The sequence below is a fragment of the Methylobacterium sp. Leaf94 genome, from assembly GCF_001426045.1.
GTDB lineage: Bacteria > Pseudomonadota > Alphaproteobacteria > Rhizobiales > Beijerinckiaceae > Methylobacterium.
The window spans coordinates 113,445-169,471 of record NZ_LMRM01000064.1; the positions used below are offsets into that span (position 1 = coordinate 113,445).

The 56,027-nt window shown below is 70.2% G+C and carries 54 protein-coding genes, 1 tRNA gene and 1 pseudogene (2 of these 56 cut by a window edge); 25 read left to right on the forward strand and 31 right to left on the reverse strand.

Translation table 11 applies throughout. From position 1 onward, the window contains the following. Window positions 1-187 carry the start of a glycogen debranching protein GlgX gene (gene glgX, locus ASG63_RS23135; RefSeq protein ID WP_056222562.1) on the reverse strand. It extends 2,090 nt beyond the left edge of the window, so 187 of the gene's 2,277 nt are visible here — the first part of the coding sequence; the start codon lies at window positions 185-187; the stop codon falls past the left edge of the window. 273 nt (window positions 188-460) lie between these two features. Here glgX and ASG63_RS23140 point away from each other — a divergent pair, with 273 nt between their 5' ends. Beyond that, the gene (locus ASG63_RS23140; protein ID WP_056222565.1) at window positions 461-1,222 is read left to right on the forward strand and encodes an SHOCT domain-containing protein; all 762 of its coding nucleotides are present in this window, start codon (window positions 461-463) and stop codon (window positions 1,220-1,222) included. Window positions 1,223-1,331: 109 nt separating this feature from the next. Then, on the forward strand, window positions 1,332-2,399 hold the full coding sequence (locus ASG63_RS23145; RefSeq protein ID WP_056222568.1) for a spore photoproduct lyase family protein: 1,068 nt from the start codon (window positions 1,332-1,334) through the stop codon (window positions 2,397-2,399). 56 nt (window positions 2,400-2,455) lie between these two features. On the opposite strand, the pseudogene ASG63_RS23150 reads toward ASG63_RS23145, so the two are convergent. From ASG63_RS23150 to ASG63_RS23160, 3 genes and pseudogenes are all read right to left on the reverse strand, one after another. Beyond that, window positions 2,456-3,319: pseudogene (locus ASG63_RS23150) on the reverse strand (MBL fold metallo-hydrolase). A gap of 14 nt (window positions 3,320-3,333) precedes the next feature. Then, window positions 3,334-3,981: a DsbA family protein gene (locus ASG63_RS23155; protein WP_056222572.1), complete on the reverse strand. Its 648-nt coding sequence runs from the start codon at window positions 3,979-3,981 to the stop codon at window positions 3,334-3,336. Window positions 3,982-4,484: 503 nt separating this feature from the next. Beyond that, a tRNA-Ser gene (locus tag ASG63_RS23160) sits at window positions 4,485-4,574 on the reverse strand. Between the two features lie 238 nt (window positions 4,575-4,812). Here ASG63_RS23160 and ASG63_RS23165 point away from each other — a divergent pair. From ASG63_RS23165 to flhA, 3 genes are all read left to right on the forward strand, one after another. Next, window positions 4,813-5,466 (forward strand): ABC transporter ATP-binding protein, encoded by a 654-nt coding sequence (locus ASG63_RS23165; protein ID WP_055953674.1) that lies wholly within the window; start codon window positions 4,813-4,815, stop codon window positions 5,464-5,466. 100 nt (window positions 5,467-5,566) lie between these two features. Continuing rightward, window positions 5,567-6,811: a hypothetical protein gene (locus tag ASG63_RS23170; protein WP_056222574.1), complete on the forward strand. Its 1,245-nt coding sequence runs from the start codon at window positions 5,567-5,569 to the stop codon at window positions 6,809-6,811. A gap of 111 nt (window positions 6,812-6,922) precedes the next feature. After that, a complete protein-coding gene (flhA, locus tag ASG63_RS23175) occupies window positions 6,923-9,088 on the forward strand; it encodes a flagellar biosynthesis protein FlhA (protein ID WP_056222579.1) in 2,166 nt (721 codons plus the stop codon). A gap of 99 nt (window positions 9,089-9,187) precedes the next feature. On the opposite strand, the gene ASG63_RS23180 is transcribed toward flhA, so the two are convergent. The 5 genes from ASG63_RS23180 to fliI form a co-directional block, all read right to left on the reverse strand. After that, complete coding sequence (locus ASG63_RS23180) at window positions 9,188-10,270, reverse strand: hypothetical protein (RefSeq protein ID WP_056222582.1); 1,083 nt, start codon at window positions 10,268-10,270, stop codon at window positions 9,188-9,190. A gap of 56 nt (window positions 10,271-10,326) precedes the next feature. Continuing rightward, a complete protein-coding gene (locus ASG63_RS25755; protein ID WP_156394323.1) occupies window positions 10,327-10,473 on the reverse strand; it encodes a hypothetical protein in 147 nt (48 codons plus the stop codon). Between the two features lie 170 nt (window positions 10,474-10,643). Further along, a complete protein-coding gene (locus tag ASG63_RS23185) occupies window positions 10,644-11,693 on the reverse strand; it encodes a lysylphosphatidylglycerol synthase domain-containing protein (RefSeq protein ID WP_056222957.1) in 1,050 nt (349 codons plus the stop codon). Between the two features lie 156 nt (window positions 11,694-11,849). Next, a complete protein-coding gene (fliJ, locus tag ASG63_RS23190) occupies window positions 11,850-12,257 on the reverse strand; it encodes a flagellar export protein FliJ (RefSeq protein ID WP_056222585.1) in 408 nt (135 codons plus the stop codon). A gap of 92 nt (window positions 12,258-12,349) precedes the next feature. Further along, entirely contained in the window at window positions 12,350-13,705 is a 1,356-nt protein-coding gene (gene fliI / locus ASG63_RS23195; RefSeq protein WP_056222588.1) for a flagellar protein export ATPase FliI, read from the reverse strand. Window positions 13,706-14,126: 421 nt separating this feature from the next. Here fliI and ctrA point away from each other — a divergent pair, with 421 nt between their 5' ends. Next, entirely contained in the window at window positions 14,127-14,828 is a 702-nt protein-coding gene (gene ctrA, locus ASG63_RS23200; protein WP_056222591.1) for a response regulator transcription factor CtrA, read from the forward strand. Between the two features lie 148 nt (window positions 14,829-14,976). Here ctrA and ASG63_RS23205 read toward each other — a convergent pair whose 3' ends face one another. The 6 genes from ASG63_RS23205 to chpT form a co-directional block, all read right to left on the reverse strand. Further along, complete coding sequence (locus ASG63_RS23205) at window positions 14,977-15,897, reverse strand: CheR family methyltransferase (protein ID WP_056222596.1); 921 nt, start codon at window positions 15,895-15,897, stop codon at window positions 14,977-14,979. After that, entirely contained in the window at window positions 15,894-17,072 is a 1,179-nt protein-coding gene (locus ASG63_RS23210; RefSeq protein WP_056222600.1) for a protein-glutamate methylesterase/protein-glutamine glutaminase, read from the reverse strand. The genes ASG63_RS23205 and ASG63_RS23210 overlap by 4 nt, the downstream gene beginning before the upstream one ends. 84 nt (window positions 17,073-17,156) lie before the next feature. Beyond that, on the reverse strand, window positions 17,157-17,540 hold the full coding sequence (locus ASG63_RS23215; RefSeq protein ID WP_056222602.1) for a response regulator: 384 nt from the start codon (window positions 17,538-17,540) through the stop codon (window positions 17,157-17,159). A gap of 23 nt (window positions 17,541-17,563) precedes the next feature. Next, window positions 17,564-18,049, reverse strand: coding sequence for a chemotaxis protein CheW (locus ASG63_RS23220; RefSeq protein ID WP_056222960.1), 486 nt, complete (start codon window positions 18,047-18,049; stop codon window positions 17,564-17,566). A 32-nt stretch (window positions 18,050-18,081) separates the two neighbouring features. After that, complete coding sequence (locus tag ASG63_RS23225) at window positions 18,082-20,781, reverse strand: hybrid sensor histidine kinase/response regulator (protein WP_056222605.1); 2,700 nt, start codon at window positions 20,779-20,781, stop codon at window positions 18,082-18,084. Window positions 20,782-20,933: 152 nt separating this feature from the next. Further along, entirely contained in the window at window positions 20,934-21,668 is a 735-nt protein-coding gene (gene chpT, locus ASG63_RS23230) for a histidine phosphotransferase ChpT (RefSeq protein WP_056222608.1), read from the reverse strand. A 142-nt stretch (window positions 21,669-21,810) separates the two neighbouring features. On the opposite strand from chpT, the gene ASG63_RS23235 reads away from it, so the two are divergent. Further along, entirely contained in the window at window positions 21,811-22,677 is an 867-nt protein-coding gene (locus tag ASG63_RS23235; protein ID WP_082487371.1) for a 3'(2'),5'-bisphosphate nucleotidase CysQ family protein, read from the forward strand. A 13-nt stretch (window positions 22,678-22,690) separates the two neighbouring features. Here the strand turns inward: ASG63_RS23235 and ASG63_RS23240 are convergent, their stop codons facing one another. Continuing rightward, complete coding sequence (locus ASG63_RS23240) at window positions 22,691-23,173, reverse strand: hypothetical protein (RefSeq protein ID WP_056222614.1); 483 nt, start codon at window positions 23,171-23,173, stop codon at window positions 22,691-22,693. Between the two features lie 153 nt (window positions 23,174-23,326). Between ASG63_RS23240 and ASG63_RS23245 the strand changes: the two genes are divergently transcribed. The 5 genes from ASG63_RS23245 to lysA all read left to right on the forward strand — a co-directional run bounded on the left by ASG63_RS23245 (window position 23,327) and on the right by lysA (window position 27,155). Further along, entirely contained in the window at window positions 23,327-23,947 is a 621-nt protein-coding gene (locus ASG63_RS23245) for a DUF1134 domain-containing protein (RefSeq protein WP_082487359.1), read from the forward strand. 134 nt (window positions 23,948-24,081) lie between these two features. Continuing rightward, a complete protein-coding gene (locus tag ASG63_RS23250) occupies window positions 24,082-24,825 on the forward strand; it encodes a hypothetical protein (RefSeq protein ID WP_056222975.1) in 744 nt (247 codons plus the stop codon). 190 nt (window positions 24,826-25,015) lie between these two features. Continuing rightward, complete coding sequence (locus tag ASG63_RS23255) at window positions 25,016-25,312, forward strand: hypothetical protein (RefSeq protein WP_056222617.1); 297 nt, start codon at window positions 25,016-25,018, stop codon at window positions 25,310-25,312. Window positions 25,313-25,413: 101 nt separating this feature from the next. Next, complete coding sequence (locus tag ASG63_RS23260; RefSeq protein WP_056222620.1) at window positions 25,414-25,767, forward strand: hypothetical protein; 354 nt, start codon at window positions 25,414-25,416, stop codon at window positions 25,765-25,767. A 110-nt stretch (window positions 25,768-25,877) separates the two neighbouring features. After that, window positions 25,878-27,155 carry a diaminopimelate decarboxylase gene (gene lysA / locus ASG63_RS23265; RefSeq protein WP_056222623.1) on the forward strand — a complete coding sequence of 426 codons (1,278 nt, stop codon included), beginning with the start codon at window positions 25,878-25,880 and terminating at the stop codon, window positions 27,153-27,155. 3 nt (window positions 27,156-27,158) lie between these two features. On the opposite strand, the gene ASG63_RS23270 is transcribed toward lysA, so the two are convergent. Then, on the reverse strand, window positions 27,159-27,674 hold the full coding sequence (locus ASG63_RS23270) for a DUF533 domain-containing protein (protein WP_056222626.1): 516 nt from the start codon (window positions 27,672-27,674) through the stop codon (window positions 27,159-27,161). A gap of 196 nt (window positions 27,675-27,870) precedes the next feature. Here ASG63_RS23270 and ASG63_RS23275 point away from each other — a divergent pair, with 196 nt between their 5' ends. From ASG63_RS23275 to ASG63_RS23305, 7 genes are all read left to right on the forward strand, one after another. After that, window positions 27,871-30,507, forward strand: a complete 2,637-nt coding sequence (locus ASG63_RS23275; protein WP_056222628.1) for a TIGR02302 family protein — start codon at window positions 27,871-27,873, stop codon at window positions 30,505-30,507. Between the two features lie 92 nt (window positions 30,508-30,599). After that, on the forward strand, window positions 30,600-30,785 hold the full coding sequence (locus ASG63_RS23280) for a twin transmembrane helix small protein (protein WP_056222977.1): 186 nt from the start codon (window positions 30,600-30,602) through the stop codon (window positions 30,783-30,785). A gap of 204 nt (window positions 30,786-30,989) precedes the next feature. Then, a complete protein-coding gene (locus ASG63_RS23285; protein WP_056222637.1) occupies window positions 30,990-31,604 on the forward strand; it encodes an acyloxyacyl hydrolase in 615 nt (204 codons plus the stop codon). 163 nt (window positions 31,605-31,767) lie between these two features. Further along, window positions 31,768-32,340 (forward strand): cob(I)yrinic acid a,c-diamide adenosyltransferase, encoded by a 573-nt coding sequence (locus ASG63_RS23290; RefSeq protein WP_056222640.1) that lies wholly within the window; start codon window positions 31,768-31,770, stop codon window positions 32,338-32,340. Window positions 32,341-32,580: 240 nt separating this feature from the next. Next, window positions 32,581-33,330, forward strand: a complete 750-nt coding sequence (locus tag ASG63_RS23295; RefSeq protein WP_056222643.1) for an electron transfer flavoprotein subunit beta/FixA family protein — start codon at window positions 32,581-32,583, stop codon at window positions 33,328-33,330. Window positions 33,331-33,431: 101 nt separating this feature from the next. Further along, entirely contained in the window at window positions 33,432-34,379 is a 948-nt protein-coding gene (locus tag ASG63_RS23300) for an electron transfer flavoprotein subunit alpha/FixB family protein (protein ID WP_056222646.1), read from the forward strand. Window positions 34,380-34,568: 189 nt separating this feature from the next. Continuing rightward, window positions 34,569-35,450 carry a 3-hydroxybutyryl-CoA dehydrogenase gene (locus tag ASG63_RS23305; protein ID WP_056222980.1) on the forward strand — a complete coding sequence of 294 codons (882 nt, stop codon included), beginning with the start codon at window positions 34,569-34,571 and terminating at the stop codon, window positions 35,448-35,450. 28 nt (window positions 35,451-35,478) lie between these two features. Here the strand turns inward: ASG63_RS23305 and ASG63_RS23310 are convergent, their stop codons facing one another. From ASG63_RS23310 to ASG63_RS23330, 5 genes are all read right to left on the reverse strand, one after another. Beyond that, window positions 35,479-35,781 carry a hypothetical protein gene (locus ASG63_RS23310; RefSeq protein WP_056222648.1) on the reverse strand — a complete coding sequence of 101 codons (303 nt, stop codon included), beginning with the start codon at window positions 35,779-35,781 and terminating at the stop codon, window positions 35,479-35,481. Window positions 35,782-35,911: 130 nt separating this feature from the next. Beyond that, window positions 35,912-36,922 carry an NAD(P)H-quinone oxidoreductase gene (locus tag ASG63_RS23315; protein ID WP_056222651.1) on the reverse strand — a complete coding sequence of 337 codons (1,011 nt, stop codon included), beginning with the start codon at window positions 36,920-36,922 and terminating at the stop codon, window positions 35,912-35,914. A gap of 91 nt (window positions 36,923-37,013) precedes the next feature. Continuing rightward, window positions 37,014-37,655 (reverse strand): uracil phosphoribosyltransferase, encoded by a 642-nt coding sequence (gene upp / locus ASG63_RS23320; RefSeq protein ID WP_056222654.1) that lies wholly within the window; start codon window positions 37,653-37,655, stop codon window positions 37,014-37,016. 184 nt (window positions 37,656-37,839) lie between these two features. Next, complete coding sequence (locus tag ASG63_RS23325; RefSeq protein ID WP_056222657.1) at window positions 37,840-38,292, reverse strand: DUF2852 domain-containing protein; 453 nt, start codon at window positions 38,290-38,292, stop codon at window positions 37,840-37,842. A gap of 78 nt (window positions 38,293-38,370) precedes the next feature. Next, window positions 38,371-39,018: a TetR/AcrR family transcriptional regulator gene (locus ASG63_RS23330; protein WP_056222983.1), complete on the reverse strand. Its 648-nt coding sequence runs from the start codon at window positions 39,016-39,018 to the stop codon at window positions 38,371-38,373. 252 nt (window positions 39,019-39,270) lie between these two features. Between ASG63_RS23330 and ASG63_RS23335 the strand changes: the two genes are divergently transcribed. Then, window positions 39,271-40,365 carry a helix-turn-helix transcriptional regulator gene (locus ASG63_RS23335; protein ID WP_056222660.1) on the forward strand — a complete coding sequence of 365 codons (1,095 nt, stop codon included), beginning with the start codon at window positions 39,271-39,273 and terminating at the stop codon, window positions 40,363-40,365. Window positions 40,366-40,374: 9 nt separating this feature from the next. Here ASG63_RS23335 and ASG63_RS25760 read toward each other — a convergent pair whose 3' ends face one another. From ASG63_RS25760 to ASG63_RS23350, 4 genes are all read right to left on the reverse strand, one after another. Next, window positions 40,375-40,536: a hypothetical protein gene (locus ASG63_RS25760; protein WP_156394324.1), complete on the reverse strand. Its 162-nt coding sequence runs from the start codon at window positions 40,534-40,536 to the stop codon at window positions 40,375-40,377. Between the two features lie 207 nt (window positions 40,537-40,743). Next, entirely contained in the window at window positions 40,744-40,935 is a 192-nt protein-coding gene (locus ASG63_RS23340; RefSeq protein ID WP_056222663.1) for a DUF1192 domain-containing protein, read from the reverse strand. A 19-nt stretch (window positions 40,936-40,954) separates the two neighbouring features. Beyond that, window positions 40,955-42,175: a phosphopentomutase gene (locus ASG63_RS23345; RefSeq protein WP_056222665.1), complete on the reverse strand. Its 1,221-nt coding sequence runs from the start codon at window positions 42,173-42,175 to the stop codon at window positions 40,955-40,957. A gap of 11 nt (window positions 42,176-42,186) precedes the next feature. Further along, window positions 42,187-43,815 carry an ABC transporter ATP-binding protein gene (locus tag ASG63_RS23350; protein WP_056222667.1) on the reverse strand — a complete coding sequence of 543 codons (1,629 nt, stop codon included), beginning with the start codon at window positions 43,813-43,815 and terminating at the stop codon, window positions 42,187-42,189. A gap of 138 nt (window positions 43,816-43,953) precedes the next feature. Here ASG63_RS23350 and ASG63_RS23355 point away from each other — a divergent pair, with 138 nt between their 5' ends. Continuing rightward, a complete protein-coding gene (locus ASG63_RS23355) occupies window positions 43,954-44,964 on the forward strand; it encodes a lytic transglycosylase domain-containing protein (protein WP_200957573.1) in 1,011 nt (336 codons plus the stop codon). Between the two features lie 146 nt (window positions 44,965-45,110). Beyond that, window positions 45,111-46,019, forward strand: a complete 909-nt coding sequence (locus ASG63_RS23360) for an alpha/beta hydrolase (protein ID WP_056222669.1) — start codon at window positions 45,111-45,113, stop codon at window positions 46,017-46,019. A 67-nt stretch (window positions 46,020-46,086) separates the two neighbouring features. Here the strand turns inward: ASG63_RS23360 and ASG63_RS23365 are convergent, their stop codons facing one another. The 5 genes from ASG63_RS23365 to ASG63_RS23385 all read right to left on the reverse strand — a co-directional run bounded on the left by ASG63_RS23365 (window position 46,087) and on the right by ASG63_RS23385 (window position 51,875). Next, on the reverse strand, window positions 46,087-47,241 hold the full coding sequence (locus ASG63_RS23365; RefSeq protein ID WP_056222672.1) for an endo-1,4-beta-xylanase: 1,155 nt from the start codon (window positions 47,239-47,241) through the stop codon (window positions 46,087-46,089). Continuing rightward, complete coding sequence (locus ASG63_RS23370) at window positions 47,238-47,660, reverse strand: acyl-CoA thioesterase (protein WP_056222674.1); 423 nt, start codon at window positions 47,658-47,660, stop codon at window positions 47,238-47,240. Before ASG63_RS23370 ends, ASG63_RS23365 begins: the two co-directional genes overlap by 4 nt. A 94-nt stretch (window positions 47,661-47,754) precedes the next feature. Next, complete coding sequence (locus ASG63_RS23375; RefSeq protein ID WP_056222677.1) at window positions 47,755-49,527, reverse strand: pyrroloquinoline quinone-dependent dehydrogenase; 1,773 nt, start codon at window positions 49,525-49,527, stop codon at window positions 47,755-47,757. A 65-nt stretch (window positions 49,528-49,592) separates the two neighbouring features. Next, window positions 49,593-50,150 carry an ankyrin repeat domain-containing protein gene (locus ASG63_RS23380; RefSeq protein ID WP_056222680.1) on the reverse strand — a complete coding sequence of 186 codons (558 nt, stop codon included), beginning with the start codon at window positions 50,148-50,150 and terminating at the stop codon, window positions 49,593-49,595. A gap of 105 nt (window positions 50,151-50,255) precedes the next feature. After that, window positions 50,256-51,875 (reverse strand): glycosyltransferase family 61 protein, encoded by a 1,620-nt coding sequence (locus tag ASG63_RS23385; RefSeq protein ID WP_056222683.1) that lies wholly within the window; start codon window positions 51,873-51,875, stop codon window positions 50,256-50,258. A 154-nt stretch (window positions 51,876-52,029) separates the two neighbouring features. Here ASG63_RS23385 and uvrB point away from each other — a divergent pair, with 154 nt between their 5' ends. The 3 genes from uvrB to ASG63_RS23400 all read left to right on the forward strand — a co-directional run. Beyond that, a complete protein-coding gene (uvrB, locus tag ASG63_RS23390; RefSeq protein WP_056222991.1) occupies window positions 52,030-54,855 on the forward strand; it encodes an excinuclease ABC subunit UvrB in 2,826 nt (941 codons plus the stop codon). 103 nt (window positions 54,856-54,958) lie between these two features. Further along, on the forward strand, window positions 54,959-55,342 hold the full coding sequence (locus ASG63_RS23395; RefSeq protein ID WP_338011826.1) for a hypothetical protein: 384 nt from the start codon (window positions 54,959-54,961) through the stop codon (window positions 55,340-55,342). Between the two features lie 50 nt (window positions 55,343-55,392). Next, window positions 55,393-56,027, forward strand: the 5' portion of a protein-coding gene (locus tag ASG63_RS23400; protein WP_056222687.1) for a YidB family protein. The gene runs 79 nt beyond the window's last position; the window shows 635 of its 714 coding nt (coding positions 1-635); the start codon lies at window positions 55,393-55,395; the stop codon falls past the right edge of the window.

The window sequence follows — 56,027 nt, forward strand, 5'->3', positions numbered from 1 at the left end:
CGTTCACGCCGTCATCGTCGAACAGGCAGAGCTCGACCTTGGTGGCATGGGCCGAGAACAGGGCGAAGTTCACGCCCAGGCCGTCCCAGTTCGCGCCGAGCGGATAGGGCGAGCCTTCCTTGATGCGCGAACGTTTAGCGCGGCCCTGCGGGCTTGAGCGGTCCGCGGGATTCGTCGTGTCGGCCATGTTCGCTCCGGGCGGTATCGGTGGGTGCGTCGAGACAGGGCGCTGCGCGACGCCCCGTCCTGGAAACCTGGACAGGAACGCTCACGCTTCGCCGGAAGGTCCGCCACGGGGCAAATCTTTTTGCAGCGCACGGCGCGGTGCCCCGCAGCCGCTTCCACGGCGCGAGCGGTTGCGGCAAGACTACGAACGGCAAGACTGCGAACGGCAAGACTGCGAACACCAAGACTGCGAACTCGGCGCGGCGGGGGCCGCCCGGGGCAAGGAGACCGGCGCATGACAGATCAGCCCTACGGCCTGCAGGCGATCGCCGATCGCTACCGGGTCAGCCTCGACGCCGTGCGCCACCTCGTCCAGGCGCTCGAAGCGGGCCACGGCCGGATGGCGCAGTTCAACCATCCCGAGCTCGGCGGCTTCGGCCAATGGTCGGGCTCGGGCATGACCATGATCGGCGACATGTTCAACGCCGAGCTCAAGGCCCGGGTGGACGCCCTCTGCACCGCCCTCGCCGCCGCGCTGCCGGCCGGCGCCTGGTCGGAGGTGCCGCGCGGCGCCGGGGCGCCCTGGCCTCCCGAATGGGGGGCACCGGCCACCGCCGGATCGCAGAACGGGATGCGCTACGCCTATTTCCCGGTACAGCGGCGTCTCGTGGTCGAATCGGAGGGGCGGGCCGCGATCTACGACACCGCCGATCACGCCATCAGCGGCGTCTCGCAGCAGCAGGGCAGCGCGACGAGCCTGCGCTTCTCCGGCCCCGGCGGCCCCGTGGACCTCGCCAGCCTGAAGCGCCTCGACGAGGCCGAGCGCGGCGAGGCCCGCCCCTTCGCCCCCGAACCCTTCGCCCCCGAACCTTTCGCGCCCGAACCCTTCGAGGCCGGTCATCCGGGCGCCGAGGCGTCGCATCCGGGCAGCGCCGGGCCGGTGGGCGGCAGCGACGTGCTCTCGACGATCGAGCGCCTGTCGGAGATGCGCCGCAAGGGCATCCTCACGGAGGGCGAGTTCACCGCCAAGAAGGCCGAGCTGCTCGCGCGCCTCTGATCGCCAGGCTCCGAACGACGCGGGCCGGATCGCCCGGGGGCCGGCTGCGTTGGCCTGGAACCGGTGCCGCGCGCAGGACGCGGATCGCGGCAGAGATTCCGCAAGGCTGATGGCCCGACCCCGCGACCTCCTCGACGTCACGACGATCTATCACGAGCCAGCCGTGCCGGATTACCCGCGCGGGCGGGAGATCCTGGACCGGTTTCCGGAGGCCGAACGCATCGTCGTCCCCTCGCACTGGAACATCCCGAGTCTGCACGGCAATGCTGGCTCGGTGGAAGATTGGGTGCGGATCAAGCGCTCCACCCTGGTGCTGGGGGTGAAGAAGGGCCTCGCCATGCGGCCGAACGGGCGCAGCGCCCACTTCATCGCCCCCTCGACCTCCAACGGCTGCGCCATGGCCTGCGCCTACTGCTACGTGCCCCGGCGCAAGGGCTTCGCCAATCCGATCTCGCTCTTCGTCAACGTCGAGGCCGTGGCCGTCGCCATCGCGCGCCACGCCGCCCGCCAGGGGCCCCTGCCCGAGCCCGACACGATCGATCCCGCCCTCTGGGTCTACGACCTCGGCGAGAACGGCGACCTCTCGGTGGACGCCATGGTGAGCGAGACGGTGCGGGATCTCGTGGCGCTCTTCCGGGACATCCCCAACGCCAAGGCGTCCTTCGCCACCAAGGCGGTGAACCGCGATCTCCTGGCCTACGACCCCCAGGGCAAGACCCGGATCCGCTTCTCGCTCATGCCCGAGCGCATCGCCCGCATCGTCGACGTGCGGACGGCACCGATCCCCGAGCGCATCGCCGCCATCGACGACTTCGTCGCCGCCGGTTACGAGGTCCACGTCAACTTCTCGCCGGTCATCCTCTACGAGGGCTGGGAGGCCGATTGGGCGGCCCTGTTCGCCGCCATCGACGGCGCGATCGGGCCGGCGGCCCGGGCGCAGCTCAAGGCGGAGATCATCCTGCTGACCCACAACGCCGACCTGCACGCGGTCAATCTCGGCTGGCACCCCAAGGCCGAGGATCTGCTCTGGCGGCCGGACATCCAGGAGGCGAAGGTCTCCGAGGGCGGCGGCGCCAACCTGCGCTACCGCACCGGCTGGAAGGGCCAGTGGCTCGCCCGCTTCAAGGCCCTGCTCGCCGAGCGCATGCCCTACTGTACGGTGCGGTACGCGTTCTGAGGGGGCCGGCGGCCCGGCCACCGTCCGCCGCCCCCGCTGGCGTGCCGCTCCCCGCATCAGCCCCAGACCATCTCGCCCGTGGCGACCTTGGCGCCGATGTCGAGCGCGATGTCCATGCTGAGGCCCGGGAAGCGGGTCAGCATCGCGGCCTTCAGCGCGGCGGCATCCCCGCCCGCAGCGAGGGCCTCCTCGAAGGCCAGGAGGTAGCTTCGGGTGAAGGCGAGGGCCGAGCCGTCGGTGGCGGCCTCGACCGCCAGATGCCCCGGCACGACGACGGACGGCGCACGCGCGGCGATCCGGTCGAGTTCGGCGATCCAGGCGGCGCGGGCCTCCGGGCTCGGCGTGTCGGCGGTCCAGACGTGGACGCCGGAGAAGATCAGAACCCCGCCGAACACCGCGTTCAGGGCCGGGACGAACAGGGTGCGGCGGTTGGGCAGGCCCATGGCGGGCACGATCTCGACGGTCTCTCCGTCGACCGACAGGGCAGCGCCGTCGAAGGGCGTGGGCATGACCACGTCGGCCCGCGTCCCCGGACCCTCGGCCCCCAGCTGCAGGCCCCAGGCGGCGATCTTCGCATCGACCGTGCGGGCGATGGCCGACACGGTGGCGAAGGCAGCGAGCACCCGGGCCTCCGGAAAGGCCTCGCAGAGGGGTTCCAGCCCGAAGTAATAGTCCGGGTCCGACTGGCTGACATAGATCGTCGTGAGGCGCTTGCCCGTCGCCGCGATCGCCGCCGCGACGGCTCGACCGTCGGAGACGGTGAAGCCGCCGTCGATCAGGATCGCTTCGGTCGGCCCCTCGATCAGCACCGGGGCGCGGAAGAACCCCTACGGGCCGGCGGGAAAGTGCATCCAGGCGAGCCCGGGTCCGGCCAGCCCGGTCAGCGGCATCGCGATGGTCGAGCCAAGCCCGGTCTGCATCGGCGTTTTCTCCATCATGGTATCTCTCCCGATCCGGCGCGAAGCTCGGCCGCCAGTCTGTCCCGGTCGCCGAAGAGGATGCCGCTCGGCAGGCGTCGGGCGCCTTCCTCGTCCGCGAGGACGAGGGCTGGGACGCCCCGAGCCCCGAACCGGGCCGCCATCCGGACGGCGGCCTCGATCCGATGCCGGGTCGCCTCGCGCAGTTCGAGGTCGGGCTCCGCCAGCCGGCCGGCGGCCTCCGCGAAGCCGGCGCCGGCGAGCACGTCCGCAACCACGGTGCGATCCGCAGTGTCCCGGCACGCGACGTAGCGGGCCTGCTGGAGCGCCTGCAGGCCTTCGAGCTCCCGGCCGGGCCGGGTCAGTCCGATCGCGACGAGGCCGAGGGTGGCGGCGGCCGAATCGAAGGCGGCTCCCGGCGTCCCGAAGATGAGGGCGCGATAGGCGTTGCTGAACGGTTGCCCCGTCTGGTCCGCGATGCGCTGGTCGTTCTGCCAGACATAGTCCGCGAAGGCGGGATCCATGGGCTGGCCGCCCTCGCCCGCGAACAGGCCCGTGGGCGCGAGGTCCAGCGCGACCGTCCCCGACTGGGCGATCCAGGCCAGCGCGGGAGCGGCTCCGTAGCACCAACCGCACAAGGGATCGAACAGAAAGGTCAACCGCATGGACCTGGACCTGCTTTGTGGCTGCGCACGCCGCGACTCGTCTGAATTAACCGACAAAATTCAGATGAGGCGTCATTTAGCGCCAGACTTTCAGCAAGACGAGTCCAATTTTTGGACTGGGTCGCCCGACCCCTGCGCGGCGGCCCGGTCTGCGGATTCACCGAACCGGGGCCGGCGGCGCCACGGATGTCCCGACGCCCGCCTAAACTCAGCGCAAAGCGCGCCGATCAGGTCCTCACCGCAGCGCTCGCCGGCCCTGTGCAGGAAACCGTGGCCGGCGGTGGGGGCGAGGATGACGATGGTGCCTCCCGCGAACAAAGCCGGGCGACGACAACGACGCGACGATGTGCGGTGCTGCCGAGCCTGCACGACAGACGGCGGGGCGCCCCGTCGCTCTTGAGAGGGTGGGTGAAGCCCTGTCATTTCGAACAGGACGGAAGCCATGGCGATGCGCGGAGAACGCTGGGCGTTCTCGCACGAGCCGAATGTCGGACGTCAGGATCTGGCGGAGGGAGCGGGATTCGAACCCGCGATACCGTTTCCGGTATACACACTTTCCAGGCGTGCGCCTTCAACCACTCGGCCACCCCTCCGGTCCCGTCGCCGCGTCTCGCAGCCGCCGGGGCGGCCGGGCTTCGCGATCGCGCCGGGAGGCGTCCTGTACAAGCCGCATGGACGGCGTGCAAGCCTCGGAACGGCAAAGCTGACGATTCCCGTGCGATTTCCCCGCCGAGGGCACCCGCCCCTCGGGGGTCGCGGCGCCGCGTTCTCAGATTCGCCGCTTTTGCAGCCGATGCGCGCAGGGCCAGGCTTCGGGAGTCGTGCTCCGCCGTGATCCGCTTCGACAACGTGACCAAGGTCTACCGGACGGACGGGCATCGCCGGACGATCCTGGAGCGCGTCTCCTTCACCCTGAAGCCGGGCACCAGCTACGGCATCCTGGGGATCAACGGCGCCGGCAAGTCGACCTCCCTGCGCCTCCTGGCCGGCACCGAGATGCCCACGAAGGGCCGCGTGGTCCGCACCACGCGCGTGTCCTGGCCCTTGGGCTTCGCCGGCGGCTTCCACCCGGCCATGACCGGGCGCGACAACATCATCTTCGTGGCGCGCATCTACGGCGAGGACCCGCGCAAGGTGCTGGAGTTCGTGGAGGATTTCTCGGAGCTCGGCAGCTACCTCGACGTGCCGATCCGGACCTACTCGTCCGGCATGGGCTCGCGCCTCGCCTTCGGCATGAGCATGGCCATCCCGTTCGACTGCTACCTCATCGACGAGGTCACGGCGGTGGGCGATGCCCGCTTCCAGAAGCGCTGCGAGGAGGCCTTCGCGGCCCGCCGGGAGAATGCCGACGTGATCATGGTCTCCCACGGCATGGACACCCTGCGCACCTGGTGCCAGCAGGGCATCGTCATCATCAACGGGCGGGCGATCGTCTACGAGAGCATCGACGACGCCATCGAGGTCTATCGCCGCCTGAACGCCTGAGTTGCGCCGGCGCGCCGGTGGCCACGGTTTTGCCGCGGCGGCGGTGCAAAGGGTGTAACTTGGCGGCGGGATGGCCGGACGACATGGAATACCGGGGCGCATGAGCATCGAAATCCGCAACCCGCAGGGTCAGCCGCTGACCACGGCCGACCGCTCGAACGCGGTGGCCGAATCCCTGAAGCAGATCGCCCGCGTCTCGCGCTTCGCCGACCGCAAGAAGGGCATCCGCTCCTACCAGAGCCACGTGAAGACGGATCCGCTGATCCCGGTGCTCTTCCTGGTCTGCTTCCTGATCCCGACCCTGGCGGCCATCGCCTATTACGGCGTGATCGCGTCGGACCGCTTCGTGATCGAGTCGCGCTTCGCCCTGCGGCCGGCCCTCGGCAACGTCGACAAGGCCTCGCCCGATCAGGTCGGCACCAATTCCGGCTCCCCCATGAAGCAGATGGTGGCGCAGGACAGCCTGATCGCGACGAACTACATCATGAGCCGGCCGATGATCGAGGCCATCGAGAAGACCTACCCCCTGCGGGAGATGTTCTCCCGGCCCGGCATCGACATCCTCTCGCGCTTCGATCCCGAGAAGCCGATCGAGAAGCTGGTCAAGTACTGGCACGAGCGAGTCCACACCAAGATCGAGTCCGGATCGGGCATCATCCTCCTGTCCGTGAACGCCTTCGATCCGCAGGATGCCCTCAACCTCTCGAACGCGATCCTGGCCGAGAGCGAGCGCATGGTGAACGCCCTCAGCGGCCGAGCCCGCGAGGACGCGGTGCTGGAGAGCCAGCGCGAGCTCAAGCGGGCCGAGGAGCGGATGCTGAAGATCCGCACCGAGGTGGCGGCCCTGCGCAACCGCGACGGCGTCCTCGACGCGCAGAAGACCAACGAGAGCAACCTGAAGGTCTTGTCGGAGCTGCGCACGGCCCGCATCAACCTGGCCGTCCAGCTCATCCAGAGTCAGCGCGACCTCTCGCCGGAGACCCGCCGCATCCAGGACATGAAGGCCCAGATCAAGGACCTCGACGACAACATCGCGCGGATCGAGCGCCAGTCGGCCAGCGAGGACCCGGAGCAGCGCCGCATCCTGGCGAACGCCCTCACCCGGTTCGAGGCCTACGACGCCGACCGGGCGGATGCGGAGAAGTACTTCGCCAAGGTGCTGGCCGCGAACGAGCGGGCGCGGATCATCGCGGAGCGCCAGATCGAGTTCTTCAGCATGATCGTCGAGCCGGTGAAGCCCGAATCCTCCCAGGAGCCCCGGCGCCTCTTGATGATCAGCCTCATCGCCGGTGGTGCCGGACTGGTGTTCGCGCTCGCGGTGGTCACCCGCAAATACTTCGCCTGACGCGGTTTTCCGCTCAGCCGGGCGGCGGACGGCCTGGCGTTAACCCTTCGCTAACCCTGTGCTCGGCAAATCTTGCCGAGCTCCCGACCCTCGGGGGCAGCGAGGGTGACGATGAGCGAGACGGCTGCCGGCGCGCCGGCTCCGGCGGGAGGGGCCGGGGGGAGCCTCGCACAGTTCGCGAGCTTCGCGATCCCGAACCGGGCGAACCTGAACGCGCTCTCCAAGCGCACGGACCTGTTCTTCGCCACCGCCGTGATGGGCATCCTCACGGTGCTCATCTTCCCGCTGCCGGCCTTCCTGCTCGACCTGCTGCTCGCGGTCTCGATCATCATCTCGGTGCTGATCATGATGACCGGGCTGTTCATCGACAATCCGCTCGAGTTCACGGTCTTTCCGACCCTGCTCCTCGTGGCGACGCTGCTGCGCCTCGCGCTGAACCTCGCCTCCACCCGCCTCATCCTGGGCCACGGGCACGAGGGCACGGCGGCCGCCGGCCACGTCATCGAGGCCTTCGGCAACTTCGTGATGGGCGGCAACTTCGTCATCGGAATCATCGTCTTCGCGATCCTGATCATCGTGAACTTCGTCGTCATCACGAAGGGATCGGGCCGCATCGCCGAGGTCGCCGCCCGCTTCACCCTCGACGCGATGCCCGGCAAGCAGATGGCCATCGACGCCGACCTCTCGGCGGGCCTCATCGACGAAAAGGTGGCCAAGGCCCGCCGCGCCGCCCTAGAGGAGGAATCCTCCTTCTTCGGCGCCATGGACGGTGCCTCCAAGTTCGTCCGCGGCGACGCGATCGCCGCGCTGCTCATCACCTTCATCAACGTGATCGGCGGCATCATCATCGGCGTCGCCCAGCAGGGCATGCCGTTCCTGGGGGCGGCGAAGTCCTACACCCTGCTCACCATCGGCGACGGCCTCGCCTCGCAAGTCCCCGCCCTCATCGTCTCGACGGCGGCCGGCATCCTGGTCTCCAAGGCGGGCGTGAAGGGCTCGGCCGACAAGGCCCTGGGCAAGCAGCTCGCGAACTACCCCAAGGCCCTGGGCATGTCCTCGGGCGTCATGGTGCTGATCGCCCTCCTGCCCGGCATGCCGATGCTGCCCTTCCTGGCGCTCGCCGGCGCGTCCGGCTACGCCGCCTGGCACTTCGCCAAGGTCGCCCGCGAGGCGCCGCCCCTCGACGCCGACGGTGCGCCGATGGACGCCTCGGCGGTGGCCGCCGCCGCGGCCGCCAAGGAGGAAACCGTCACCGACCTCCTGAAGCTCGACGACCTCAAGCTCGAGATGGGCTACGCCCTGCTCGCCCTGGTCAACGGCCCGGAGGGCCAGGACCGCCTGACGGACCAGATCAAGGCCCTGCGCCGCCAGCTCGCCGCCGAGCTCGGCTTCGTGATGCCCTCGGTCCGGATCCTCGACAACGTCCAGCTCGACGCGAACGCCTACGTGGTGCGGGTCAAGGAGATCGAGGCCGGCACGGGCCAGATCTTCCCCGGCCAGTTCATGGCCATGGACCCGATGGGCGGACAGGTGCAGCTGCCCGGCCAGCACATGCTGGAGCCGACCTTCGGCCTCCCCGCCACCTGGATCGACGCCTCCCTGCGGGACCAGGCCCAGCTCAAGGGCTACACCGTGGTGGACGCCGCCACGGTGGTCTCCACCCACCTCACCGAGATCATCAAGGCGCACGTCTCCGAGCTCCTGAACCATGTCGAGGTGCAGAAGCTCCTGCGCGAGGTCTCGAAGGAGCATGCCGAGCTCCTCAAGGAGGTGATGCCGAGCCAGATCGGCACCACCGGCATCCAGCGGGTGCTGCAGTTCCTGCTGGCCGAGCGGGTCTCGATCCGCGACCTCGGGGCGATCATCGAGGGCGTCGCAGAGGTGGCCGGGCACGTGAAGAACCCGCGCGACATCGTCGAGCACGTCCGCGCCCGCCTCGGCCGTCAGATCTGCGCCCAGTACCAGGGGCCGGACGGCATGCTGCCGATCATCACCCTGTCGCCGGCCTGGGAGCAGGCCTTCCTCGACTCGATCGCGGGCGAGCGCGACGAGCGCTACCTGGCGATGCAGCCCTCGAAGCTCTCGGACTTCGTCAACACGGTGCGCGACCGCTTCGAGACCGCCGCCCGCATGGGCGAGATGCCCGTGCTGGTGACCTCGGTCCAGGCCCGGCCCTTCGTGCGTTCGATCATCGAGCGCTTCCGGCGCGAAACGCCGGTGATGAGCCAGGCGGAGATCCATCCCCGGGCCCGGCTCCGGACCGTCGGCTCGGTCTGAGAGGCGACCCCGCGCCCCGGCAGTGAACCGGTCTCGCGGACCATCCGGGTTCGCCGCGCGCGCCTGTCGCGGTAGTCCCCGTCGCGGGGGAGACGCGGATCAGTCTGTCGTGCCGCAGAGGTAGAATTCCTCGACGTAGCCGTCCCGGAGCCAGAACAGGTTCCGCGAACGCCGCGTATAGCCGCCGGCGGCCCTGATGATCTCCGGGACGCGCAGCTGGCGGTCCGCCCGCAGGTTCATTGCCGAGGCCTCATGATTGACCGAGTAGAAGGCCGGCGCGATCTCCTTGATGCGATCGATATAGGCCCGCCCGGTTGCCGGTGACATTTCCGGAATGAAATCCTGATTGACGACCAGGTCGAACCGGGCGGCGGGATCGTTGATCATCCACCAGGGCAGGACCTGGATCCGCTCCGAAGGTTCGCCGCTCAGGGAGACGGGCAGACCGCATCTGAGCAGGAAATAGCCCTGCAGCAGGTTCGTGTAGGGCAGGTCGTAGATCGTGTAGGTTCGATCACCGCCGGCCAGATAGGCGCACAGCCCGCCGAAGCCGCCGCCGATCTCCGCGAGGCGCCGGAACGGTCCGAGCGTGTCGACCCGCCAGGCGGCGTAGGCATGCATGAAGGACTGCTCGGGAAAGGCGGACCCTTGCAGGGCCACGCCGAAGGGGGCTCCGATGGCGGGGAACGCCAACGGGAAGCCCAGGACCGCTTCCGCCGCGGCAACGATGTCGAGCCATTCGAGGGGGGCATCGGTGCCGCCCTGCTCCGGCGACCGGACCGGACAGACGCCGAGGGCCTCGCCCAGGCGCAGCAGGCGGTCGCACCACATGGTCGCATGCCGATCCGGCACGCTGCGGGCGCGGGCGGCCGTGCTCTTGCCCATGGCCAGGCCGTGGACGAGGTGCTCCTGGAACATGTTGGCGAGGAGATCCGCCAGCAGATCGGGATCGCGCTGCGCCAGGGCCGTCTTCAACCGCGTGTGGCCGGCGGTGAGCTGATCCCACATCCCGCCGGTCTTGCCGGGATCCGCGGCGGCGGAGACGTGCCAGGCCGTGATGATCCGTTCGCAGATCGCGCGGTCCGCCGCGCTCCGGGGCGGCACCTCGAACCGGAAGGGCGGCATCGCCCCGGCTGCCCGATAGGGGTAGCGGAACAGCTCCCGACCCAGATCCGCCGTCATCGCCGCCACGATCTCGGCGGAGAGGGCGTGAATCCGTCCCTCGTGCCGACCGATGTTCAGGTAGTGGTCCTCGGCGGACCGGATTTTCCGTCCTGGACCGCCGTCGCGACGTCGGGATTGAGGCGCAGATATTCCGCGGCGCCGAAATCCTTCGACAGGTCGCGGTCCTCCGTCCCGCGGCCAAATTTCAGAAGCTGCCTCATCCCGCTCCTCCGGAGCGGACGAACCCGCGCGCGATCCGCAGAGCGCAGCCAGCGATCCGTGGGGGAGTCGTCGACGCGAAAGCCCCGGGAGCGGGTCCGGATGTTCGCGCCCGAAGACCGGCCATCGCGGACCGGGCGATGCGGGTTCGATCTCCCCTTACGAGGACGGATCAGACCGGCTTCTTTTCCATGCGACGCTCGAGGGCATGGGCGTCGAGGCCGGGGGCGGTCAAGGGCGGCTCGGGGGCGGCCGCGTCGTGGGGCTCGTCCCGCAGGGCCGAGGCGAGGCGGTTGCGCTCGTAGAGAAGCACGACCACCACCGAGATCAGGAACGGGAGCCAAAAATAGAACAGCCGGAAGACGAGCAGCGCGGCGATCACCGACGGCCGGGCGATGTCGGGCATCGCCACCACGAAGACCAGTTCGAACACCCCGAGGCCGCCGGGGGCGTTCGACACCAGGGCCGCCGAGAACGAGGCGAGGAAGACCGCGAGCACGACGAGGAAGCCGGGGTTCCCGGCCTCCGGCAGGGCGAAGTAGATGATGCCGGCGGCGCCCAGCAGCTCGAGCGGAGCGGCGATGAGCTGGCGGCCCATGATGCGCGGGCGGGGATATTCGAGCTTGAACTTGCGGATCGTGAGCGGCTTCAGGTGCAGCAGCGAGCCGGCCACGTAGAGGGCGACGAAGGCGAGCAGACAGCAGCCGAGGATGCGGGCGGTGGCGGGGTCGGTCAGGATCGCCGGCAGGTAGCCGTTGAGGCGCGTCAGGGTGTCGGGCAGGACGGTGAGCACGAAGCCGCCGAGCAGGATGGTGCCAAGGCCGAAGGTGAAGGAGCAGAGCGCCACCAGGACCGCGACCTGGGCCGCGGAGAGGCCCTTGGCGGTGTAGGCGCGGTAGCGCACCACGGCGCCGGAGAACACCGAGGCGCCGATATTGTGCGAGAGCGCGTAGGTCGTGAACGAGCAGACCGAGACGAAGAACCACGAGATGTGGCGCACGCCGAGATGCAGGAGCGCGATCCGGTCGTACCAGGCGAGCGCCGCGTAGGCGACGAGGGTCGAGAGGGCCGCGAAGAGGAAGCGGTGGACCGGAATCGCGGCGAAGCTGCCCTTGATCTCCGCCATGGAGATGCCGGCCAACTCCTTGTAGAGCAGGTAACCCGAACCGATCACGGCGGCGAGGCCGATGATCGGCCAGATAAAATCGCTGATCTTCTTCATGGTGGTCCGGACACGCCCCTGTTCGGGCCCTCCCTGCACGACGATGCGCGGCATCGCAAGCAAGGTTCCGCGCGGCCCCGGCAGGGATGGCTCATCCCACGGGATCATGACGGTTTCGTGCCGGTCGCCCCGCGGGGCGCCGGCACCCCATCCGCCTCAGGCGCGGATGCGCGAGAGGCCGATACCGTCCATGGCGGCTTGGTCGCGGGCCGCTTCGGCGACGCGCTCGGCGGTGCGCTCCCGGTCGTCCAGGATCTCGATCTTCTTCAGGTCCTCGAAGGCCTCGCCGAGCTCGGCCTTGGCCTCGGCGAGCTGCCCCTCGAGGGCGGCGGCCGACTGGCGCATGTTGTCCCGGCGGGTGGCGGCGGCCCGGGCATAGGTCGGGTAGGCGAAATGGGCCGGATCGGTGATGCCGGCGCGGCTCTCCTCGTGGGCGACCTCGCGGTCGAGCTCCATCGCCATGCGGGTGAAGTCCGCCTTCATCATCTCGATCTGCGTCACGCGCCGACGCTTCTCGTCGACCTGGAAGCGTCGCAGCCGGATCAACGTGTCACGGGATTTCATGGGCGGGTTCACTCCACGCAACGCACGGCTCGCCGGTGCGCGACCGGCCGCGCCCCGGGCCCGGCATCGGGAGATGGAGCCGGGGCGTCCTCTCAGGGCGCGCCGACGATCTCTGCCAGGCGACGGTAACCCTCGCCGATCGAAGTTGCTTCTTCCTTACCCTGACCCAGAAAAACCTCCATTTCGGGCATGAGCGCGATCGCCTCGTCCACTTCCGGCGAGGCGCCCGCCCGGTAGGCGCCCAGACGGATCAGCTCCTCCATGTCGGCGTAGGTGGAGAGCAGGCGACGGGCCCGGCGCACCGTCGGCAGGTGCGCGGGGTCGCAGGCGCGAGGCATGGTGCGGGAAACGGAGCGCAGGACGTTGATCGCCGGGTAGCGCCCGCGCTCGGCGATGCCGCGCTCCATCACGATATGCCCGTCGAGGATGCCCCGGACCGCATCGGCCACGGGCTCGTTGTGGTCGTCGCCCTCGACCAGGACGGTGAACAGGCCGGAGATCGCCCCCTGCCCCGTCCCGGGCCCGGCCCGCTCGAGGAGCCGGGGCAGCTCGCTGAACACGGTGGGCGTGTAGCCCTTGGCGGTGGGCGGCTCGCCGGCTGCGAGGCCGATGTCGCGCTGGGCCATGGCGAAGCGGGTGATCGAATCGATCATGCACAGGACCTGTGCGCCCTGATCGCGAAAATACTCCGCCATCGCCAGGGTGACGTAGGCGGCGTTGCGGCGCATCAGGGCCGGCTCGTCGGAGGTGGCCACCACCACCACCGACCGGGCAAGGCCGGCGGCGCCGAGATCGTCCTGGAGGAATTCCTGCACCTCGCGGCCGCGCTCGCCCACGAGGCCGATCACCGCCACGTCGGCGGCGGTGTAGCGGGCGAGCATCGACAGCAGCACCGACTTGCCGACGCCGGACCCGGCGAAGATGCCCATGCGCTGCCCGGCGCACATCGTCAGGAAGGTGTTGATGCAGCGGATACCGAGGTCGAGGGGCGGCCCGACCCGCTGCCGGGCATGGGCCGGGGGCGGATCGGCCCGCAGCGGATAGATCGCCGGGCCGGGGGGCAGCGGCCCGAGGCCGTCGATGGGCCGGCCGAGGGCGTCGATGGTCCGGCCGAGCCAGGCGGCGGAGGGGCGCACCGCGCCGGCGGCCTCGTCCCGCACCAGGGCCGGACAGCCGCGCCGCACTCCCTCCAGGGAGCCGAAGGGCATGGCCAGCGCCCGATCGCCCTGGAAGCCGATGATCTCGCAGGGCACGGCGCCGAGGCCGTTCTCCACCGCGATGTCGAGCCGTCCGCCGAGGCGCATGGCCGCCACCGGACCCGCCACTTCGATCAGCAGGCCGCGAATCGCCACGACCCGTCCGTAGGTCTCGAGCACCTGGATTCCCGCGAGGGCGCTGCGCGCGTCAGCCAGGCGCAAGCGTCCGATGCTAGGGTCGCGATCGGTCATCGGCGCGTCTCTCAACCATTCGTTTACCTCCCTCCTTAACACTGTGTGCATCGGGCTTGTAGCGCGCCGCCGGCTCACGCCGGGACGTAAAAAATTTTCGTTCGGCCGACGACATTCCGGTGCCGTTGTTCCGGAGAGACAGCGCGCAACAAGCCCATGCGGGTGAGGCACTTGAGGGGACATGCGAAGGTTTCGCATCACACCCGAAGACGGTCGGACGAGAACAGATCGTCAACGGTTCGAAGCGTGGCCGGGCCGCGGGTCCAATTGGGTGCTTGCGTCCGTGAAACAGGGTTTGTTAACGATTAACGAATAGCGTTTCACGTCATTGACGAGGGAGCGTTCGCCACGGGCCGGTGGCGAACGAACGGCGGGGGCTTGCCCGTACGCTGCACACGGCCGGCTGGGCTGGGGACCGACGATGCGGGTACTTCTGATCGAGGACGACAGCGCGACCGCGCAGAGCATCGAGCTGATGCTCAAGTCCGAGAGCTTCAACACCTACACCACCGATCTCGGTGAGGAGGGGATCGATCTCGGCAAGCTGTATGATTACGACATCATCCTGCTCGACCTGAACCTGCCCGACATGTCGGGCTACGAGGTGCTGCGGAACCTCCGCGTCGCCAAGGTGAAGACGCCGATCCTGATTCTCTCCGGCATGGCCGGCATCGAGGACAAGGTGAAGGGCCTCGGCTTCGGCGCCGACGACTACCTGACCAAGCCCTTCCACAAGGACGAACTCGTCGCCCGCATCCACGCGATCGTCCGCCGCTCGAAGGGTCACGCCCAGTCGGTGATCACCACCGGCGACCTGATCGTGAACCTCGACCAGAAGACCGTCGAGGTCTCCGGCAGCCGCGTGCACCTGACCGGCAAGGAGTACCAGATGCTGGAGCTCCTCTCGCTGCGCAAGGGCACGACGCTGACGAAGGAAATGTTCCTCAATCATCTCTATGGCGGCATGGACGAGCCCGAGCTGAAGATCATCGACGTCTTCATCTGCAAGCTGCGCAAGAAGCTGGCGAACGCCAGCCAGGGCAAGAACTACATCGAGACCGTCTGGGGTCGCGGCTACGTGCTGCGCGAGCCCAACGAGGGCGAAGAGCGGATCGCCGTCTGAACCACCGGTCGGACGACGAAACGGCCCCGCGCGAGCGGGGCCTTTTTTGTTCGTGCGGACACCCGTCGTCCCCTCCCCCGCGCGGCGTCGACCGACCAAGCGCAGATGGCGCGGGCCTGCGCCCGCGCCACGATCCGTCGGATGCCGCTCAGAGGCCGACCACCCGGCGCAACGCCGGGGCAACGGCCAAGGCCGGCGCGACCGCCACGGCGGCGGGGTTGAGCACCGGCAGCGGCCGAGCCTGCGGTGCGAGGGACGCGGCGGCCTGGTTGTACAGGCCCCGGTGCTTGGTGTTCGGGACGAGCTTCTCGGTCAGGCCGATCACCGTCTCGGCGGCGCCGAGCAGCAGGGCACCGTCGGCGGCCAGGCTGCCGCTGAGGCGGGCCAGCACGTCGCCCTTGGTCGGCGCATCGAAATAGATCAGCACGTTGCGGCAGTAGATGATGTCGAACGTCCCCAGCGAATCGAAGGGCTGCAGCAGGTTCAGCGGGCGGTAATCCACCATCTGCCGCAGGCTGGCCGAGATGCGCCACTGCTCGCCGACCTGCTCGAAGTGCTTGATGAGCGACTGCACGGGCAGGCCGCGCTGCACCTCGAAATGGCTGTAGAGCCCGGCCTTCGCCTTCTCGAGCACCTCGGTCGACAGGTCGGTGCCGACGAGGTCGACGGTCCAGCCGGCGAGGCGCGGGGCGGCGTCCTGCAGCATCATCGCCAGGGAATAGGGTTCCTGGCCGGTGGAGGCGGCGGCGCACCAGATCCGCAGGCGGCGCTGCACGGCCCGGCGGGCCATGGCCTCGGGGAGCAGCACGTCGCGGAACAGGTCGAACGGCGTTCGGTCGCGAAAGAAGAAGGTCTCGTTGGTGGTCATCGCCTCGACCACGGCCCGCTCCATCGCGAGGTCGCGGCCGCCCTTCAGGGCGTTCACCAGCGCCCCGAGATCGGCGAGGTTGAAGCGCCGGCAGATCGGACCGAGGCGGCTCTCGACGAGGTAGCGCTTCTCTCCGCTGAGCGCGAGGCCGGAGCGGGTCTTGAGGTAGGCGCGCAGGAAATCGAACTCGACGTCGGTCATGCGCCCTGCCCCGTCAGAAGATTGCGCAGCGCCGGGCCGATCTCGCCCAGAGGCAGGATCGCCTGGGCGAGTCCCGCCTTGGCGATGCTGCCGGGCATGCCCCAGACCGTACTGGTCGCCTCGTCCTGGGCGAGCACCGCCGCCCCGGCCTCCGTCAGCGCGCGGGCCCCGCCCGTCCCGTCCGAGCCCATGCCGGTGAGGACGACCGCGAGGGTCGCGGCGCCGAAGATCGCGGCGGCATCCTGGAACAGCACGTCCACGGCGGGCCGGCAGAAATTCACCACGGGCCCGTCATGCAGGCGGATGGTCACGTCCTGGCGGCTTCCGCCCAGGCCCATGTGCCGTCCGCCCGGCGCCACGTAGATCCGGCCCGGCTGCAGGCGCTCGTCGGCCTTGCCCTCGGCGGCCGGCAGGCCGGTGCGGACGCCGAGATGCTCGGCGAAGACCGCGGTGAAGACCGGCGGCATGTGCTGGACGATGAGGACCGGGAACTGACGGAGCGTGGCGCTGCCGATCTTCTCCAGCACCTCGCCCACCGCGCGGGGCCCGCCGGTGGAGGCGCCGATGAGCAGGACGCGGGGCGCGACGCCGGTGCGGGCCTTCGGCCGCAGCACCAGGGGGGCGGTCGGACGCAGGGCCGAGACCGGTGCGGGCGCGTGGGACCCGGGAGAGACGGGGATCGGCGCGCCGGAGGCGCCGCGCTTGCGCGCCCGGGCGGAGCCGAAGAGGCGCACCCGCTCGATCAGGTCGGTGCGGAAGGCGTCCGAGGTGGTCACGCCCCGGTTGCTCTCGGGCTTCGGGATGTAGTCCACGGCCCCGAGGGCGAGACAGCGCAGGGAGATGTCGGCGTTGCGGGTGGTCAGGGTCGACATCATGATGACCTGGACGCCGGGGCTCTTGGCGAGCAGCAGCGGCAGGGCCTGGGTGCCGTCGAGTTCCGGCATGTCGATGTCGAGGAGGATGACGTCGGGGTCGTGGCGCGCCATCGCCTCGACGGCGATCCGGCCGTTGGCCGCCGTGGCGACGACCTCGTGGCCGGCTTCGCCGATCCAGCGGGCGACCAGCCCGCGCACCACCGCCGAATCGTCTGCGATCAGAACCCGGACCCGCTGCCCCGCGAGCGGCGGCGGCGCGGCATGGGTCGACGCGAAGGTCGGTGCGGTGGCGGCCATCATGAATTCACGCTGTGAGCGACGCGGAGGAACAGTCGGGGTGGGAACTGGCCCCGGACGGGGCGGAATGCCCGGTCCAGGTCCGCGTCAGGCCGCGTCGGCTTCGGTGGCGAAGCCGACCTGCGCGAGCTTTGCCGTGACGATGTCGCGGTCGAACGGCTTCATGATGTACTCGTCGGCGCCCGCATGGAGGGCACGGGCGATGGCGCCGACGTCGTTCTCCGTGGTGCAGAACAGGACCTTGGGCTTCTCGCCGCCCGGCGTCTTGCGCAGGGCGCGCAGGAAGTCGTAGCCGTCCATGGTCGGCATGTTCCAGTCGAGCAGGATCGCGTCCGGCATGGTCTTGCCGCAGGCGCTGAGGGCCTTCTCGCCGTCCTCGGCCTCGCCGACCTCGAAGTTCATGGTCTCGAAGATGCGGCGCGCCACCTTCCGGATGACGGCGGAGTCGTCGACGATGAGGCAGGTTTTCATCGGGTCCTTCTCCTGGCTCGGGCTCAGGCCGCGCCGGCGGTGCGGGCGTTCGTCCCGAAGGCGAGGAGCGCATCGACGTCGAGGATGACGAGGAGGCGGCCGTCGAGACGGTGGACGCCAAGCGTGAGGTCGCGCCAGCGGGCATCGAGGTTGATCGGCACCGGCTCGTGGGTCTCGGCCCCGAGCTTGAGCACCTCGCCGACGCCGTCGACGATGAGGGCGAAGGTCTCGCCACCCTGCTCGAGGCCGATCGCCATCTGGGCGCCGTCCTCGGTGCGGGGCGCCATGCTGAGGCGCCGGCGCAGGCACAGGGCGGTGACGACGCGGCCGCGCAGGTTCAGGAGCCCGACGATCTCGGGCGGGGCGAGCGGCACCGGCGTCACGCCGGCCGGGATGAAGACGTCGTGGACCCGGTCGATGGCGAGACCGAACATGGTCTCGCCGACGAACACGGTGACGAAGTCGTGGGTGCCGACGGTTTCCGCGGCGTTGGTGTTGGCGGCCTGCATCATGGGCGTGGACTCCGAAGGGGGCGGGCCGGTCAGGCGGCGACGGCGAGGCTGGCGACGTCGAGCTCGGCCAGGGCCGAGATCAGGCCGCTGCGGTCGAACTTCGCCACCAGGTCGGCGATGCCGAGGGTCCGTGCCCGCTCGATGGCCTCGGTCCCGATAGTGCCGGAGAGGCCGATGACGGGAAGCCCGGCGACGCGGCCCTCCACCTTGCGCATGGCGCCCACGAGGTCGAAGCCGCTGCGGCCCGGCATCTCGAGGTCGCACACCACCACGTCGATCCGCCCGTTGGAGAGCAGGGCCGCCACCGCCTCATCGGCACTGGCCGCGGTGACCACGCTGTAGCCGGCGGCCTTCAGGACCGGGCTCAGCATCTCGCGGAAGAAGGCGGAGTCGTCGACGAGGAGGAGCGTCGAGCTACGCTTGACCGTCTTCTTGGGGCCCCGCGCCCAGTCGTCGTAGGCGAGCGGCAGGAAGTGGGCGATGTTGATGATCTCGGTGGCGCGGCCGCGCAGGACGGCGGAGCCGATGAGGTCCGAGCGGTCGGCCGAGATCTCCACGTCGAGACGCTCCTCGACGATGTCGACGATCTCGTCGACCACGAGGCCCATGGCGCGCTCGCCGTCGGAGAAGACCACGAGGGCCTGGGTGCCGGAGGTGCGGATCTCGATCGACGGGTCGGCCGGCACCAGCGGCATCAGGCGGCCGCGGTACTGGATCAGCGGACGGCCGCCGACCCACTCGACCTTGGCCGATTCGATCTCTTCCAGGCGGGTGACCAGCGAGAGCGGCACCGCCTTGTAGCTGCCGGCGCCGCCCTTGAAGACGAGGAGCGTCGCCTTGGCGTCGGCGGCCTCGACCTCCTCGACCTCGGCCTCGACCGGGATGGCGCCGGTCTGCGAGCCCTGGCTGACCTGCTGGGCGATGCCGTTCGGATCGACGATCAGCACCACGGCGCCGTCGCCCAGGATGGTGTTGCCGGCGAACAGCGGCAGGTGACGCAGCTTGGAGGACATCGGCTTCACGACGATCTCCTCCGTGTGGAAGACCTCGTCGACGAGGATGCCGAAGCGCTGGCGCCCGACCTGGGCGACCACCACGAAGCCGGAATCCACGGCGTCGGCGGCCTGGTCCTGGCCGAGGACGCCCGTAAGGGTGACGATCGGCAGGAGGCGCTCGCGCAGGCGCAGCACCGGCGAGCCGTTGATGCGCTCCACCTTCTGCGCCGTCGCCTTGTCGACCCGCACCAGTTCGAGCACCGCCACCTGCGGGACCGCGAAGCGCTGCTCACCCGCCTTGACGATGAGGGCGGCGATGATCGCCAGGGTGAGCGGGATCTTGATGGTGAAGGTGGTGCCGCGGCCGAGCTGCGTGTTGATGTCGATGACACCGCCGATGAGCTCGATGTTCGTCTTCACCACGTCCATGCCGACGCCGCGGCCGGAGACCGAGGTGATGGCGGCGGCAGTAGAGAAGCCAGGATGGAAGATGAACTTCGCCACCTGGGCGTCGGTCATCCGCTCGACTTCCGCCTGGCTGGCGACCTTGCGCTCTACGGCCTTGCGGCGGATGGCGGCGAGATCGAGGCCCTTGCCGTCGTCGGCGATCTCAATCGTGATCGTGCCGCCCTCGTGATAGGCGGAGAGGCGGATCGTGCCGCGCAGCGGCTTGCCGGAGGCCTTGCGGTCGGCGGCCGACTCGATGCCGTGATCGGCCGAGTTGCGCACCATGTGGGTGAGCGGGTCCTTGATGACCTCGAGCACCTGGCGGTCGAGTTCGGTCTCGGCGCCGCTCATCACGAGCTCGATCTGCTTGCCGAGTTCCGACGACAGGTCGCGCACCACGCGGGGCAGCTTCTGCCAGGCGTTGCCGATGGGCTGCATGCGCGTCTTCATGACGCCTTCCTGCAGCTCGGCCGTCACGTGGCTCAGGCGCTGGAGCGGAACCTTGTAGGTCGAGTCGTCGTGCCGGCGGGCGATCTCGAGGAGCTGGTTGCGGGTCAGCACCAGCTCGGACACCATCGTCATCAGGTGTTCGAGGGTGTCGACGTTGACGCGAATGGTCTGGACCTTCGCGATGCCCCCCTCGCCGTCGGACGCGGCGGGCGCGTCGGCGGCTTTCGCGGGCGCCTCTGCGGCCTTCACCGGCATCGGGGCGGGTGCCTCGCGCACCGGCTCGGGGGCCGCGGCGACCGGTTCCGGCGCGGAGGCGACGGACGCGTCGAACGGATCGGGCCCTTCCGCCTCCATGAAGGCGCGCTCGAGGTCCTCGAGGCTGACCTCGCCGGGCTTCAGCTCGCGCAGGACCGGATCGGGCAGCGTGATCTCCGCGACGGGCGCGGGGGCGACGGGGGCGATCGGGGCGGAGGCCATCTCCTCCAGGGCGCCGATGAGATCGTCGTCGCTGCCGGCCGGCTCGGACCCGGTGGCCTCGAGGTCGCCCAGGATCGCCTTGAGGCGGTCGAGGGTGACGAGGATGAGGCTGACCGCGGGGCCGGTGACCGGCATGCCGTCGCGGAACTGGCCCATCAGGGTCTCGGCGGCGTGCGCCAGGGCTTCGAGGCGCGGAAGGCCGAGGAACCCGCAGGTGCCCTTGATGGTATGAACGAGGCGGAAGATGTTCCGCAGGATCGTCTGATTGTTCGGATCCTGTTCGAACCGGACGAGCTCGGCATCGACCGTGTCGAGGTGCTCGGCACTCTCGGTCAGGAACTCACGCAACAAGTCGTCCATGAGGGGTACTCAGTCCATACGCGCACTACAGTCTGTGCAGGACCGACCTTGCCCCCTAACCGGTTAGGGAAGGGTTTCACCCCGAACGACAAAGCGGGAGACCGCGACAATATTTGTCGATCTCCCGCCGATGGGCCGAAACTCGCCGCGCGTCAGGCCAGCGCCGTCTCCGGCGGCTCCGAATCCGACGGGCGATCGGCTTCCGGATCCGCGGGAGCCGTGGCGGGCGCCTCGGGCATCGCGGCGGCCGTGGCGGTCGCCGTGATGGTCACGGTGTCGCCCTCGATCGCGAAGCGCACGTCCATGGCCGCGGCGCGGGCGACGAGGCCGGCATAGAACGGCAGGATGCCGTGGGCGTCCACGGTGCCGTTCTCGGGCGTGCCGGCGATCATCTGCTCCACGTGGGCGGGGATCCGGGCGTGGGAACCCTTGCTCTTGAGGGTCAGGGTCGGAGCTTCGCCGTCGCCCTGCACCACCACGTCGATGAGACCGCCGCGCGGGATCGCGCTCTGGGCGATCATCACGAGGTTGAGCAGGAGCTTGACCTTGTTCTTCGGGTAGAGCGCCTGCGGCGCGCTCCAGGCGAGCTGCGTCTTGTCGTCGGCGAACATCCCCCGCGACACCTTCTCGGCGTCGGCGAGGTCGATGGAGGCGCCCGCCGAGCCGGCGGCCCCGAAGGCGATGCGGGCGAATTGCAGGCGGGCCGAGGCCTGACGCGCGCTCTTGGCGATGAGCTCCAGGGCGAATTCCCGCATGGAGGTGTCGCTCTCGTCCTCCAGGACCTCCAACCCGTTCACGATCGCGCCAACGGGGCTGATCACGTCGTGGCAGACCCGTGAGCACAGGAGGGCGGACAGATCGAGGGCGTCGAGATTGAGGGGGGTCATGGTGCGCTCCGCGCAGGCGTTTCGGGGCCGCGTCCGTTCGTGAACGGCACCGATAGACGGCGCCGGAAGCTTTGAAAAGCACCCGGACGGATCGCGATCCGGGTCGACAAGGGCCGGTGGCGCGGGCATCATGACCGGTATCATGTCGATCGATGCGCCGACGCGCGACCGTATTGCGGCGACCCTGATGGAAATTGCCTGCCGGGCGGGCGAGATCCTGAAGCGGCACCACGGGGGCGACTGCCCGCACGTGCTCAAGCCCGACGGTTCGCCGGCGAGCCAGGCGGATTCCGAATCCGAGGCCTTCATCCTTGCGGAACTCGCCAGGGCTTGGCCGGGCATTCCCGTGATCGCCGAGGAATCGTCCTACGACCAGCCCCCGGCGCCGCTGTTCTTCCTGGTGGATCCCCTCGACGGCACCCGGGACTTCCTCGCCGGCAACGCGGAGTACAGTGTCAATATCGGGCTGATCGCGGGCGACCGTCCGATCGCCGCCGCTCTGGCCGCCCCCGGCCTCGGCCGGGTCTGGGGCGCAGGCGGCCAGGCGTTCGAAGCGGAGATCCGGAACGGACATCTCGGCGCGCGCCTGCCGATCGCGGTGCGGCCGCGGCCGGACCAGGGGCTGGTGGCCCTGCGCAGCAACCGGCACGGCGACATCGAGACCGAGACCTGCCTCGGCGCGCTTCGGGTGGGCTCGACCCGGTCGGCGGCCTCCGCCCTGAAGTTCTGCCTGATCGCCGCCGGCGAGGCCGACATCTACGTCCGCTGCGGTCCGACCATGGAATGGGATACGGCGGCCGGCGACCACATCCTCACGGTGGCGGGTGGCTGCGTCGTGGCGCCGGCCGGCCGGCCGATGACCTACGGGCATTATACGCGGAACTACCGCAACGGTCCCTTCGCCGCCCTGGGCGACGCGAGCTATGCGGCCAATCTCGTCCTGCCCGAGCGCAGCCCGTCCACCCGTCCCGCCGACCGGCACGCGCCGCAGGACGCGCACCGGATCTGAGCGCCGGGCGCCCTCATTCCGGGAAATCCCGCTCGATCTGATCCTTCAGCGTCGGCCAGCGCAGCTCCGCCTCGGCGGCGAGATGCGGCTCCGCGATGAGGCGCAACCGGTGCGCGTTGCTGCGGCAGAGGTAGAGCCGGTCGATCCCGTCCGGGCCGGGCAGGCGCGCATAGATCAGGGGATCGGCGTCCACGAGGCGGCCGGCGAGGACGCCGATCGGATCGAAGCCGCCGAGGCGTGGCGCGTAGGCGGCAGGGTCGCCGCGGAAGGCCTCCCGGTTCGCCGCCCGCGCGAAGCGCCACGTCAGCCGGTCCCAGAGGATCTCGTAGGCGGCTCTGCCGGCTTCGGGACCGTCGAGGAAATAGCTGACGGCATCGAACCCCCCGAGGGCGATGCGGCCCGCGGGCAGGCGCGGCAGGGTCGCGGCGCGGGCGCCGGCGGCGTGCAGCCCACCGGCCGCGGCGACGCGAAGCAGGTGACGGCGCGTTAACCACATGTTGCTTTGTTTCGCATCATGATCGCCGCGTATCGAGGCGCACCGGCCCCGGCCGGAACGGTCTCTCGGATGACAGCCCGGTCCATAGCGCGGTCTCGGTTAGCAAGACGATAGCGCCCTCGGGCGGATGTCGGCAGACAGGAGGGACGAGGCATGACGTCGAACCATCGGGCCGTCCGCGCCCGCCCATCGCACGCACCTGCGACCCGGCGCACCGTCGTCGGTGCGCTGGCGGGCGCCCTCCTCCTCGGCGTCTCGTCCCGCGCCCTCGCGGTGAGCGACGGAGCGCCCGGCAAGTTCCGTCCCGAGGAGCTGGTCGACAACGGCCATCGCTTCTTCGGCTCGATGTCGCGCGGCCTCGCCCAGCTGGTGGAGGAGGCGACCCGGCGCTGGGGCGAGCCCAACGGCTACATCCTCGGCCAGGAAGCCTCCGGCGCCATCGTGGGCGGCGTTCGCTACGGCGAGGGGACGCTCTACACGCGCAATGCCGGGCAACGGCGGATCTACTGGCAGGGCCCCTCCATCGGCTTCGACGTCGGCGGCGACGGCGACCGCACCATGATGCTGGTCTACAACCTGCCGGCCGTGTCGGGCCTCTACCGCCGCTTCGGCGGCGTCGACGGCTCCGCCTACCTCGTCGGCGGCTTCGGGATGACGGCGGTGACCGCCGACGACATCGTCGTGGTGCCGATCCGCACCGGCGTCGGCGCCCGGCTGGGCATCAACATCGGTTATCTCAAGTTCACGTCGAAGCCGACCTGGAATCCCTTCTGATTCGCAGGACGACCGGGGTGTGTCCCCGCGCGTCTTGCCCATCCCGGGGGGACATGGGCTAAACAAGCCGACGAGGGTCGACGGCCAGCTCCGTCGTCATTGTCGTCCACGGCATGTTGAGCGAGCGTTTCCGCGTGATCGAAACCGTGATGATCTTCGCGCTCGGCTTCCTGGCCGCGAGCCTGTGCGCCCTGTTGATTCTGCCCGCCGTGAATGCCCGGGCCGCCCGCCTGTCGGAGCGCCGCATCGAGGCGCGCCTGCCCCTCTCGCTCTCGGAAGTCGCTGCCGAGAAGGACTACCTGCGGGCGCAGTTCGCCGTGGCCCAGCGCCGCCTGGAGCGTCAGGTCGAGGCCGTGAAGGCCCATCGCCACGCCGATCTCGCCGCCATCGGGGCCCGGACCATGGAGGCCGCCGCCCTCACCCGCACGGTCGAGGCCCGCGACGCGACCTTGAGCGAGCGCGAAGCCGCCCTGGCCGCGACCCGCACCACCCTCGGCGGCGTGGAGCGCGATCTGGAAGCGGCGCGCCAGGAGACCGCGCTGGGCCTCGCCACCCTGCAGGTGCTCGAGCAGGCACACCAGGAGGTGCTTGACGACCTCATCGCCGCGCGGTCCGCCCAGGTCCCGCCGGACCCGGCCGGCGCTCCCGCCGCCACCGGGTCCGAGGTCCCCGACCTGACCGCGGCCCTGGTCGCCGAGCGCGAGACCCTCAGGGCCAGCCTGAATGCGGCCGAGACAGCCCTGGCCGAAGTGATGGCGCGCCGCGAGGGCGAGGCCGCTGATCTGCGCCGCCGGATCTCCGACGTGGCCGACAGCCTGATGCAGCGCGACCGGCTTCCGCCCGTCTCGGCGTACGCGATTCCGGCGCGCTCCAACTGAATGCCGCTCGCGGGCCGAACCCGGCGCGTCATGTGCGCGGGAAAACGCCGCGGGCGTTGCACGGACGGGAAAACGCGGCGTAGAAAGCGGCCTGACCACGCGGCGACCATCCGCGCGCCATGTTTCGACCATCTCGGCGCTTCATCGGATCGCCCATTCCCCTGTTTCTTGAGACGGACCGCGCCCCCCTATGGCCCTTAAGCTCACGTCGCTTGCCTTCCTCCTCGCCGCCACGGTCTCCACCGCACCGGCGATCGCTCAGCCCGCAGCGCAGCCGCAAGGGGCCACGACCGCCCCGCAGACGAAGCGCGGCAATGAAACCCTGAAGAAGTACTGCACCGGCGACTACCTGACCTATTGCGGTAACCTCGCCACCGATGATCCGGCCCTCGACAAGTGCTTCCAGACCAACTGGACCAAGCTCTCGGAGAACTGCCGTCGCGCCATCGACGTCTACCAGAAGACGGACGGCAAGAAGAAGGGCTGAGCCCCGCCCGACGCCGCGCGGGACAGCGTAGCCGTTTCGCTCGCATCGCCGAGCCGCAGCGGCTATGCTGTCCGCCACCGCGTTCCGGACCGCAAGCGTTGATGTTCCTCCGTTCCCGCCCCCTGCCGACGATCGCCGCGATCGGCCTCATCGCGCTGTCCGCTTCGGCCTGTGGCCGGCGCGGCGCCCTCGAGCCGCCGCCCGGCACCGCCGCCGCGCGCTCGGTGGCGCGGCCCGGTCTGCCCGGCGTCGCGAGCCCGCGCGCGCTGTCCCAGAGCGTCGGCCTCGGCGGGGAAGCGGCGACGCCGGAGCCGGATGCGGTCCGCGCCGGTGACGAACTCGACACCCTGGCGGTGCCGGGCTCGGGCGCCGAGGCGCCGGTGAAGACGACGCGCGGCGCCAAGCGCGGCTACGTCGTGCCCAAGGAGCCTTTCCTGCTCGACCCGCTGCTGTAGAAGCGGATCACCAGAGCCCATTTCCCAGCTTCGTGCGGGAAGGCGCGCCCGCCCGGTCGCGCCGCGCGCGGGGCCCGCAATTCCCGGGCGGGATGCCCGCAGGCAGGCCGATGCACCACTTCCACTATCGTGACGGTCGGCTCCAGGCGGAGGATGTCGACCTGACCGCCCTCGCCGAGACGGTGGGGACGCCGTTCTACTGCTACGCGACCGCGACGCTGGAACGCCACTACGCGGTCTTCGCCAAGGCCTTCGGCGAGGACGACGCCCTCGTGTGCTTCGCCATGAAGGCGAATTCGAACCAGGCCGTGCTGGCCACCCTGGCCCGCCTCGGGGCCGGCATGGACATCGTCTCCGAGGGCGAGCTGCGACGGGCGCTGGCGGCGGGCGTCGATCCGCAGCGCATCGTCTTCTCCGGCGTCGGCAAGACCCAGGTCGAGATGGCCGCCGCCCTCAAGGCCGGCATCTTCTGCTTCAACGTCGAGAGCGAGCCGGAACTGGCCCAGCTCTCCGCGGTGGCATCGAGCCTCGGTTTGACGGCGCCGATCTCCATCCGGGTCAATCCCGACGTCGATGCCGGCACTCACGCCAAGATCTCGACCGGCAAGTCCGAGAACAAGTTCGGCATCCCGATCAGCCGGGCCCGGGCGGTCTACGCCCATGCGGCGACCCTGCCAGGCCTCGCGATTTCCGGCGTCGACATGCATATCGGCAGCCAGATCACCGACCTGGCTCCCTTCGACCACGCCGCCGGCCTCCTGGCCGGCCTGGCCCGCGACCTGATGGCGGAGGGGCATCCGCTCCACCACATCGATTTCGGCGGCGGCCTCGGCATCCCCTACCGCGACGACAACGCGCCGCCGCCGGAGCCGGCGGCCCTGTCGGCGATCCTGCGTCCGCATTTCGCGCCGCTGGGCCTGCGTCCGGTCTTCGAGATCGGCCGGATGATCGCCGGCAATGCCGGCATCCTGGTCACCCGCGTGATCTACGTGAAGCGCACCGAGGGGCGGACCTTCGTCATCGTCGATGCGGCGATGAACGACCTGATCCGCCCGACCCTGTACGAGGCCTATCACGGCCTGCGGCCGGTTCGGGAACCCACGGCCGAGACGCCGCGCCTCGTGGCCGACGTGGTGGGGCCGGTCTGCGAGAGCGGCGATTACATCGCCCTCGCCCGGGAGATGCCCGAGGTCGCCCCGGGCGACCTTATCGCCGTGATGAGCGCCGGCGCCTATGGGGCGGTGCAGGCCGGCACCTACAATTCCCGCCTCCTCGTGCCGGAGGTGCTGGTGCGCGGCGCGGACGCCGCCATCGTGCGTCCGCGCCAGAGCTACGAGGACCTGATCGCCCTCGACCGGATGCCGGACTGGCTGAGCCCGCAGGCCTGAGCGTTAGGCGGCGAGCTCGCCCTCGATCCGGTCGACCGCCTCGCCCGAAACGTCCAGGGCCTCGGCGAGGCGTTTGAGAAATTCGCGCTCCTGCAGCGTATCCGCCAGGACGGAGAGGCGCACCGCCGAATAGATCCGCGTCGCCTGCTCGGGCGTGTTCACCGCATCCGCGATGGTGTCGAGGTCGGCCGGATCGGCGATCTCCGCCTCCAACCAGGCGGCCCCGTCCCTGGCGAGGCCGGAAGCCTGGACCGCCGCATCGAGGCGCTGTCGCTCGTCCTTGTCGATCATCCCGTCGGCCAGGGTCGCCGCCACCATGGCGCGGAGCATGAGCCGGGCCTCGTCCTCGCCGACGGCGGGCGCGGCCGGCGCCGCGGCCCCCTCAGGCGTGGTCGGCGTGCGCAGGGCCCGGGCGGCGAGGCCCGCCACCAGGGCGAGGCCGCCGAGGGCCGCACCGGCGGCCAGACGGCCGCGGCGCGCATGCACCAGAGCCTCGACGAGGGGCTTCACATCGACCATGGCGGACATCCTTCTCACGCATTGAACGCGAGGCGGCAACACGCGAGAGACGCCGCGGGTTCAGATCACGGACGGGATTGGCTCGGCGCCCTTCCCCGCCACCTGGGATGATTTGACCCCGTCGCGCGGCGCCTCCACCATGCTAGCCTTGCGGGGAAGGCGCGGCGCCGATGCGACGCGCGAGGAGCCAGACACGATGGGCGAGGCCGACCCGGCGACCTCCACGAGCAGCGGGCCAGAGCAGGGCACCGGCGGTCCGGTGCTGCGCCAGCGGCTCGACCGGCTGGTCACCCGCTCGCAGGCGGCCGGCCTCTGGGAGCGGGCCTGGCCGATCCTGTGGCGTGGCCTCGGGCTGATCCTGGCTTTCCTCGTCCTGTCCTGGCTCGGGCTCTGGCTCGACCTGCCGCCCCTGGGCCGGATCGTTGGCCTCCTGCTCTTCGCCCTGGCGTTCGTCGCCGCGCTCCTGCCGCTGACCGGCCTGCGGCGCGACACCCGCCGCGAGGCCCTCGCGCGGATCGACCGCGCGGCCGCCGCCAGGGGCGGGACGCTGTCTCATAATCCCGCCTCCTCCATCGAGGACACCCTCGCGGTCGGCACCACCGACCCGGCGACCCGCGCCCTCTGGGCGCTGCATCAGGCGCTTGCGGCCGAGGCCGTGGCCGGGCTGAAGCCGCCGCCGCCCCGGCCCGCCATGGCACGGCGCGATCCCTTCGCCTTGCGGGCCGGCCTGATCGTCGCGGCCGTGGCGAGCCTGTTCGTGGCCGGTGCCGAGTGGCGCTCCCGCATCCTCGGCGCCTTCGACTGGCAGGCGCCGCCACCGCCCGGCCCGACCTTCCGGGTCGACGGCTGGATCGATCCGCCCGTCTACACCCGCCTGCCGCCCCTGGTCGTGACGATGAACGGCGAGCAGCAGCGCCTGCGCGCGCCGGTGAACGCGACCCTGATCGTCCGGATCGCCGGCCAGGGCGAGGCGGTCCTGACGCCGAAGGCCGGTCTGAAGCCGCTGCCCGGCAAGCCGCCCCATGCGGACCTGCGCGAGGACCGGTTCCAGCTCACCGGCGGTGTCGCCGACCTCACCGTCGCGGCGGGCGGCACGACGCAGCACCTCCTGGTCGAGACGATTCCCGACACGCCCCCCGAGGTGGAGCGCATCGGTGCCCTTGAGGTGAACGCGCGCGGGACCTTCAACCTGACCTACCGCGCCAAGGACGATTACGGCATCGCCTCCGCCGAGGGGGTGGTGGAACCCCTGGCCAACACCCGCGCCCTGGTGCCGCCGCCGCGGATCGCCCTGGCCCTGCCGGCGGACGCCACCGGCGAGCGCGATACCAAGACCCTGGTCGATCTCACCGACAATCCGTGGTCCGGCGCGCGCGTGCGCCTGACCCTGGTGGTGAAGGACGAGGCCGGTCAGGAGGGGCGTACGCCCACCGCCGAGGTGACGCTGCCCGCGCGGGTCTTCACCCAACCCCTGGCCCGCGCCCTGGCCGAGGAGCGCCGGCGCCTGATCACCGCGCCCGACGACAGCCGCGTCCGGGTCCAGACCGCCGTCGACGCACTGCTCATCGCGCCCGACACCTTCACGCCCCAGGCCAGCGTCTACCTCGGGCTCAAGGCCGCCTCGCGCCGCCTGAAGGCCGCGCGGAGCGACGAGGCCCTGATGGCGGTGGCTGACCTCCTCTGGGAGATGGCCCTGAAGATCGAGGACGGCGACCTCTCGGATGCGGAGAAGAGCCTCCGCGCCGCCCAGGACAACCTCAAGCAGGCGATCGAGCGCAACGCGCCCGACGAGGAGATCAAGAAGCTTACGGAGGACCTGAAACAGGCCCTCGACACGTTCATGAAGGGCATGGCCGAGCGCCAGCGCAAGGACGGCAAGCCCCAGGCCGAGAAGAGCCAGCCGAACGCGAACGCCAAGACGGTGACGCCGGACGACCTCGACAAGATGCTGAACGACATGGCCGAAGCCATGAAGCGCGGCGACACCGCGGAGGCGCAGCGACTCCTCGACCAGCTCCGCGAGATCCTCGAGAATCTCCAGACCGCGGAGCCCGGCGGCAAGTCCGACCCCAACAGCCGCGAGATGAGCAAGCAGGCCGACGAGCTCGACAAGCTCTCCCGCGAGCAGCAGGACCTGCGCGACGAGACCTTCAAGGACGGCCAGGACAAGCGCGGACAGCAGGGCCAGGGTCAGCGGGGCCAGCGCCCGCAGCGCGGGCAGCCGGGCCAGCAGGGCGAAGGCCAGAAGGGTCAACAGGGACAGCAGGGTCAAGGACAGCAAGGACAAGGACAGCAGGGTCAGAAGGGCGATGGCCAGAAGGGCGGCGCCGGTCAGCGCCAGCAGGCCCTCCGCGAGCGCCTGGACGAGCTGCAGCGCCGCATGAAGGACCTCGGCATGCAGGGCGAGGACGGCCTGTCCGATGCCGAGGAGGCCATGCGCGAGGCCGAGGGCGCCCTCGGCCAGGGCAAGGACGGCGACGCGGTCGAGGCCCAGGGCCGGGCCCTGGACGGACTCAAGCGCGGCGCCGAAGGCATGCAGAAGCAGATGCAGGAGATGGCCGAGGGCGAGGGGGAAGGCGACGGGAAAGGCGAGGGCGAGGGTGGCGAGAAGCCGAGTCAGCAGGGCCAGGCCGGCAACCGCGACGACGATCCCCTCGGCCGACCCACCAAGGGCCGCGACATGACAAACGGCAATGCCCGCGTGCCGACGGCCGACGAATCCACCGTGCAGCGCACCCGCCGCATCATGGAGGAGCTGCGGCGCAAGCTCGGCGACCCGAGCCGCCCGCGCGAGGAGCTCGACTACTTCGAGCGTCTCCTGCGCCGCAATTGACGCATCGAACCGCCCCCTGGGCTCCTCCCCCGGAGGGGCCCATATGGGGAGCGATAATTCCCGACCCGACAGCCACGAGACCTGACGCCGTGATCTCCTCCAATTCTCTCGTGCTCCTCGCCTGCGTCGCGGTGGCGGTGGTCCTGATCCTCGGCCTGTTCAACATGATGCGCGGGGGCAGCGCCAACCTCTCGCAGAAGCTCATGCGCCTGCGCGTTCTGCTGCAGTTCCTGGCGATCATCTTCATCATGGGCGTGGTCTGGTGGCGCTCGGCCTGACCCCGTCGCGCGGGGCGCCGTCGCGTCCTGAGATCGGTGCGTGACCGGGGCGCTGGCGCCCCCTCCGGCGGGTTGAGCGCCCGAACGGAGCGAGTGTGGCCGGGAGGTCTCACCGCACAGCTATCGCCGCCCCGCGACGCGCGATGCCTGCCGATGCCGTGAGCGGGCATGCTAGACACGTTCGGTCAACCCGGAACCATCCCGATGCAGTCCCACCCGCTTCGCCTCGCCGCTGCCGCCGCCGTGCTCGCCACGGCCATGCCGGTCCAGGCCGCCGACTTCCCGTCCGCGCCGCCGGCCGCCTATGTCAGCCCTGTGAAGCCCCTGAGCATCGTCTCCGAGGTCCGCATCGGCGGCGCCGTGCAGGATCCCGGCAGTGCCGAGCACAACACCAGCAACATCAACGGTGAGATTCTGTTCTCCAAGCCGCTGGTGAGCGTCGATCCGTTCTGGCAGGCCTTCGTGCCCCGGGCCACCGTCGGCGGCAGCTACAACTTCGGCGGCCGCACCAGCTACGCCTATATCGGCGCGACCTGGACCGTGGATCTCTTCCCGCAGACCCTGAACAACATCGTCTTCCTCGAAGGCTTCTTCGGCGCCGGCGCTCATAACGGCTACACGGGCCCGAAGCCGACCGCCCCGGCCGGGTTCAACACACTGGGCTGCAATCCGCTCTTCCGCGAGGCGGCCGCCCTCGGCTTCCGGCTCACCGAGCACTGGAGCATCATGGCCACCGTCGAGCACATGTCGAATGCCGGCCTCTGCGCGAACAACCGCGGCCTGACCAATTTCGGCGGCAAGCTCGGCTACACCTTCTGAGTTCGCCGCGCTCGCATTTACCGTGAGCCTCAGGGGCCGGTTCCGCCGAGGCGGGGCCGGCCCTTATCGTTCCGATTCAGCGACTCCCAGCGGCGGCAAACTGCGCTAGGTTCCCGCTCCTGCAGGCCTCACTTGCCAGCCCCGCTCAGGATCGGACGCCATCGTGGTCACCCTCAACCGCATCTACACCCGAACCGGCGACAAGGGCTCGACCGCCCTCGCCAGCGGCGAACGGCGCTCGAAGGCGGATCTGCGGATCGAGACCTACGGCACCGTCGACGAGACCAATGCCTGCATCGGCCTCGTGCGGCTGCATGCCGATCCGCGCCTCGACGCCATGCTGAGCGCGATCCAAAACGACCTGTTCGACCTCGGCGCGGACCTCGCAACCCCGGAAAGCGCCGAGCCGCCGAAATACGAGCCGCTGCGGATCGTCGCCGCGCAGGTGCAGCGGGTCGAGCGCGACATCGACGCGCTGAATGCCGACCTCTCGCCCCTGAAGTCCTTCGTGCTGCCCGGGGGATCGCCGGCCTCGGCCGCCCTGCATCTCGCCCGGACGGTGTGTCGGCGGGCCGAGCGCCTGGCGGTGGCCCTGGCCGCCACCGAGGGCGAGATCGTCTCGCCGGAAGCCCTGCAATACCTGAACCGGCTCTCGGACTTCCTGTTCGTGGCGAGCCGGACCGCCAATGCCAACGGCGCCGACGACGTGCTCTGGGTGCCGGGGAAGAATCGCTGAGAGCCAGGCATTCGGAATACCACGGAGCTGCGGGCCCGGGGCCGTGCGGCCGGTCCGCAGCGCCGGACGGCACTCGCCGGGGCGGGCGGCGGCGGGGCGCGTTGACAAGGCGGAAATGAGGCCGTTACGGTCCGCCGCCTCAATGACCAGGGTTCTGGACATCCGGGTTTCCCGGAGGTCCTTTGCGCGCCGCGCCGGCCTGGTCGAAAAACATTATCCGCGCGGAGGATTGTGAACGCCATGAAGGTTCTGGTGCCCGTCAAGCGGGTCGTCGACTACAACGTCAAGATCCGGGTCAAGGCCGACGGTTCGGGCGTGGACCTCGCCAACGTCAAGATGTCCATGAACCCCTTCGACGAGATCGCCGTCGAGGAGGCGATTCGCCTAAAGGAGAAGGGCAAGGTCACCGAGATCGTCGCCGTCTCGATCGGTCCGCAGCAGGCGCAGGAGACTCTTCGGACTGCCCTCGCCATGGGCGCCGACCGGGCGATCCTGGTGAAGACCGACGGCGTGGTCGAGCCGCTGGCGGTGGCCAAGATCCTGAAGGCCCTGGTCGAGAAGGAGGCCCCCGGCCTCGTCATCCTCGGCAAGCAGGCCATCGACGACGATTCGAACCAGACCGGTCAGATGCTGGCGGCCCTCCTCGACTGGCCCCAGGGTACTTTCGCCTTCAAGATCGAATTCGGCGAGGGCGCGATCGACGTTACCCGCGAGATCGATGGCGGCCTCCAGACCGTGACCCTGACCCTGCCGGCCATCGTCACCACCGACCTGCGCCTCAACGAGCCGCGCTACGCCTCGCTGCCCAACATCATGAAGGCGAAGAAGAAGCCCCTCGAGGAGCTGGCCCCCGATGCCCTGGGCGTCGATGTGACCCCGCGGGTCACCGTGCTCAAGACCGTGGAGCCCGCCGGGCGCAAGGCCGGCATCAAGGTCGGGTCCCCGGCCGAACTCGTGCAGAAGCTGAAGGGCGAGGCCGGGGTTCTCTGAGACCCCGCCCCGCCGATGGCTTCAAGACCCCGCCGCGCCGACGCGGCGGGTGAGACGGGGTCCGGGACCCTCCTGCTGATCGATTTCGAGGTTCGCACACCATGGCTACCCTACTCCTCATCGAGCACGACAACGGCGCGGGCCGCGACGCGAGCCTGAAGGCTCTGACGGCCGCCGTCGCCCTGGGCGGACCCGTGCACGCCCTCGTGGCCGGCGCCGGCAGCCGCCCCGCGGCCGAATCCGCCGCCAAGCTCGACGGGATCGAGAAGGTGCTGCTGGCCGAGGACGCCACCTACGACCACCTCCTCGCCGAGCCGACGGCCGCGCTGCTCGTCGCCCTGGCGGAGCCCTACGACAACGTCGTCGCGGCGGCTTCCACCACCGGCAAGAACGTGCTGCCGCGGGTGGCCGCCCTCCTCGACGTGGCGCAGATCTCCGACATCATCAGTGTGGTCTCCCCCGACACCTTCGAGCGTCCGATCTACGCCGGCAACGCGATCCAGACCGTGCAGGCCGGCGCCGGCAAGAAGGTGATCACCGTCCGCATGGCGGCCTTCAAGCCCGCCGGCGAGGGCGGTGCGGCCGCCCCGATCGAGCCGGTCCAGGCGGCCGCCTCCTCGGGCAAGTCGAGCTTCAAGGGCGAGGAGATCGCCAAGTCCGACCGTCCCGAGCTGGCCGCAGCCAAGATCATCGTGTCCGGCGGCCGTTCGCTGGGCTCCTCGGACAAGTTCAAGGAGCTGATCGAGCCCCTGGCCGACAGCCTCGGCGCCGCCGTGGGCGCCTCCCGCGCCGCCGTCGATGCCGGCTACGCCCCGAACGACTGGCAGGTCGGGCAGACCGGCAAGGTGGTGGCACCGGAGCTCTACGTCGCGGTGGGCATCTCGGGCGCGATCCAGCACCTCGCCGGCATGAAGGACTCGAAGGTCATCGTCGCCATCAACAAGGACGAGGACGCACCGATCTTCCAGGTGGCGGATTACGGCCTCGTGGGCGACCTGTTCCAGATCGTCCCCGAGCTGCAGGCCGAAATCGCCAAGGCGAAGGGCTGAGGCGGAACAGGCACGTCCGGCCAGTGCGCGCCGCGCGCGCACCGATCGCCCGGTACGGATGGCCTTCCAGCGTGGAAATGCTCTAGGACGCTGCTGCCGCGAAACGTTATAAGCGAGACGGGCGTCCTCGGCGGCCGGGCGGGACCCGGACCGCGACGGCGGGACGACCCAGGGGTGCGAGTGCAGACGATGGGCATCGATATCAGGACGGTCGGCATCATCGGCGCCGGGCAGATGGGCAGCGGTATCGCGCATGTCTGCGCGATGGCGGGGCTCGACGTCCGCCTGAACGACCGCGACCCGGCCCGCATCCACAACGGCCTCGCCACCGTGGACGGCAATCTCGCCCGACAGGTGGCCAAGGGCACCATCGCGGACGATCAGCGCCGCAGCGCGGTCTCGCGGATCGTGGCAGCGGAGAGCTTCGACGACCTTGCGCCCTGCGACCTCGTCATCGAGGCGGCCACCGAAGACGAATCGACCAAGCGCCAGATCTTCAGCACGCTCTGCGCGTCGTTGAAACCCGATGCCCTGATCGCCACCAACACATCGTCCATCTCGATCACGAGACTCGCCGCCTCGACCGATCGGCCAGAGCGCTTCATCGGCATCCACTTCATGAATCCGGTGCCGGTGATGCAGCTCGTCGAGCTGATCCGCGGCATCGCCACGGAAGACCCGACCTACGAATCGGCCAAGGCCTTCATCGCCAAGCTTGGCAAGACGTCGACGATGTCGGAGGATTTCCCGGCCTTCATCGTCAACCGCATCCTGCTGCCGATGATCAACGAGGCGATCTACACGCTCTACGAGGGCGTCGGCTCGGTGGAATCGATCGACACCGCGATGAAGCTCGGGGCGAACCACCCGATGGGGCCCCTGCAGCTGGCCGACTTCATCGGCCTCGATACCTGCCTGTCCGTGATGCAGGTGCTCTACGAGGGACTGGCCGATTCGAAGTATCGGCCCTGTCCGCTGCTCGTGAAATACGTCGAAGCCGGCTGGCTCGGCCGCAAGTCCAAGCGCGGCTTCTACGATTATCGCGGCGAAACGCCCGTGCCGACCCGCTGAGGCGGACCGGCACGGACGACCTTCAGACTTACTGCTTGTTGCCGTTCGCTGCCGGCTGGGCCGGGCTCGGATAGGCCGGGTTCGCGGCCGGAACCGAACCGGTGTTCGACGACGACGTCGCGTTCGACGAACCCTTCACGGACCCCGTCACTTCCTGGCGGGAGGCGTCCTGGCTCTGGCTGGCGTAGTCCTTGGGCGAGTTCGCGCCCTGCCAGGTCATCAGGCCGGTGATGGCGATCGCGAGCAGCACGAGGCTGGCCACGAGAACGTAGAGTACCGGCTTGCCGCGCTTGCCCTGCCGGGCTTCCTGACCGTGTAGATTCTCTGCCATGCGATCCTCGCTTGAACGGTCCGAAGACCGATGTTTCGACCCGAGCACCGATTCCCGTGAATCCTGCCCGTGATTCTAGCTCGGGTCTGAAACGCGACGGTCGAGAGCGGAGTTCCCGCCGAGGTCCGACCTAGCGGCCGGTCATCAGCATGATCTTGCCGAGATGGGCGCTCGACTCCATCAGTTCGTGCGCCTTGCGGGCCTCCTCCAACGGGAAGGTGGCATGGATCACCGGGCGGATCGTCCCGGCTTCGAGCAGCGGCCAGACGTCCCGGGCAAGGCCTTCGGCGATCGCCGCCTTCTCGGCTTTCGGCCGGGCTCGGAGCGTCGCGCCGGTGAAGATCAGGCGCTTCATCATGATCGGGGTCATGCTGAAGGCATCGACCTTGTAGCCCTGCATGAAGGCGATCTGCACGAGGCGCCCCTCGATCGCCAGGGCCGAGAGGTTCTTGGCGAGGTACGGCGCCCCGACCATGTCGAGGATGACGTCGACGCCGTTACCATCGGTGAGGCGCTTCACCTCCTCGACGAAGTCGGCCTCGCGGTAATTGATCGCCGCCTCGGCGCCGAGATCGCGGCAGAAGGCGCACTTCTCGGCCGAGCCGGCGGTGGCGAAGACGCGGGCGCCGTGATGCTTGGCGATCTGGATGGCGGTCGATCCGATGCCGCTCGATCCGCCATGGACGAGGAAGGACTCGCCGGCCTTGAGCCGCCCGCGCTCAATCACGGTGCTGTAGACGGTGAAGTAGTTCTCCGGCAGGCCCCCGGCCTCCACCAGCGAGAGCGACGCGGGCTTCGGCAGGCATTGGCCGATCTCGGCCACGGCGAACTCGGCGTAGCCGCCGCTAATCACCAGGGCGCAGACCTCGTCGCCGACCGAGACGCCGGAGACGCCCTCACCGAGTGCGACGATGCGGCCGGCGACCTCGAGGCCGGGGATCTCGGTGGCACCCTTCGGCGGCGGGTACTTGCCCTCGCGCTGCTGGATGTCCGGCCGGTTGATCCCGGCGGCGACGACCTCGATCAGCACCTGGCCAGGCCCGGGCTGCGGCAGCGGCACCGTCTCCAGGGCCAGCACATCCGGCCCGCCGGCAGCGGTGAAGCGGATCTGTCGCATGGTCTCGGGCAGGCTGGCTGTCATCGGGGTCTCCTCCTGGAAGCCCCGTCATGTGCCGCCCGGCTGGTACTTGGCAAGATCATGGCTTGGCAAGATCACGCCGCGCGGGCGGTGCTCAGCGGGTGCCGTACATCCGGTCGCCGGCATCGCCGAGGCCTGGGACGATGTAGCCGTGGTCGTTGAGGTGGCTGTCGATGGCGGCGGTCCAGACGGGGACGTCCGGGTGGGCGGCCTGCAGGCGGGCGATGCCCTCCGGGGCCGCGAGCAGGCAGACGAAGCGCAGGTCCTGCGCGCCGCGCTGCTTCAGGAGGTTGATCGCCGCCACCGCCGAGTTCGCGGTCGCGAGCATCGGGTCGAGCACGAGGACCGTCCGGTCGACCAGATCGGAGGGCGCCTTGAAGTAGTATTCCACCGCTTCCAGAGTCTCGGGGTCGCGGTAGAGCCCCACATGTGCCACGCGGGCCGAGGGCACCAGGGACAGCATGCCGTCGAGGAAGCCGACGCCGGCCCGCAGAATCGGCGCCAGAACCAACTTCTTGCCGGCGATCTGCGGCGCCTCCATCGACTGGATCGGAGTCTCGATCGTCACCGTCTCCAGGGGCAGGTCCCGGGTGACCTCGTAGGCCAGCAGCATGCCGATCTCGTTGAGGATCTGCCGGAAGCCCTTGGTCGAACGCTCGCGCTGGCGCAGCAGGGTCAGCTTGTGCTGCACGAGGGGGTGGTCCACCACCCGGACGGTCGCGGCGGCTGGCTGCATCGCTGGATCTCCATGAAGCCGAGGTCTGATCCTGGGCGGCGGGAGACCGAGGCAAGACCGGGACCGGATTTCTAGAGCATCGTGGGATTGCGAGCGAGGTCTTCGGACGGATTGCGCCCGGCAAAAAGGGCTCCCGACCTGCGCCGGAAGCCCTCGCGTCCTTCCATTTCGGCGGAGAGGTCGCTCAGACCGCGCGGGTGGCGTCCGCGCTGCGGCGCTTCTGCATGAAGGCGTCGAACTGCTCGCGGTCCTTGGCCCGCTTCAGCTCCTCGACGAACTCGGCGAAGGCGCGGCTCTCCTCCTGCAGGGCCCGGCGCTGGGCATCGAGCCGCTCGATCTCGCTGCGGCGGTAGGCATCGAAGGCGAGGTTGCCGGTGCTGCCGCCATTGGCGGACTCGAACGCCGCGGCGAAGCGCGAGCGCGTGGCGCTCGCGTTCCACGAGAAGCCGCGGCCGGCGAGGCCCCGCAACTCGCTGAGCGCGGGATACCCCGCGACCTTCCAGGCGATGTAGGCGGCGGCCAAGGGCCACCAGTAGACGAAGGCGACGACGATGGCGCCGACTTCGAGGGATCGCTTGGGGAAGGGGCCGCTACGGCAGACCTTCCCGGTGGTGAAGGGGGAGGAAGAGAAGCTCACGGCTCACGGCTCCAATGTAAATGTGAACGACATTCACTTGCGGATGGAGCGACGCGCTTTCAAGGGGCGCTCAATCGGTCAGGCCTGTTCGCGCGTCCGGCCGCCCGCTGCTGCGCCGTGGACGAGGGCGAGCACGCCCGCGCGCAGCAGCTCGTACTTGTCCGGCATGCCGGCGGATTTCGGCAGGTGTCCGGACGCGGAGAGGGTTGCGAGGCCGTGTGCGAGGGCCCAGACCTCCAGGGCGATGAACCGGGGCGCGACGCCGCCGAACCCCTCCGGAAAGGTCGCCTGAAGCGCCTCCACCAGGAGGTCGAACGGGCTCGGTCGGAGGCTCGGCACTGCGTTCGGTTCGGCGGCGGCGAGGCCGCGGGTCTCGAAGATCGCCGCGTAGTAGCCGGGTTCTTCCTCGGCGAAAGCCAGATAGGCCTCGCCCATCCGGGTGAACCGCTCCAGCGGAGTGCCCTTGGCCGTGAGGGCGCGGGCGAGGCGCTCGGCGAGGTCGGCGAAGCCGCGGCCGGCCACCTCTTCGAGCAGGGCCTCGCGTCCGCGGAAATGGCGGTAGAGCGCCGCCGGCGTGACGCCGACGAGGCGGGCCGCATCCACCAGCGTGAAGCCGCCGATGCCGCGCTCGGCGATGAAGCGGCGCGCCGCCTCGATCAGCGCCTCCTTGAGGTTGCCGTGGTGGTAGCTTCGCCGGTCACCCGGTCCTTCGCGCCAATGCCGCACGCCAAACTCCCCGCCCCCGCTCCGCATCGACAGGACCGGTCGTATCGGCCGAAGGTTCCCCGTCTCCCCCTCCCCTAACACGAAGGGATCGGCTGACGAGACCTCCCCGGGGCCACGGAGGTCGAATCCCGTCGGGTTTCCCGTATCCGACGGGCAGATCACGGGATTCCGTCTCGAAGACGCTTGTCGGGCGCGAAGCTTTGCCCCCATGATATTTACGAAGTAGAAACCTTGGGCTGTGGATCACGAGCCGTGCGGGAGTCGACGGGACAGGGTGATTTCGAAACCCTGACGGACCTCATCTACGAGGCGGCGATCCTGCCCGAGCTGTGGCCTGCGGTCCTGGACCAACTCGCCGCCATCGCCGGCGCCCAGGGAACGGTCCTGATCGCGGCCGATCTCGAAACCCATCGCTGGATCAACAGCGAATCCCTCGATCAGGTCATGGCCGATTTCGCCGCCGGGGGCTGGAGCAGCGCCGGTCAGCGCACGGCGAAGCTTCTCGCCGCCCGCCATGCGGGCTTCATCCGCGAGCAGGACGTCTACACCCAGGCCGAACTGGAGCAGGACGTCCTGATCCAGCAATTCCTGCGTCCGCGCGGGCTCGGATGGGGTGCCGCCACCGCCTGCCCGCTGACCACCGGCGACACGCTGATCTTCAGCATCGAGCGGCGCTACACGGACGGTCCGGTGCCGCAGGCCGCGACGGTGGTCCTCGACACCCTGCGGCCGCATCTGGGCCGCGCGGCCCTCGTCTCAGCCCGGCTGAAGCTGGAACGGGCACGCGCCGCGGTGGGCGCCCTGGAGGTGCTGGGCCTCCCGGCGGCCGTCCTCTCGCGCCACGGGCGCCTGCAGGAACGCAATGCGAGTTTCACCGGCCTCGTGCCGCGGGTGGTGCGCGATCAGCGCGAGCGGGTCGCCCTTGCCCATCCCGGTGCGGACGCCCTCATGGCGGACGTGCTCGCCGGTCAGCGGGCGCAGGCGGCGCGCTCCATTCCGATCCCGGCCGACGACGACCATCCCGCCATGGTTCTCCACCTGCTGCCCATGCGCGGGCAGGCCCAGGACGTCTTCGGTGGCGGCACCCTCCTGATGATCGCCGCCCCGGTCCTGCCGCGTCCCGTCCCGGGCACCGAATTGCTGGCCGGTCTGTTCGACCTGACGGCGGCCGAGGCGCGAATCGCGCGGGGCATCGCGGACGGCGTCACCATCGCGATCCTCGCCGCGCAGCAGAGCGTGCGGCCGGAAACCATTCGCGGTCAGGTCAAGGCGATCTTCGCCAAGACAGGTGTGACGCGCCAGGTCGACCTGGCCCGGCTGATCTCGGGCCTCAGCCTGATCCGGTGACGGCGGAGGTCACCGGGCGTCCCGGCCGCCGCCCACCCGATTCGCCCCCAGGGCGCGGAACAGGATGACGTTCGAAAGATCATACTGGACGGTGATCTCGGCGCTGTTCGCGCTCGGCGCATCGCTGTCGGGTAAGGGCGCTGGGGCCGGATTGATCAGGCAGGCGATCATCCGATCGCTCGTGCCCCGCTGCACGTGTCGCGCAACCCGCCGGCGCATCCATGGCGCCATCGTCCATCTCTCCAGCATGACCGCCCTCGCCCGTGGTTTGGAGAGTATTCAAGCGTGGGGTTGGGCGGCCTTCATCCCCCATTTGGGGGAAAGCGGGAATTCCTTCGCAGGAAATGTAACTTTAAAGCGATTCCTTCGGGGGAGCCCCTAGAGCCGAAAGAGGGAGCCCGCCCGCTCCAGGGCCGCCTTCTTGGCGTGCCGCGCCGCCTCCAGCCGCTCCACCTCGGACCGCAACAGTCGGATCCGCTCCTCGAGATCCTCGACCGACAGCGTGTCCAACGGTTCGCCGACCCGGTGAGCGATGGTCTGCCGGATGGCTCGGTCGTCCTCGTCGCGCATGGTGCTCCCCTCTCGTCCGTCAGTGCCAGCCCGTCCCCGCATCGAGGCGCGCGACCCCGAGATGCTGCGCGAGGGTCGCGCCGATATCCGCGAAGGTTTCGCGTCGGCCCAGGGACCCCGGCGAGACGCCGGGGCCGAAGGCCAGCACGGGAACCTGTTCCCGGGTGTGTTCGGTTCCGCCCCAGGTCGGATCGTTGCCGTGGTCCGCAGTGATGATGCAGAGGTCTCCGGGACGCAGCACGTCGTGGATCTCGGGCAGCCGGGCGTCGAAGCGTTCGAGTTCGGCGGCGTAGCCGGGCACGTCCCGGCGATGGCCATGCTCGGTGTCGAAGTCGACGAGGTTGAGGAAGACGAGGCCGCCTTCCGGCAGCGCCGCGAATGCCGTCAGCGCGGCATCGAGACACGCGGTGTTGCCGCCAACCTTGATCTCCTGCCCGGTCGCCCGATGGGCGAAGATGTCGCCGATCTTGCCCACGCTGACGACGCTCCGCCCGGAGGCTCGGAGCACGTCCAGGAGGGTCCGGCCGGGCGGTTCGACCGCATAGTCCTTGCGGTTGGCGGTGCGCCGGAACCCGTCCTGCGCGCTGCCGACGAAGGGCCGGGCGATGACCCGGCCGACCCGGTAGGCGTCGCAGAGCTCGCGGGCGATCCGGCAGGTGTCGTAGAGTCGCTCCAGCCCGAAGCTGTCCTCGTGCGCCGCGATCTGGAAGACGCTGTCGGTGGAGGTGTAGCAGATCGGCCGGCCGGTCCGGACATGCTCGGCGCCCAGGCTGTCGATGATCGCGACGCCGGCGGCGTGGCAGTCGCCGAGGATGCCCGGCAGGCCGGCTCGCGCGATCAGCGCCTCCGTCAGCGCGGCCGGGAAGGTCGGGACCGCGACGGGGAAGTAGCCCCAGGGCTCGCGGACCGGCACGCCGGCGATCTCCCAGTGACCCGAGGGTGTGTCCTTGCCGGCGGCGACCTCGACCGCGTGGCCGTAGGCGCCCGTCGGGGCGCCGGGGATCGCGAGACCGGGCGGCACCGCGCCGGTCGCGCCCATCGCCGCCAGCCCGAGGCCGAGGCGGGCCAGGTTCGGGAGTGCCAGGGGGCCCTGCCGCAGGCCAGCCCGGTCGCCCCGCCCCTCGGCGCAGGCGCGGGCGATGTGTCCGACCGTATCGGACCCGGCATCGCCGTAGCGAGCGGCATCCGGCGCGCCGCCGATGCCGACGGAATCGAGCACGATGAGGAAGGCGCGCGGCATGCCCGTTCCCCTCAGGCCGGGATCGGATCGGCGACGGCGTCGCTCTGGAGATCGAAGGCGGCGGCGAACAGCGCCTGGGTGTAGGCGGTCTTCGGCGCGGCGAAGATGTCCTCGGCCGGGCCCTCCTCGACGACGCGGCCGTTCTGCATCACCAGCACGTAGTTCGCCAGCGCCCGCACCACCTTGAGGTCGTGGCTGATGAACAGGTAGGCGAGCCCGCGCTCGCGCTGCAGGTCGCGCAGGAGGGTGACGATCTGGGCTTGGACCGAGCGGTCGAGGGCCGAGGTCGGCTCGTCCAGGACGACGAATTTGGGCTTGAGCACGACGGCCCGCGCGATGGCGATGCGCTGCCGCTGGCCGCCGGAGAACTCGTGCGGGTAGCGGTTCATGGTTGCCGGATCGAGGCCGACATCGTCGAGGGCCTTGGCGACGACCGCCTGCCGCTCAGCCCGCGTCTTGACCGCGCCCTGGACCAACAGCCCCTCGGCGACGATGTCCGCCACCGTCATGCGCGGCGAGAGCGAGCCGTAGGGGTCCTGAAAGACCACCTGCATGTCGCGTCGGATCGGGCGCATGGCGGCGGGCGGCAGGCCCGCGATGGAGCGGCCGAGGAACACAATGGGGCCCTCGCAGCCGGTGAGGCGCAGGAGCGCCAGGCCGAGGGTGGTCTTGCCCGAACCGGATTCGCCGACGACCCCGACGGTCTCGCCGGCCCGGACCCGCAGGGACACCCCGTCCACCGCCTTCACGTGGCTGGTGGTCCGGCGCAGCCAACCCTCGCGGATCGGGAACCAGACCTTGAGCGGGCCGGCCTCCAGGAGGCGCCCGGCATCGGGGGGAACCGGGTTGGCCCGGCCCTTCGGCTCCGAGGCGAGGAGGCGGCGGGTGTAGTCGTGCTGCGGCCGGGCGAAGATCTCCGCCACCGGGCCGGCCTCGACGACGCGCCCGGCGAGCATGACGCAGACGTTGTCGGCGATGCGCTGCACGATGCCGAGGTCGTGGGTGATGAACAGCATCGCCATGCCGAGGCGCTTCTGCAGGTCGGCCAGCAGGGTGAGAATCTGCGCCTGGACGGTCACGTCGAGGGCGGTGGTCGGTTCGTCGGCCACGAGCAGGTCGGGCTCGCAGGCGAGCGCCATGGCGATCATCACGCGCTGGCGCTGTCCGCCCGAGAGCTCGTGCGGATAGGCGTTGAGGCGGCGCTCGGCGTCGCGCAGCCCGACCAGTTCGAGCAGTTCGAGGATGCGGGCCCGCGCCTTGCGACCGGACAGTCCGCGATGCACCTCCAGCACCTCGCCGATCTGCCGCTGGATCGTGTGCAGCGGGTTCAGGGAGGTCATCGGCTCCTGGAACACCATGGTGATGTCGGCGCCGCGGATGCCGCGCAGGCGCTTCTCCGGCAGGGTCAGCAGGTCTTCGCCCTTGAACAGGATGCGGCCGCCCGGATGGTAGGCACTGCCGTCGAGGAGGCGCAGGATCGAGAGGGCCGTCACCGACTTGCCCGAGCCGGATTCCCCCACGAGGGCCAGCGTCTCTCCGGCCGTGATGGTGAAGCTCACGCGATCCACGGCGCGGGTCTCGCGCTCCCGCGCCCGGAAGGCGACCGACAGGTCCTGAACGTCGAGGAGCGTTTCGGGCATCGAGGCCTGTTCTGCAGCGGGGCGGAATTCGCCAGCACGCGGGTTATAGCGTGGGCGGACGGGATCGGCGAACGCGGATGCGACGCGGTCGGGGGCGTTTGTAATTGATCGTCGGCGCGCACGCTCTACAACCCGACCGTGACCTTGCCCCTTCGCCGTCTCTCCGCCGCCCTGCTGTCCCTCCTCCTCGGTGTCCTAGCCCCAGGGTCGGCTCGCGCCGCCGCCGAGGGCGCGACGGAGACGGTCGAACAGGCCCTGTGCCGCCTCATCGAGGGCTCGGCCAAGGCCCGCGGCCTGCCGGTGCCGTTCCTGACGCGCCTGATCTGGCGCGAGAGCGCCTTCCGGGTCACCGCCGTGAGCCCCGTGGGCGCGCAGGGCGTCGCCCAGTTCATGCCGGGTACGGCCCGGGAGCGCGGCCTGACCGATCCGTTCGATCCCGAGCAGGCGATCCCGCACGCGGCTCATCTGCTCGCCGACCTCAACCGGCAATTCGGCAATCTCGGGCTGGCGGCGGCGGCTTACAACGGCGGGCCGGGCCGGGTCTCGGCCTGGCTCGCGGGCAGAGGCGGCCTGCCCACCGAGACCCGGAACTACGTCCTGGCGATCACGGGCTCGCCCGCGGAGGCCTGGCGCCCGGGCGCGGCGATCGAGATGCCCGAGGAGGACGCGCCGAAAGCGAAGGACGGTTCGACCAAGACGCAAGAGACCAAGATGCCGGAGACCAAGATGCCGGAGACCAAGACGCCGGAGACCAAGGATCTCGGACCGAAGAAACCCGAGGCCATGGCTTCTGAGCCCGGGGCCAATTCCGAGACCAGCTGCCTCAAGGTGACGGCGGCGCTGCGCATTCCGTCGCGCGGCGACCGGTTCGCCCTCGGCGGAAACGAGGGGCCGGCGGCGCCCTGGGGCATCCAGCTCGCCGGAAACTTCTCGAAATCGCTGGCGCTGCAGAGCTTCGCGCGAACACGGAAGCTCTACACAAGCGTGATCGGCGACGTTCGTCCGATGATCATCGGCACCCGCCTGCGCAGCCGCGGCACCCGCGCCTTCTACCGCATCCGCATCCCGGCCCAGAGCCGGGAGGCCGCCGACGGCCTGTGCGGGCGCATCCGGCAGGTGGGCGGCGCCTGCCTCGTCCTCAGAACCTGATCGGGACGCCAAGAACCTGAGGACCCGCTTCGCACCGCGACGCGACAGGTCGCCACAAATCGACCTCGCGCCATGAATTGCATTCGCGCCATGAATCCGCCGCGCCGGCCCTGTCACAGGGGGCTCGCCCCCCAACAGAGAGATGCATGACCCGGGTTCTTGCCGTCCTTGCCAGCCTCGCCGGACTCGCGCTCGTCGCGCTCGGCATCACGGCCTGCTCCCCCCTCGCCTTCTTCGACGCGATCGGTCCCCGGGACCAGGGCGGACGGATCAGCCTGAAGGACGCCGCGTTCGGCGCCCATCCGCGCCAGCGCCTCGACGTCTTCACCCCCGTGGCCGGCCCCACCGGCGCCCCCGTGCTGGTGTTCTTCTACGGTGGCTCTTGGAAGAACGGCGCGAAGGAGGACTATGCCTTCGTCGGACAGGCCCTCGCGGCGCAGGGTTTCGTGACCGTCCTGCCGGATTACCGGCTCTATCCGGAGGTCCGGTTCCCGGACTTCCTCGACGACGGGGCCCAGGCCCTGGCGTGGGTCGAGCGGAACATCGCCGCCTATGGGGGCGACCCGAGCCGGGTGGTCCTCGCCGGGCATTCGGCCGGCGCCTACAATGCGGTGATGCTCGCGCTCAACCCGTCCTACCTGCGCCGGGCCGGCGTCGATCCGCGGGTGATCCGGGCGGTGGCGGGCCTGTCCGGTCCCTACGACTTCCTGCCGCTGGATGCAGGCACCGCCACGGACTTGTTCGGCGAGGCCCCCGACACGGCGGCGACCCAGCCCATCACCTTCGCGGGCCCGCACTCGCCGCCGGCCTTCCTCGCCTCCGGCGACGGCGACACCACCGTGCGCCCTTCCAACACGCGCAGCCTCGCCGCGCGGCTGCGCGCTGCCCGCGTGCCGGTGCAGGAGCGGATCTATGCGGGGCTCGACCATGCCGACACCCTGCTGGCGCTCTCCGTGACCTTCCGGTCGAAGGCCCCCGAGCTCGCCGAGATGGCGGCCTTCCTGCGCCAGCACGCCGGCGACCGACCGCAGCAGGCGCGGATGGTCCCCCGCTAGGATCTGTCGGGGCGCAGCTAAAACCGGTTATCCCGAAACGACAGACGACAAGACAGATTCCAGGGGCTCAGGCGCCGCGCAAGGCGTCCCGCGTCTGCCGGTGGTCCGGCGCATCGGCGAAGGCCCGGCGCATCGCCGACCAGAGCGGCGTGCGCGCGAGGTTCTCATCCAGCGGCAGGGCACGCTGGAGCAGCCCGTCGGGGCGCCGGCGCTCGGGATTGGCGTTGAGCCAGGTGTTCCGGTTGGTGATGTCCCAGGTGAGGACGTTGAGCACCGCCGCCTCGTCCAGGACCACGTCGAGGAAGCGGCGGACCAGGTCGGACACCGCCCGGTCGCGGGCATTCAGGTCGGCGGGGTAGGTCCGATCGTTGACGTCGAGTTCCGTGACCTCGATGGCGAGCCCGAGGCCGGCCACCTCGCGCAGGAAGGTACGCAGCTTGTCCTGGTTAAGCGGGTGTTTCGCGTAGAGGTGCCCCTGCAGGCCGAGCCGGCGGATCGGCACGCCGCGCCGCCGCATCCCCTCCAGGGTCCGCAGCACCATCGCGCGGCGCTGGTCGATCCAGTCCGCGTCGAGTTCGAGATCGTTCTCGTTCCAGACCCCGGCGGCGTCCGGTGCAACCGCGTGCTGGATGCGGAAGGCGAGATCGACGTAAGCAGGCCCCAGCGCCGCGAGCCACGGGGTGCGCCGCAGCCCGTCCGGGCGCCCGTCCTGGGGGCCGCAGATCTCGTTGACCACGTCCCAGGCCTCGATCCGCCCCCGATAGCGACCGGCCATGGCGCCGATCCAGCGGCGCAGGAAGGCTTCGCCCTCCCCCGCCGCGAGCCGTTCGCCGACCCAGACCGGCAGGCCCTCGTGCCAGACCAGGGTGTGGCCGCGCAGGCGCTGGCGGTTGGCCTCCGCGAAGGCCGCGACTTCGTCCGCGTAGGTGAAATCGAGGCTGTCCGGTGCCCGCCAGGCATAGGTCAGCTTCATCGCGTTCTCGGACACGAGGATGCCGGCCTCCCGAGCCAGGGCGCGCCCGTAGGCCGGGTCCTGCCGCAGGGTGACGCCGTTCACCGCCGAGCCGTAGGCCACCCCCTTGCGCGCGGCCGCCGCCTGGAGGCTGTCCTCCGACCACGATGGCGCCGCGGCGAAGCCGGGCTTTGCTGCGAAGACGGGACTCCCGGCAAGGCCGAGAACGCCGCCGAGGACGGCTCGGCGGGAGGGGCCGGGACGGCTCACGCCCCGGCGGTCTCGGGCTCCGGCGGGATCACCCGGGGCCGGCGGTCCGGGCCGATCGCCACGAAGGTGAAGAGCCCCTCGGTGACCTTCATGGTCTCCTCGCCCTCGCGCTCCCGGCGCCAGACCTCCACCTGGATGCCCATGGACGTGCGGCCGACCCGCACGATCCAGGCGTAGATGCTCACCTCGTCGCCGACGATGACCGGTCGGTGGAAGGTCATGGCCTCCACCGAGATCGTGGCGCAGCGGCCCCTGGAGCGCCGGGCGGCGATGTTGCCGGCTGCGAGATCCATCTGGCCCATCAGCCAGCCGCCGAAGATGTCCCCGGCCGGGTTGGTGTCGGCGGGCATCGCGATGGTGCGCACCACGGGCGGGCCGCGGTCGTCGGGCTGGCGCGATGCGGAGGCGTCGGTCGTCATGGAGGAGAGGGTCTCTGGTTGCGCTGGACCGGCGCACGCAAGCCCTGCGCCGCCCGCGCCGTCATCTCACATCGGCCGTGGAGCGGCCAGGTTCTCAATCCGGCAGTGCGAAGACCACGAGGGCGTCGCCGGTGCCGAAGCCGGACCCCTTGGTGAAGGAGGCGCCGCCGGCCGCCACCGCGACGTACTGCCGGCCGTCGAGGGCGTAGGTGATGGGCGGGCCGCCGATGCCGGCGCCGCACTGGAAGCGCCACAGGATCGCACCGGTCTCGGCATCGTGGGCGTCGAGATGGCCGTCCTCCTCACCGGAGAAGACGAGGCCCGAGGCGGTGGCCAGCGTGCCGCCGGAGAGACGGCTGCCGCCCTTCACCGTCCACTTGATGGCGCCGCCCCGGGCGAGGTCCACCGCCGTCAGGGTGCTGAAGCTCGGTTCGCCCTTGGCCTCGGTGGTCTCGGTGTAGCGGATCGCCGGCCGGTCGCCCGAGGCGGGGACCGTTCGGACCACGTAGGTGGTCGCTCCGTGCCGGACCTGGGCGAAGGCGGTCCCCCGCTGCGCATCGTAGGCCACCGGGTGCCAGGAGATCGCCCCGAGCGGTCCGGGACTGACCACCGTTCCGGTTTCGGTCGGGGGCGCGTAGAGGTTCTTCTGGGCGATCAGCGGCTCGGACTTCGCTAGAAGTTTCCCCGTCATGCGGTCGTGGACGTAGAGCCAGCCGGTCTTCGAGCCCTGCGCCACGGCCTTGACCGGGCCCTGCGGCGTCGGCTGGTCGAGGAGGAAGGGCGGGCTCGCCACGTCGTAGCCCCACTCGTCGTGCGGGACCTGCTGATAGTACCAGCGCAACTGCCCCGTACGGACGTCGAGGGCGACGAGGCTCATGGTGTAGAGGTTGTCGCCCGGGCGCGAGAGGCCGAAATTCTGCGGCGCCGGATTGCCGGTGCCGACGTAGATCAGCCCGAGATCCCGGTCGTAGGCCGGCGTCATCCAGAGCGAGCCGCCCCCGACCCGCCAGGCTTCCGGGTGGGCCGGGGCGGCGGCCTTCTCGGCGGCGATGTCCCGGTGCAGCGGCACCCCGTCGGGCGTGGTCGCCGAGAAGGCGCCCTCCCAGCCGTCCGACTTGGTCACGTACCAGCGCCAGCGCTCGGCCCCCGTGGCGGCGTCGTAGGCCGCGAGCCAGCCGCGGCGGCCGTAGCCGCCTTCGATGCCCACCACCGCGCCGCCGTCGAGGCCGCCCTTGGCGTCTTCCACGTGCAGGCCGTAGCCGGCGCCGGCGACGCCGACGATGACGAGGCCGTCGGCCACCAGGGGCGGCATCTTGAAGCCGAGGCGGCTCGACCCCTGGACCGTGCCGGCCCCGAGCGTGTCCGCCAGGGCCGAGGCGGTCTCCGATTCACCCTCCTCCGGGCGTACCGCCTCGTGGTCCCACAGGACCTTTCCGGTGGCCGCGTCGAGGGCGATGATCCGCCCGTCCATGGTCGCCTCGAAGACCTTGCCGCCGGAGACGGCCACGCCCCGGTTCGAGGGCGGCCCGAAGATCTTCTCCGTGCGCGCCTTGTGGGTGTAGGTCCACAGCACCCGTCCGCTGCGCGCATCGAGGGCGGCGACGTGGTTCTGGGTGGTCGAGACGTAGAGCGTCCCGTCCACCATCACGGGTTCCGCCTGGAAGTAGCCGGTGATGCCGGTCTGGAAGATCCAGGCCGGGCGCAGGGCCTTCACGTTGCCCCGGTCGATCCCGGTGAGCGGCGAGAAGTGCTGGTTGGTGTGGTCGCGGCCGAACATCGGCCAGTCGTCGGCCGCCAGGGCCGCCCCCGGCAGGCTCGCGAGAATGAGGGCGGTGAGTCCGCGGCGAAACGTGTTCGGCATGAGCATTCCTCACCTCGGTCGCCCCGTGGCCGGGCGATCCGCAGCGGATTCTGGGACGGGAACGGTTCCGATCAGCCCGGCGCGCCCGGGCGTCCGGCCCCGGCGAGCTGCGCGGGCGTGTCGGCGGCGCCCATGGAGCCCGCCAGGGCGGCGGCGGTGAGCCCCGAGCCGTCCCGGGCATCCGGATCGGCGCCGTGGGCGAGGAGCAACGCGACCATCTCGGTGCGGTTGAACATGGCCGCGGTCATCAGGGCCGTCCGGCTGCCCGTCCCCGTGCCGTCGACCTGGGCGCCGTGGGCGAGGAGCAGGCCGGCGATGGCCATGTCACCCTTGAAGGCGGCGCCGGCCAGCGGCGTCTGGCCCCGGTCGTTGGCGAGTTCGGGGTCGCCGCCCGCCTCGAGGATCACCCGCGTCGCCTCGGCCTGTCCGTTATAGGCGGCGAGCATCAGGAGGCTGTCGCCCTTGTCGTTGCGCAGGTTCGCCGGCAGGCCCTGCCCGAACAGTGTCGCGAGATCCTCCGCGTGCCCCATGCGGGCATACTGGAAGACCCGAGCGGCGAAGGCCAGGGTGTCGGCGTCGAGCTCGGGTTTCGGCGAGGTCTCGCCTGTCGAAGAAGTCTCGGGATCCATCGGTCTGTCCGGTCTGGGGCGCGATGCGGCGGCGGTCCTGCGCGCAACCTAGCTCCGCGGGCGCAGGTGTCGAGGAACGGAGGGGCGGATTCTTTGCGGCTGCCGTTAGAACCCGTGGCGGTCGAGGGTCTCTCGCAGGATGTCGATCGGAATCGCGTAGTCGGACTGCATCCCGAGATCCGGTGCGGCGCTGCTGCCGTGGATGCAGACGTAGGTGCCGCGCACGAGGCCGACGAGATCGAGGAAGAAGTCGTCGAGCATGTCCTGGTTGGTCAGCATCAGGCAGCGCACGCCGGGCTCGGCGAAGGCGAGGTTGCTGAGGGCGGCCCCCATCCCGCCGATGACGAAGCGTGCGGCGGCGAAGATCTGGACCTGGCGCGCGAAACACTCTGTCTCCGGATGAACGGTTCGGTAGCCGCGCTCCGCCAGCACGGCGATCACCTCCGCCTCGTTGACGAGGCGCCGCCGCGCGTTGCGGTTGCGGCTGACGTAGATCCGCTCCGCCAGCGGCTCGGGCGGGGGGCCGATCCGCTGGCGGATCTCCCGCGCGGAGTCGATGACGAGGGGCGACTTGGTGATCGGCTGCCGGGTGATCGGGGTCGGATAGACCAGTTCCGCGAAGACGACCTCGCGCTGCGTGAGCCAGACGATCCGATCCGCGCCGATGCCCAGGGCCGCCAGGGAGTCCCGGTAGACCGTTTCCATCGCCGGAATGGCGTGAACGGTGACCTTGGCGCCGTCGAGCAGACCGGCGCGGGCGGCGACGTGGAGACGGGGCAGGCACTCGATGAGCCAGTGCCCGTAATTCTCGGCCCAGAGCTGCCAGAGATGCACCGTGCGGCCGGACACCCGGCGCGGATGGGGGAGGGTGTGGTGAACCGAACCCGTTCCGTCGGGCGCCAGCGTCAGGGCGCCGAGATAATCGCCGCGATCGCGGTTGATGAGGCTCTCCTCGACCAGGGCATCGCCCACCTGAACCAGTGCGAACCCGAAGACGCGGGCATCCCGGAATCGGTAGACGCGTGCCCCGGGGGGCACGGCCTCGGAGCCGGAGAACCGCGCCGCGAAGTCGGCGATCCGCGGCGGCGCCCCGACCAGTTCGGCGAGGGCCCGCCGATACGGCGGCGCATCGATGGAGATCGCCGAGGGGGCCGGGATCTCGGCCGCGGGCCGGAGGCGGATCGGAGCAGGAGCGGCATCCGGCTTGCCCACCATCCGGTACCCGCCGTGGCGTCGGCCCCCTTCGCCCAGGGCCGCGAGCCGCTGGTCGAGGAGGCGCGCCGACGGGTTCAGGGCGGGCAGGCGCGCCCGGAATCCCGTGCGCTCCGGCACCGCGTAGACGCCGCCCCGGGCCAGCATGGGATAGAGGACGGCGAAGGCGAAAGCCCGTTCGGCCTCGGAACAGCGACGCTGGTCGACGATCAGGCTCGGGCCGTGAAAGCGTGCCAGCCCGCGCAGCCAGCGCCGATCGTCCAGGCGGCCGCATGCCACGGTGACATCGCCCGGAGCCCGGGTCGCGAGATCGGGATTGGCGGTGACGAGACAGATCGGCGCCTGAATGAAGCGGCGTCCGAACGGTTCGAGTCCGGGAACGGGTTCATCGCAGAGGATCAGGATCGCGCTCGGCCGCGTTGCCATGGCGAGGATGGCGGGCACGAGGGCGAGGCGCGATAAATCGCCCCGTGCGGTGTTTCCGGCCTCGGCGGAGCGACGGGCGCGCAGCATCCGGCCGCTGCGGACCCTTTTCCAAGCGGCCGGTAGAAACCATACTTGCACCATGCCGACTCCGAAGAAGCCACGCGCTGCGTCCGACCCAGCTCCCGACGCGGAGGTTCTGACCACGAACGTCGGGAATTCCAAGGGCTCGGACAGCAAGGGCTTGGACGGCAAGCGTGCGGGCGCCGAGGGCGCGGGCCCCAGGGCCGCGGGGGCAAAGGCTTCCGGAACGAAGGCGTCCGCACCGAGGACGCCGAATTCCAAGGCGTCGAAGCCCGAGCTCCAGCCCCTCGACGAGCACCTGGCGGCCCTCCTCAGCCCGGCCCTGAACCGGAACCGCCTGCCGCCGGTCGCGCCGCCGGCCCCGGCCCGTCCGGGCCAGCCGAAGCCGCCGCGCGGACGTGCCAAGGCGCCCGCGGCTTCGGGCCAGGCGCTTTCGGCTTCCAGCAAGGCCCCGGCGATCGTCCCGGACAAGGCCTCCGGCATGGGCTTCGGCGAGGCCGCGCAGGCGACCTTCGCCCAGGGCGAAGCAGCCGACGTCGATCCGCGCCTCGCCCAGGCCCTGGGCCTGCGCGCGCCGGAGGACGGACCGGTCCCGGAGGGCCTGGGGGCGGTCGAGCCGGCGGATGATCAGGAGACCTCGCTGGCCGCGGACGGCGTCTCGGCCACCGTGGACGCGCTGTCGCGCCTGCTCACCGAAGGCAACCCGCTGTTCCGGGATGGCCAGACCTGGGTGCCGCACCGGCCGGATCGGCCGAAGAAGTCCGAGGGCGGTCTCGCCTTCACGCTCAAATCGGAGTTCGAGCCGGCCGGCGATCAGCCCCGTGCCATCGCCGAGCTGGTGGACGGCGTGAAGAAAGCCGAGCGCGATCAGGTGCTGCTCGGCGTCACCGGCTCGGGCAAGACCTTCACGATGGCGAAGATCATCGAGGCGACCCAGCGGCCGGCCCTGATCCTCGCGCCGAACAAGACCCTGGCGGCGCAGCTCTATGGCGAGTTCAAGAGCTTCTTCCCTGACAACGCGGTGGAGTATTTCGTGTCGTACTACGATTACTACCAGCCCGAGGCCTACGTGCCGCGCTCGGACACCTTCATCGAGAAGGAATCGTCGATCAACGAACAGATCGACCGGATGCGCCACGCCGCCACCCGCGCCCTGCTGGAGCGCGACGACGTCATCATCGTCGCCTCGGTCTCGTGCATCTACGGCATCGGCTCGGTCGAGACCTACACGGCGATGTCGTTCACGGTGTCGCTTGAGGAGAAGATCGAGCAGCGCCAGCTCATCGCCGACCTCGTGGCGCTCCAGTACAAGCGCATCCAGTCGGACTTCGCCCGCGGCACCTTCCGGGTGCGCGGCGACGTGATCGAACTCTGGCCCGCCCACCTGGAAGACCGCGGCTGGCGCATCGGCCTGTTCGGCGACGAGATCGAATCCATCACCGAGTTCGATCCCCTTACGGGCAAGAAGATCAACGACCTGAAGTTCGTGAAGGTCTACGCTAACTCGCACTACGTGACGCCGCGCCCGACGCTCCAGCAGGCGATCAAGGGCATCAAGACCGAGCTCAAGCTGCGGGTCGACGAGCTGACGAAGATGGGCCGCCTGATCGAGGCGCAGCGCATCGAGCAGCGCTGCACCTTCGACATCGAGATGATCGAGGCCACCGGCGCCTGCAACGGCATCGAGAATTATTCGCGCTACCTCACGGGGCGCAAGCCCGGCGAACCACCGCCGACCCTGTTCGAGTACCTGCCGGACAACGCCCTGGTCTTCACCGACGAGAGCCACGTCACGGTTCCGCAGATCGGCGGCATGTACAAGGGCGACTTCCGCCGCAAGGCGACCCTGGCCGAGTACGGCTTCCGCCTGCCCTCCTGCCTCGACAACCGCCCGCTGCGGTTCGAGGAATGGGACGCGATGCGACCGCAATCGATCCACGTCTCGGCCACGCCGGCCAAGTGGGAGATGGAGCAGACCGGCGGCGTCTTCGCCGAGCAGGTCATCCGCCCCACCGGCCTCGTCGACCCGGTGATCGAGATCCGACCCGCCCGCTCCCAGGTCGACGATCTCCTGGGCGAAGTCCGCGAGGTGGCGCAGGCCGGATACCGCACCCTGGTGACGACGCTGACCAAGCGCATGGCCGAGGACCTGACCGAGTACCTGCACGAGAACAGCGTGCGCGTGCGCTACATGCACTCCGACATCGATACCCTGGAGCGCATCGAGATCATCCGCGACCTGCGGCTCGGGGCCTTCGACGTGCTGATCGGCATCAACCTCCTGCGCGAGGGCCTCGACATTCCAGAATGCGCCCTGGTGGCCATCCTGGATGCCGACAAGGAGGGCTTCCTGCGTTCGGAAACCTCGCTGGTTCAAACCATCGGCCGCGCGGCCCGCAACGCCGACGCGCGCTGCATTCTCTATGCGGACAACATCACCGGCTCGATGGAGCGGGCGATGGCCGAGACCGAGCGCCGTCGGACCAAGCAGCTCGCCTACAATGCAGAGCACGGCATCACGCCCCAGAGCGTGAAGCGCGGCATCGCCGACATCCTCGACAGCGTCTTCGAGCGCGACCACGTCCAGGTCGATACGGGGCTCGCCAAGAACGCCGTCACCATCGGGCACAACCTCAAGGCGGTCATGGCCGACCTGGAGAAGCGGATGCGCACGGCGGCCGCCGATCTCGACTTCGAGGAGGCCGCGCGCCTGCGCGACGAACTGAAACGCCTGCAGGCCACGGAGTTGCTGGTCTCGGACGATCCCATGGCCCGCCAGGGCGACGTGGAGCGGGAGGCGGGGCGCTTCGGCGCCAAGCAGAGCCGCATTTCCAAGCCGACCCTCGACAATATGGGGCCGGGGACCGACCGCGAGCTGCCGGTCGGCGCTCCGGTCTGGCAGGAGCGCCCGAAGGCCCGCTCGACTCAGGGGCTCGGGGGACAGAAGCCGAAATACAAGGGCGGGGGCGGACGCAAACGCGGCTGACCGCACGGGACCCCGGCGGTTTGCCCGCGGCGGGCCGGAACCCATCGGCGGCGGCAGGGCTTGGTTCGGCAACAGACGCCCCCTCCCGTTCGGAGCCTGTCCCGTGACCCACCCATTCTCGCCCCGCTCCCGGGCAGGCCGCCCGGCCTTCCGGCCCCGCGCCGGCGGTGCGATCACCGCCCTGTTCCTGTCGGGCCTCGCCCTCTCGGGCGCCGTCGGCCTGCTCGTCGGGCCCGCGAGCCTGCGGCCGGCCTCGGCACAGTCGGTGGCCAATCCCAACGATCAGCCGACGCCCGGCACCCTGCCCGGCCGCGACACCGCGGCCGGCGCCGCCGAGCGGCCGACTGGCCAGGTCGCGCCGCCGAAGGCGATCTCCGCCCCGACCGCCGTCACCGCATCGGACGCAAAGCCGGGTGCGCGTACGAACCCGCTGGACCACCTTCCGGCGAAGGATCGCGCGGCCACGGGTGGAACGCGCCGCGACTGAGGCGTCGGCGCGGGGCCGCCACCATTCATCGACACAGGGGAGAAGCGCATATGGGCCTGCTCGATCAAGTCATCGGCGGCGTTCTCGGACAGGTGCTCGGCGGCGGGCGCGAGCCCGAGCGGAGTGGCGGCTCAAGTGGCGGCATGCTCGGCGGGGCGATGTCGCCGATCGTTCAGGCCCTCTTGATGCTGCTGATGTCGAAGGGTGCCGGAGGCCTCGGGGATCTCCTGGGCGGCGGCCGTCACGACGAGGGCCACCCGCCCCGCGGCGATGATGGGGGTGACATCGGCGGCTTCGGCCAGGACCGCGGCCCGGAGCCGGGCTACGGCCGCGATCGGGGCGAAGACGCCTCGCCCCTGCCCGGACGCGAAGGCGATTTCAGCGACCTGTCCGGGATGCTCGACGGCCCTGGCGACCGTGCCTCGGCTCCTCAGGATCGCAGCGCCGGTGCGGGGCCCTACGCGCATCTCGATCACGAGGCGCAGGACGGCCGCAGCGGGCTCGACGGGCTGATCGACCGCTTCCAGCGCGGGGGCCTCGGCGACGTCATGGAATCCTGGATCGGCTCCGGCGAGAATCGTCCCGTGGCGCCCGATCGTCTCGCCGACGCCCTCGGTTCCGACACGGTGAACGCCCTTCAACAGCGCACCGGCCTGGACCGGGACAACCTGCTGTCGCAGCTCGC

Excerpts from the sequence above, each read along its gene's own strand:
- ASG63_RS23235 (WP_082487371.1), top strand. The coding sequence starts at position 21,811 with ATGTCGATCGATGCGCCGACGCGCGACCGTATTGCGGCGACCCTGATG.
- ASG63_RS23345 (WP_056222665.1), bottom strand. The coding sequence starts at position 42,175 with ATGCCGCGCGCCTTCCTCATCGTGCTCGATTCCGTCGGCATCGGCGGC.
- ASG63_RS23145 (WP_056222568.1), top strand. The coding sequence starts at position 1,332 with ATGGCCCGACCCCGCGACCTCCTCGACGTCACGACGATCTATCACGAG.
- ASG63_RS23360 (WP_056222669.1), top strand. The coding sequence starts at position 45,111 with ATGACCCGGGTTCTTGCCGTCCTTGCCAGCCTCGCCGGACTCGCGCTC.
- ASG63_RS23340 (WP_056222663.1), bottom strand. The coding sequence starts at position 40,935 with ATGCGCGACGAGGACGACCGAGCCATCCGGCAGACCATCGCTCACCGG.
- ASG63_RS23180 (WP_056222582.1), bottom strand. The coding sequence starts at position 10,270 with ATGACGGCGGATCTGGGTCGGGAGCTGTTCCGCTACCCCTATCGGGCA.
- ASG63_RS23260 (WP_056222620.1), top strand. The coding sequence starts at position 25,414 with ATGTTCCTCCGTTCCCGCCCCCTGCCGACGATCGCCGCGATCGGCCTC.
- ASG63_RS23140 (WP_056222565.1), top strand. The coding sequence starts at position 461 with ATGACAGATCAGCCCTACGGCCTGCAGGCGATCGCCGATCGCTACCGG.
- ASG63_RS23380 (WP_056222680.1), bottom strand. The coding sequence starts at position 50,150 with ATGGATCCCGAGACTTCTTCGACAGGCGAGACCTCGCCGAAACCCGAG.
- lysA (WP_056222623.1), top strand. The coding sequence starts at position 25,878 with ATGCACCACTTCCACTATCGTGACGGTCGGCTCCAGGCGGAGGATGTC.
- ASG63_RS25760 (WP_156394324.1), bottom strand. The coding sequence starts at position 40,536 with ATGATCGCCTGCCTGATCAATCCGGCCCCAGCGCCCTTACCCGACAGC.
- ASG63_RS23245 (WP_082487359.1), top strand. The coding sequence starts at position 23,327 with ATGACGTCGAACCATCGGGCCGTCCGCGCCCGCCCATCGCACGCACCT.
- flhA (WP_056222579.1), top strand. The coding sequence starts at position 6,923 with ATGAGCGAGACGGCTGCCGGCGCGCCGGCTCCGGCGGGAGGGGCCGGG.
- ASG63_RS23385 (WP_056222683.1), bottom strand. The coding sequence starts at position 51,875 with ATGCTGCGCGCCCGTCGCTCCGCCGAGGCCGGAAACACCGCACGGGGC.
- upp (WP_056222654.1), bottom strand. The coding sequence starts at position 37,655 with ATGCAGCCAGCCGCCGCGACCGTCCGGGTGGTGGACCACCCCCTCGTG.
- ASG63_RS23305 (WP_056222980.1), top strand. The coding sequence starts at position 34,569 with ATGGGCATCGATATCAGGACGGTCGGCATCATCGGCGCCGGGCAGATG.
- ASG63_RS23370 (WP_056222674.1), bottom strand. The coding sequence starts at position 47,660 with ATGACGACCGACGCCTCCGCATCGCGCCAGCCCGACGACCGCGGCCCG.
- ctrA (WP_056222591.1), top strand. The coding sequence starts at position 14,127 with ATGCGGGTACTTCTGATCGAGGACGACAGCGCGACCGCGCAGAGCATC.
- ASG63_RS23300 (WP_056222646.1), top strand. The coding sequence starts at position 33,432 with ATGGCTACCCTACTCCTCATCGAGCACGACAACGGCGCGGGCCGCGAC.
- ASG63_RS23275 (WP_056222628.1), top strand. The coding sequence starts at position 27,871 with ATGGGCGAGGCCGACCCGGCGACCTCCACGAGCAGCGGGCCAGAGCAG.
- ASG63_RS25755 (WP_156394323.1), bottom strand. The coding sequence starts at position 10,473 with ATGAGGCAGCTTCTGAAATTTGGCCGCGGGACGGAGGACCGCGACCTG.
- ASG63_RS23185 (WP_056222957.1), bottom strand. The coding sequence starts at position 11,693 with ATGAAGAAGATCAGCGATTTTATCTGGCCGATCATCGGCCTCGCCGCC.
- ASG63_RS23285 (WP_056222637.1), top strand. The coding sequence starts at position 30,990 with ATGCAGTCCCACCCGCTTCGCCTCGCCGCTGCCGCCGCCGTGCTCGCC.
- ASG63_RS23270 (WP_056222626.1), bottom strand. The coding sequence starts at position 27,674 with ATGGTCGATGTGAAGCCCCTCGTCGAGGCTCTGGTGCATGCGCGCCGC.
- ASG63_RS23155 (WP_056222572.1), bottom strand. The coding sequence starts at position 3,981 with ATGCGGTTGACCTTTCTGTTCGATCCCTTGTGCGGTTGGTGCTACGGA.
- ASG63_RS23215 (WP_056222602.1), bottom strand. The coding sequence starts at position 17,540 with ATGAAAACCTGCCTCATCGTCGACGACTCCGCCGTCATCCGGAAGGTG.
- ASG63_RS23295 (WP_056222643.1), top strand. The coding sequence starts at position 32,581 with ATGAAGGTTCTGGTGCCCGTCAAGCGGGTCGTCGACTACAACGTCAAG.
- ASG63_RS23310 (WP_056222648.1), bottom strand. The coding sequence starts at position 35,781 with ATGGCAGAGAATCTACACGGTCAGGAAGCCCGGCAGGGCAAGCGCGGC.
- ASG63_RS23210 (WP_056222600.1), bottom strand. The coding sequence starts at position 17,072 with ATGATGGCCGCCACCGCACCGACCTTCGCGTCGACCCATGCCGCGCCG.
- ASG63_RS23375 (WP_056222677.1), bottom strand. The coding sequence starts at position 49,527 with ATGCTCATGCCGAACACGTTTCGCCGCGGACTCACCGCCCTCATTCTC.
- chpT (WP_056222608.1), bottom strand. The coding sequence starts at position 21,668 with ATGACCCCCCTCAATCTCGACGCCCTCGATCTGTCCGCCCTCCTGTGC.
- fliI (WP_056222588.1), bottom strand. The coding sequence starts at position 13,705 with ATGACCGATCGCGACCCTAGCATCGGACGCTTGCGCCTGGCTGACGCG.
- ASG63_RS23220 (WP_056222960.1), bottom strand. The coding sequence starts at position 18,049 with ATGCAGGCCGCCAACACCAACGCCGCGGAAACCGTCGGCACCCACGAC.
- ASG63_RS23350 (WP_056222667.1), bottom strand. The coding sequence starts at position 43,815 with ATGCCCGAAACGCTCCTCGACGTTCAGGACCTGTCGGTCGCCTTCCGG.
- ASG63_RS23205 (WP_056222596.1), bottom strand. The coding sequence starts at position 15,897 with ATGACCGACGTCGAGTTCGATTTCCTGCGCGCCTACCTCAAGACCCGC.
- ASG63_RS23255 (WP_056222617.1), top strand. The coding sequence starts at position 25,016 with ATGGCCCTTAAGCTCACGTCGCTTGCCTTCCTCCTCGCCGCCACGGTC.
- ASG63_RS23240 (WP_056222614.1), bottom strand. The coding sequence starts at position 23,173 with ATGTGGTTAACGCGCCGTCACCTGCTTCGCGTCGCCGCGGCCGGTGGG.
- ASG63_RS23315 (WP_056222651.1), bottom strand. The coding sequence starts at position 36,922 with ATGACAGCCAGCCTGCCCGAGACCATGCGACAGATCCGCTTCACCGCT.
- ASG63_RS23170 (WP_056222574.1), top strand. The coding sequence starts at position 5,567 with ATGAGCATCGAAATCCGCAACCCGCAGGGTCAGCCGCTGACCACGGCC.
- fliJ (WP_056222585.1), bottom strand. The coding sequence starts at position 12,257 with ATGAAATCCCGTGACACGTTGATCCGGCTGCGACGCTTCCAGGTCGAC.
- ASG63_RS23225 (WP_056222605.1), bottom strand. The coding sequence starts at position 20,781 with ATGGACGACTTGTTGCGTGAGTTCCTGACCGAGAGTGCCGAGCACCTC.